General features: G+C 52.3%; 48 protein-coding genes and 1 riboswitch (1 of these 49 running past the window's edge). Of the genes, 45 read left to right on the forward strand and 3 right to left on the reverse strand.

The features are described 5' to 3' along the window. Window positions 1–554: 554 nt before the first annotated feature. From EKM83_RS09420 to EKM83_RS09535, 24 genes are all read left to right on the forward strand, one after another. A complete protein-coding gene (locus EKM83_RS09420; protein WP_125576793.1) occupies window positions 555–1076 on the forward strand; it encodes an RrF2 family transcriptional regulator in 522 nt (173 codons plus the stop codon). A 49-nt stretch (window positions 1077–1125) separates the two neighbouring features. After that, window positions 1126–4398 carry an MMPL family transporter gene (locus EKM83_RS09425; RefSeq protein WP_225418652.1) on the forward strand — a complete coding sequence of 1091 codons (3273 nt, stop codon included), beginning with the start codon at window positions 1126–1128 and terminating at the stop codon, window positions 4396–4398. A 599-nt stretch (window positions 4399–4997) separates the two neighbouring features. Further along, entirely contained in the window at window positions 4998–5705 is a 708-nt protein-coding gene (locus EKM83_RS09430; protein WP_125576797.1) for a tRNA (adenine(22)-N(1))-methyltransferase, read from the forward strand. After that, complete coding sequence (locus EKM83_RS09435) at window positions 5692–6498, forward strand: Nif3-like dinuclear metal center hexameric protein (RefSeq protein WP_125576799.1); 807 nt, start codon at window positions 5692–5694, stop codon at window positions 6496–6498. Before EKM83_RS09430 ends, EKM83_RS09435 begins: the two co-directional genes overlap by 14 nt. 56 nt (window positions 6499–6554) lie before the next feature. Further along, window positions 6555–7796 (forward strand): peptidase T, encoded by a 1242-nt coding sequence (gene pepT, locus EKM83_RS09440; protein ID WP_125576802.1) that lies wholly within the window; start codon window positions 6555–6557, stop codon window positions 7794–7796. 202 nt (window positions 7797–7998) lie between these two features. After that, window positions 7999–10611 (forward strand): ATP-dependent chaperone ClpB, encoded by a 2613-nt coding sequence (gene clpB / locus EKM83_RS09445; RefSeq protein ID WP_125576803.1) that lies wholly within the window; start codon window positions 7999–8001, stop codon window positions 10609–10611. A gap of 125 nt (window positions 10612–10736) precedes the next feature. Next, window positions 10737–14087 carry a DNA polymerase III subunit alpha gene (gene dnaE, locus EKM83_RS09450; protein WP_125576805.1) on the forward strand — a complete coding sequence of 1117 codons (3351 nt, stop codon included), beginning with the start codon at window positions 10737–10739 and terminating at the stop codon, window positions 14085–14087. A 93-nt stretch (window positions 14088–14180) separates the two neighbouring features. Then, window positions 14181–14897 carry a transaldolase gene (locus EKM83_RS09455; RefSeq protein WP_125576807.1) on the forward strand — a complete coding sequence of 239 codons (717 nt, stop codon included), beginning with the start codon at window positions 14181–14183 and terminating at the stop codon, window positions 14895–14897. 369 nt (window positions 14898–15266) lie between these two features. Further along, complete coding sequence (gene pyk / locus EKM83_RS09460; protein ID WP_125576809.1) at window positions 15267–17024, forward strand: pyruvate kinase; 1758 nt, start codon at window positions 15267–15269, stop codon at window positions 17022–17024. A gap of 272 nt (window positions 17025–17296) precedes the next feature. Continuing rightward, window positions 17297–18199 (forward strand): CvfB family protein, encoded by a 903-nt coding sequence (locus tag EKM83_RS09465; RefSeq protein ID WP_125576812.1) that lies wholly within the window; start codon window positions 17297–17299, stop codon window positions 18197–18199. A 56-nt stretch (window positions 18200–18255) separates the two neighbouring features. Continuing rightward, window positions 18256–19152 carry a site-specific tyrosine recombinase XerD gene (xerD, locus tag EKM83_RS09470; protein ID WP_125576813.1) on the forward strand — a complete coding sequence of 299 codons (897 nt, stop codon included), beginning with the start codon at window positions 18256–18258 and terminating at the stop codon, window positions 19150–19152. Between the two features lie 36 nt (window positions 19153–19188). Continuing rightward, window positions 19189–19584 (forward strand): N-acetyltransferase, encoded by a 396-nt coding sequence (locus EKM83_RS09475; protein ID WP_125576815.1) that lies wholly within the window; start codon window positions 19189–19191, stop codon window positions 19582–19584. Beyond that, window positions 19538–20326 (forward strand): segregation and condensation protein A, encoded by a 789-nt coding sequence (locus EKM83_RS09480; protein ID WP_125576817.1) that lies wholly within the window; start codon window positions 19538–19540, stop codon window positions 20324–20326. Before EKM83_RS09475 ends, EKM83_RS09480 begins: the two co-directional genes overlap by 47 nt. Next, window positions 20304–20906, forward strand: a complete 603-nt coding sequence (scpB, locus tag EKM83_RS09485) for an SMC-Scp complex subunit ScpB (protein WP_125576819.1) — start codon at window positions 20304–20306, stop codon at window positions 20904–20906. Before EKM83_RS09480 ends, scpB begins: the two co-directional genes overlap by 23 nt. Window positions 20907–20908: 2 nt before the next feature. Then, window positions 20909–21631: a pseudouridine synthase gene (locus tag EKM83_RS09490; RefSeq protein ID WP_125576821.1), complete on the forward strand. Its 723-nt coding sequence runs from the start codon at window positions 20909–20911 to the stop codon at window positions 21629–21631. A gap of 58 nt (window positions 21632–21689) precedes the next feature. Next, window positions 21690–21807: riboswitch (FMN riboswitch) on the forward strand. Window positions 21808–21917: 110 nt separating this feature from the next. Next, a complete protein-coding gene (locus EKM83_RS09495) occupies window positions 21918–22514 on the forward strand; it encodes an ECF transporter S component (protein ID WP_125576823.1) in 597 nt (198 codons plus the stop codon). A gap of 117 nt (window positions 22515–22631) precedes the next feature. After that, entirely contained in the window at window positions 22632–23669 is a 1038-nt protein-coding gene (locus EKM83_RS09500) for a helix-turn-helix domain-containing protein (protein WP_125576825.1), read from the forward strand. Further along, window positions 23669–25084, forward strand: coding sequence for a RecQ family ATP-dependent DNA helicase (locus EKM83_RS09505; protein ID WP_125576881.1), 1416 nt, complete (start codon window positions 23669–23671; stop codon window positions 25082–25084). Before EKM83_RS09500 ends, EKM83_RS09505 begins: the two co-directional genes overlap by 1 nt. Window positions 25085–25328: 244 nt before the next feature. Beyond that, on the forward strand, window positions 25329–25979 hold the full coding sequence (locus tag EKM83_RS09510; protein WP_125576827.1) for a LysM peptidoglycan-binding domain-containing protein: 651 nt from the start codon (window positions 25329–25331) through the stop codon (window positions 25977–25979). A gap of 34 nt (window positions 25980–26013) precedes the next feature. After that, on the forward strand, window positions 26014–26691 hold the full coding sequence (cmk, locus tag EKM83_RS09515) for a (d)CMP kinase (RefSeq protein ID WP_164505643.1): 678 nt from the start codon (window positions 26014–26016) through the stop codon (window positions 26689–26691). 81 nt (window positions 26692–26772) lie between these two features. After that, window positions 26773–28071 carry a 30S ribosomal protein S1 gene (gene rpsA, locus EKM83_RS09520; RefSeq protein ID WP_125576829.1) on the forward strand — a complete coding sequence of 433 codons (1299 nt, stop codon included), beginning with the start codon at window positions 26773–26775 and terminating at the stop codon, window positions 28069–28071. A 98-nt stretch (window positions 28072–28169) separates the two neighbouring features. Continuing rightward, window positions 28170–29477 (forward strand): ribosome biogenesis GTPase Der, encoded by a 1308-nt coding sequence (gene der, locus EKM83_RS09525; RefSeq protein WP_125576831.1) that lies wholly within the window; start codon window positions 28170–28172, stop codon window positions 29475–29477. 238 nt (window positions 29478–29715) lie between these two features. After that, window positions 29716–29991 (forward strand): HU family DNA-binding protein, encoded by a 276-nt coding sequence (locus EKM83_RS09530; protein ID WP_011667553.1) that lies wholly within the window; start codon window positions 29716–29718, stop codon window positions 29989–29991. 201 nt (window positions 29992–30192) lie between these two features. Then, complete coding sequence (locus EKM83_RS09535; protein WP_125576833.1) at window positions 30193–31452, forward strand: tetratricopeptide repeat protein; 1260 nt, start codon at window positions 30193–30195, stop codon at window positions 31450–31452. 120 nt (window positions 31453–31572) lie between these two features. On the opposite strand, the gene EKM83_RS09540 is transcribed toward EKM83_RS09535, so the two are convergent. After that, a complete protein-coding gene (locus EKM83_RS09540) occupies window positions 31573–32463 on the reverse strand; it encodes a YitT family protein (RefSeq protein ID WP_125576835.1) in 891 nt (296 codons plus the stop codon). Window positions 32464–33320: 857 nt separating this feature from the next. On the opposite strand from EKM83_RS09540, the gene EKM83_RS09545 reads away from it, so the two are divergent. From EKM83_RS09545 to EKM83_RS09560, 4 genes are read left to right on the forward strand one after another with little or no spacing between them, the layout of a single operon-like run. After that, window positions 33321–34520 (forward strand): CCA tRNA nucleotidyltransferase, encoded by a 1200-nt coding sequence (locus EKM83_RS09545; protein ID WP_125576837.1) that lies wholly within the window; start codon window positions 33321–33323, stop codon window positions 34518–34520. 23 nt (window positions 34521–34543) lie between these two features. After that, complete coding sequence (locus EKM83_RS09550) at window positions 34544–36439, forward strand: ABC-F family ATP-binding cassette domain-containing protein (protein ID WP_125576839.1); 1896 nt, start codon at window positions 34544–34546, stop codon at window positions 36437–36439. A 12-nt stretch (window positions 36440–36451) separates the two neighbouring features. Next, on the forward strand, window positions 36452–37402 hold the full coding sequence (locus EKM83_RS09555; protein WP_125576841.1) for a thymidylate synthase: 951 nt from the start codon (window positions 36452–36454) through the stop codon (window positions 37400–37402). 18 nt (window positions 37403–37420) lie between these two features. Then, window positions 37421–37912, forward strand: coding sequence for a dihydrofolate reductase (locus EKM83_RS09560; protein WP_125576842.1), 492 nt, complete (start codon window positions 37421–37423; stop codon window positions 37910–37912). A 350-nt stretch (window positions 37913–38262) separates the two neighbouring features. On the opposite strand, the gene trhA is transcribed toward EKM83_RS09560, so the two are convergent. After that, window positions 38263–38904 (reverse strand): PAQR family membrane homeostasis protein TrhA, encoded by a 642-nt coding sequence (gene trhA, locus EKM83_RS09565; RefSeq protein ID WP_125576844.1) that lies wholly within the window; start codon window positions 38902–38904, stop codon window positions 38263–38265. Window positions 38905–39144: 240 nt separating this feature from the next. Here trhA and EKM83_RS09570 point away from each other — a divergent pair, with 240 nt between their 5' ends. The 15 genes from EKM83_RS09570 to EKM83_RS09640 all read left to right on the forward strand — a co-directional run bounded on the left by EKM83_RS09570 (window position 39145) and on the right by EKM83_RS09640 (window position 53977). After that, window positions 39145–39996: a DegV family protein gene (locus tag EKM83_RS09570; protein ID WP_125576845.1), complete on the forward strand. Its 852-nt coding sequence runs from the start codon at window positions 39145–39147 to the stop codon at window positions 39994–39996. 68 nt (window positions 39997–40064) lie between these two features. Further along, on the forward strand, window positions 40065–40997 hold the full coding sequence (locus tag EKM83_RS09575) for a GDSL-type esterase/lipase family protein (RefSeq protein WP_125576847.1): 933 nt from the start codon (window positions 40065–40067) through the stop codon (window positions 40995–40997). A 13-nt stretch (window positions 40998–41010) separates the two neighbouring features. Further along, the gene (locus EKM83_RS09580; protein ID WP_125576849.1) at window positions 41011–41610 is read left to right on the forward strand and encodes a YpmS family protein; all 600 of its coding nucleotides are present in this window, start codon (window positions 41011–41013) and stop codon (window positions 41608–41610) included. Between the two features lie 10 nt (window positions 41611–41620). Next, a complete protein-coding gene (locus EKM83_RS09585; RefSeq protein WP_125576851.1) occupies window positions 41621–41842 on the forward strand; it encodes a YozE family protein in 222 nt (73 codons plus the stop codon). Window positions 41843–42047: 205 nt separating this feature from the next. After that, on the forward strand, window positions 42048–42524 hold the full coding sequence (locus EKM83_RS09590) for a hypothetical protein (RefSeq protein WP_125576853.1): 477 nt from the start codon (window positions 42048–42050) through the stop codon (window positions 42522–42524). A 247-nt stretch (window positions 42525–42771) separates the two neighbouring features. Then, on the forward strand, window positions 42772–43305 hold the full coding sequence (locus EKM83_RS09595) for a hypothetical protein (RefSeq protein ID WP_125576855.1): 534 nt from the start codon (window positions 42772–42774) through the stop codon (window positions 43303–43305). Between the two features lie 841 nt (window positions 43306–44146). After that, window positions 44147–44758, forward strand: a complete 612-nt coding sequence (locus tag EKM83_RS13465) for a type IV toxin-antitoxin system AbiEi family antitoxin domain-containing protein (RefSeq protein ID WP_225418651.1) — start codon at window positions 44147–44149, stop codon at window positions 44756–44758. 200 nt (window positions 44759–44958) lie between these two features. Then, on the forward strand, window positions 44959–45822 hold the full coding sequence (gene ylqF, locus EKM83_RS09605; protein WP_125576857.1) for a ribosome biogenesis GTPase YlqF: 864 nt from the start codon (window positions 44959–44961) through the stop codon (window positions 45820–45822). Beyond that, entirely contained in the window at window positions 45815–46588 is a 774-nt protein-coding gene (locus EKM83_RS09610; RefSeq protein WP_125576885.1) for a ribonuclease HII, read from the forward strand. The genes ylqF and EKM83_RS09610 overlap by 8 nt, the downstream gene beginning before the upstream one ends. Window positions 46589–46628: 40 nt before the next feature. Further along, a complete protein-coding gene (dprA, locus tag EKM83_RS09615) occupies window positions 46629–47522 on the forward strand; it encodes a DNA-processing protein DprA (protein ID WP_125576859.1) in 894 nt (297 codons plus the stop codon). A gap of 134 nt (window positions 47523–47656) precedes the next feature. Beyond that, window positions 47657–49768, forward strand: coding sequence for a type I DNA topoisomerase (gene topA, locus EKM83_RS09620; protein WP_125576861.1), 2112 nt, complete (start codon window positions 47657–47659; stop codon window positions 49766–49768). Between the two features lie 279 nt (window positions 49769–50047). Then, window positions 50048–50983: a tyrosine recombinase XerC gene (gene xerC / locus EKM83_RS09625; RefSeq protein WP_125576863.1), complete on the forward strand. Its 936-nt coding sequence runs from the start codon at window positions 50048–50050 to the stop codon at window positions 50981–50983. Window positions 50984–50999: 16 nt separating this feature from the next. After that, a complete protein-coding gene (gene hslV, locus EKM83_RS09630; RefSeq protein ID WP_125576865.1) occupies window positions 51000–51542 on the forward strand; it encodes an HslVU peptidase proteolytic subunit in 543 nt (180 codons plus the stop codon). A 17-nt stretch (window positions 51543–51559) separates the two neighbouring features. Next, window positions 51560–52972, forward strand: a complete 1413-nt coding sequence (hslU, locus tag EKM83_RS09635; RefSeq protein ID WP_125576867.1) for an ATP-dependent protease ATPase subunit HslU — start codon at window positions 51560–51562, stop codon at window positions 52970–52972. Between the two features lie 129 nt (window positions 52973–53101). After that, window positions 53102–53977, forward strand: a complete 876-nt coding sequence (locus tag EKM83_RS09640) for an aldose 1-epimerase family protein (RefSeq protein ID WP_125576869.1) — start codon at window positions 53102–53104, stop codon at window positions 53975–53977. A 340-nt stretch (window positions 53978–54317) separates the two neighbouring features. On the opposite strand, the gene plsY is transcribed toward EKM83_RS09640, so the two are convergent. Further along, on the reverse strand, window positions 54318–54944 hold the full coding sequence (plsY, locus tag EKM83_RS09645) for a glycerol-3-phosphate 1-O-acyltransferase PlsY (protein ID WP_125576871.1): 627 nt from the start codon (window positions 54942–54944) through the stop codon (window positions 54318–54320). Between the two features lie 279 nt (window positions 54945–55223). Between plsY and parE the strand changes: the two genes are divergently transcribed. Continuing rightward, on the forward strand, window positions 55224–57197 hold the full coding sequence (gene parE / locus EKM83_RS09650; protein ID WP_125576873.1) for a DNA topoisomerase IV subunit B: 1974 nt from the start codon (window positions 55224–55226) through the stop codon (window positions 57195–57197). A 71-nt stretch (window positions 57198–57268) separates the two neighbouring features. Beyond that, a protein-coding gene (gene parC / locus EKM83_RS09655) for a DNA topoisomerase IV subunit A (RefSeq protein ID WP_382337212.1) crosses the window boundary here: on the forward strand, window positions 57269–57671 show its start. 2000 nt of this gene lie beyond the right edge of the window; only the first 403 of its 2403 coding nucleotides appear in the window; its start codon is at window positions 57269–57271; the stop codon falls past the right edge of the window.

The raw sequence follows: 57671 nt of genomic DNA on the forward strand, positions 1-57671 counted from the left end.
AGATCCGTTTAAGAAGTAAAAAACTACCAAGGCAACGAGAGTCAGCGGTTGGTAGTCTTTTGTTGGGCCCCTTTAAGGGGCTTTTTGCGTGTGATGAGCCCTTCTAGGGCGGTTATAAAGCCACCAGCTGTGCTGGTGGATGTTTACTTCAACTGAAGGTTGAAAGATGAAAATCAGCTAGAAGCATTGTCACCACGCGACTCATGGCGTAAGAATAAGTCGTTTGCAGCTTCGTAGTTTGAGCTGGCCGCCTACCGTCCGCCAACTATGGGTTGAAACGCGGTGGGCGGACCGGTCGAGCCAAGGGACGGCCCAAAATCTCGATTGATTAGGTTAAGCTAATGCCAAAATGACTAGCCGCGAATCAAACCGAAAGTCAGTGTTACCAACGTTTAGCGACTGTAGCTAATGTGAAATCGTTTACATGAAAAATTAATCAGCCCAGACGTCATTTAATGAGTCAAAAGCCTTGAAAAAATGACTAAAGGGGATATAATGTATCTCGTTTAAGAATTTCTGAAGGCAGTCAGAATTTGTGGTAAAGGAGGTCCATTGTGAAAGCTAAACCCAGTCTGGAACAGGCCCTGTGTATTGTCGCATTACTGGGCATCCAGGACCGTGAAATCCCGCTACATAGCCATTTGGTTGCTGAGCGTTTAGGGATTTCAACCAGCTATTTGAAAAAGATTATGCAGAAGTTAGCCGGAGCCGACATTGTGAAGACGGTGTCCGGTCGCGATGGCGGGGTCGTGTTGACTCGGGATCCGCAGCAGATCACCTTGTTAGATGTGTTCGATGCCATCGAGGGGGCGACGTCATTTGTCAAGAACACCGGGCTGGTCAAGAAGGTCTTTGACTTCGATCAGAAGCAGGCCTTCATGCAGATGTATGGTCTGGCTGACCTCAAGGATCAACAGCCGGTGGCCAATGTCTTGGCCGTCTTCGCCGATGCTGAGCAGCGTTACCGCCAACAGCTGGCCACGTTAAACATCGGGGACATTTTACCGACCACGGCGGATCAGCCGTTACTGCTGGATTGGACCAAATGGTTGACCCAGCACCCGACCACAGAATAGAAGTTAGACACAAGAGAGAAATTATTTAGGAGGTTTTCCCGTGCGCTGGATGAATAAGCATTACATCTGGAACGTTATCGGCTGGCTAGTGATCGTTATTCTAGCCGTCGTGACGATTCCCAACATGAGCAAATTGGTGGCTGACAAGGGGCAAATCACGGTGCCCAGCAACTACCAAAGTACGCGTGCGACGAACATGCAAAAGCAGTGGGGCCGTTCCCAACGCGGTACCACGGCAGTCGTGGTCGTCTTTAACAATGGTGATTCTGCGCTGACCAATGCGCAAAACACCCAGATCGATCGAACGATTCAACGGATCAAGAATCATGAAGATCAGTACCAAATTCGGTCGCTGACCGCTGCCAGTGATAGTTCAACGGCAGCGTCACAACTGATTTCTAAGGACAAGAGCACCCAGCTGTTACAGCTGAACGTGCATAAGAGTTCGAGCCATTCGATCACGTCGATTCGCTCGCAGATCACCAAGTTGGCTAAGACTAGTGGCGTGAAGACTTACGTGACCGGGGCCGACGTCTTGAACCAAGACTTCTCCGATGCCACGCAAGCCGGTGTCCAAAAGACCGAGATCATTGCGGCCATCTTTATTTTCCTGGTGCTCTGGTTAGTCTTCCGGTCCCCCGTCACGCCGCTGTTCTCCCTGTTAACGGTGGGTGTGTCCGTCATCACTTCTATTTCAGTGGTGGCTAACTTAGTGGACCGTTTCAATTTCCCGTTTTCCAACTTCACGCAAGTCTTCATCGTCATCGTGCTGTTTGGGATTGGGACCGACTACAACATCTTACTGTATAACGAGTTCCGGGAGCGACTGGCCAATGGCAAGGACAAGTACACGGCGGCCAAGGAAGCCATTAAGATCGGTGGTCGCACGGTGCTGTACTCCGGGCTGTCCGTTTTAATCGGGATGAGTGTCTTGGGCTTTGCCAACTTCTCGCTGTACAAATCAGCGGTCGGCATTGCCGTGGGGGTCGTGGTCTTACTGGCCGTACTCCTGACGCTGAACCCATTTTTCATGGCCATCTGCGGTCGTCACATGTTCTGGCCCATCAAGAAGTTCCAAGGTGAAGGGGACAGTCGTTTGTGGCATGGCATGGCTAAGCACGCCATGATTCGGCCCATCATCACGTTGATCATTACCGGTATTGTCTTCATCCCGCTGGCGTTGACCTCGCACGGGACGCTGGACTACGATAACTTGGTCGAAATTGGGGATAACGTGCCTGCCAAGCAAGGGTTCAAAATCGTCCAGAACCATTTCTCCAAGGGGACGGCGGAACCAACCACCATCTACCTGCAAAGCAATCACAAGTTAGATAATGAAAAATCTTTGCTATTGATCGACCGGTTGACCAAGCAACTCCAAGCCTCGACCGGGGTCAAGACCGTGGCTTCCGTCACCCAACCTGGGGGCAAGGCCATCAAGAAGCTTTACGTCCGTAACCAAATGAGTTCCGTGACGACTGGCTTGGTCAAGGCTCAAAAAGGGGTCAACAAGGTCAACAAGGGCTTGAAATCCGCCAACAGTCAATTGGGTAAACAAGACGTTGCTGGTGCGGTCAAGGACGCGAACAAATTAGCCTCCGGGGCCAAGCAAGTCAGCGACGGGACGTCACAACTCCAGTCGGCCATTTCTCAAGTGTCGACCGGGGTGAACTCACTGAATAGCCAAGTCTCATCGGCATCCGGTGGCCAACAGGCGGCGCAACTCGCCCAGTTGGAAACGGCCCTGCCCCAGTTGAACGCGGCCATTCAACAGTTGAACAACCAAGTATCAGCCAGTTCGACTAGCACGAGTGGGGTAACGAGTTCACTGTCGACCATCGGGACCAAGACCCAAGACATCGCGACGCAGCTGCAAAGTATCAAGAGTGCCATGGGCAATTTGCCTAGCGTGAGTGCCAGTTCGGTCGCCGCAGCCTTCAGTGCCCAAGGGGTACCATTGTCGGCTGCCCAAAAGCAAGTCTTAGCGGGCGTCTTACAGAAGCAAACGGCTGCCCAGTCGCAATTGAAGTCGAGCCTGAGTGGCGCCTTGACCCAAATCGGTAGTGATGCCAGTGCCATTGGCTCCGCCGACCAGGGGGTTGCCAGTCAACTCCAGTCGTTACAAGGCTCAACGGCGACCTTACAAAGTGCCGTCGCCACGTTGGCTCAAAAAGCCAATATCGTCTTGCCTGGTGCTACGACGGCCCTGCAATCGGCTAGCTCCCAAAGTGCGCAGTTAGCTAGTGCGACGAGCCAGTTGTCTAGTGCCATGTTTACCATCAATGGTAAGATGCCGACGCTGGTCTCTGGCGCGAGTCAAGTCGCCGCGGGTAACCAGACCATGGCGGAAAAATTAGCCGCGATGAGTAAACAACTGACCGCCTTGCGAAAAGGTTTGGGCTCAGCCACCACTGGTTTGACCCAAGTCTCGACCGGGGTCGGCACCGCCAACAGTTATCTCAAGGGCCTGCAAAAATCAGCGGCTGCTGAGACGTTCTACATTCCGAAGAAGTCGATTCAAAGCGGGTCATTCAAGCAGTCGATGGACACCTACATGTCCCCGAACCGCAAGCTGACGAAGTTAACGGTCGTCTTAAATGATGACCCCAGTTCCGCCGCCGCCATGGCGCGCTTGCCGAAACTGGAAAAGGTCGTTAACGGGTCACTGGAAGGGACGAGCCTGAGTGGGGCTAAGGTCGCCTTTGGTGGTAACACCTCGCAGACCAACGATATCAACGAAATGGCGTCGAGTGACTTTACCCGGACCGTCATCATCATGTTAGCCGGCATCTTCATTGCCCTCATGGTCGTGACCCGGTCACTGGTTCAACCGATCGTCATCGAAGGGATCTTACTGGTCGCTTACTCTGGGGCCTTGACCATTGTGCACTGGTTAGTGGATCCGGTCTTAGGAACCGACATGTTGACGTGGAACACACCGTTCTTCACGTTTGTCATGCTGATCTCGCTTGGGGTCGACTACTCCATCTTCCTGATGCGTAAGTACCGGGAATTCCTGCACGAGCCGGGCGCTACCAGCGACAAGATGTTGCGGGCAGCCACGGTGATTGGCACGGTCGTCATCTCCGCGGGGGTCATCTTGAGCGGAACGTTTGCCGCCTTGATTCCTTCTGGCGTCATGACGCTGATTCAAATCGCATTGGCTGTGATCATCGGGATTGTCTTGCTGGTCATCTTACTGCCAATCGTGATGCCAGCCGTCATGAAGATCACCTACCCGTACCCGTATTCCAATATGCGTGAGGCGCCCGTCAATCACGAAGATGACGCCCAACCCACGCGGCGGAATCAACAGAAATAACTGAAAACACACGCAGTCACCGTGAGTGATATCGGCGGACGCGTGATGAAGTCAAGGTTAATGGATCAATTGAGGGATGTGGATGCTCACCTGAGTGGTGGGGATGCACATCCCTTTTGGTAGTGCCAGATTAGTGGCAGTGTCATGCCGTGCGGGCTTAATCTGACATCGGTGGTTTCGGCATGGTTAAAACTGCTGACTGGCCCGCAAAGCCTAAAGCCGGTTACCGACGACTAGCTGGGGATGATGAGCATCCGATTGATGCGGGGTATCCCAGTCAAAAGTGACAGGCTAACGATGTCTGTGACTAATTGGTAAGCGGTAGTAGGCGGTGGGTAACGACCGCTATTCGCGGAACGGTAAGGCGGCCAGCTAGGCCCCGTATTGCCAAATCAACCACCTCCGCCATGAATTCAAGCTATCCAATTGCCAGCTGGTAGCTTATACTAAAGAATGAAGATGGGTTTGGGGAAAAGCTTTTCCCAGACTCTAGTGTGCCAAGGTTAAATGGCCAAAATGTGTGCCCCCAGGTAGCTAGTTTTGCTTAAAACGACTAGCCGCCTGGGGTCCCACGCTGATAGCAGAAAGGAAGATTTAGCATGGATGCAGACCATCTCTCACAACGATTGGCCACCGTCGCCAGTTACGTGCCACAGGGGGCGCGGTTAGCCGACATTGGGACCGACCACGCCTATTTACCGGTGAACCTTGCCAAACGAGGAATCATCGTCGGGGGGGTCGCCGGTGAAGTGGTCCCCGGACCCTTTAAAAATGCACAACACGAAATCAATCAAGAGGGATTGGACGATAAAATTACCGCCCGCTTAGCCAATGGGCTTCAAGCCATTAAACCCACCGATCAGATCGACACGGTGGCTATCGCCGGAATGGGCGGCACGTTGATCACCCAGATCCTGACCCAAGACTTTGACCGCTTAGCGGGGGTCCAACGCTTGATCCTCCAGCCCAACGTGGGTGAAGCCAACGTCCGCCAATTTTTAATGACCCACGGTTTTCAGCTAATGACGGAACAGATTGTCAGTGAAGACGGCCACGATTATGAGATCTTGGTGGCCGACCGCAATACCCAGCCCCAACAGTACACCGCTGAAGAATTGCGCTTCGGTCCGTATTTATTAGCGGAACACAACGCCATCTTTGTGGCCAAATGGCAACGGGAACTCGACCGCGCGCAAGTCGTCTTGCACCAGGTCCAGTCCGCCCATGAGGTACCGGCGGCCAAGGTAGCTGAATTAACGGAAAAAATCGCAGAGATCAAGGAGGTCTTGCAACGTGTTGGTGCGTGATTTAGTTGAACGATTTGAACAATTTGCCCCGCGGGGGTGGGCCGAACCCGGGGATCCGGTCGGCTTACAGTTGGGTAGTCTTGATGCGCCAGTCCACAAGGTGTTGGTGACCCTAGACGTGCGGCCGGAGGTGGTTGCTGAAGCCATTGAGGTAGGGGCTGATTTTATTTTTGCCCATCACCCGATGATGTTTCACCCGGCGAAGAACTTGGATCTAGCGGTGCCGCAAAACCAAATGTACGCGACGCTGTTACAGCACCACATCACGGTGTACGGGGCCCATACCAATCTCGACAGTGCGCCTGACGGGATGAACGATTGGTTGGCCGCTGAGCTGGGGCTACAACACACCACCGGCTTAGTCCCCAGCAATGGTGCCACGGCTACTCCGGCGATCATGATGGGCCGAGTGGGTGACTTGAAGCAGCCGACCACGGTCCAGGCCTTTGCGTTACGGTGCAAGACCATCTTTCACGTCGGTGGGTTGCGGCTGATCAGTCATACGCCGGACGCGCCCGTTAGCCGGGTGGCCGTGTTAGGTGGGTCTGGGGGTCCGTTTTACCAGGCCGCCATTGCCCAGCATGCCGACGTGTACGTGACCGGTGACATTTCCTATCATCCCGGCCATGACATGATTGCGGCGGGACTTAGCGTCATCGACCCGGGTCACCACATTGAATGCATCTGTCAGCCGCATTTGACGCAGCTGTTTCAGCAGTGGGCCCAGGAAAATGACTGGCCGATCACGGTCCAAGCCACGACGCTCAATACTGACCCGTTTACTTTTCTTTAGCCGCGAAAACGCGTACACTGAGTTTGTAAGTTATCTTAATTGAGGAGTGATTTATTTTGGCAAAGTATGAAAATTTGATTCCCCGGTTTCTGAAATACGTGAAGATCAACACCCGTTCGACCCCTAATTCAACGACCATTCCCTCCAACGAACGGTTGACGAAGTTCGCTGAGGGCTTAGTTGAAGACTTGAAGGCCATTGGCTTAACGAACGTTCACATCAATGCGCAGTCTAGTTACGTTTACGCGACCTTACCCGCCAACACGGACAAGGCGGTCAAGAAGCTCGGGTTCATTTCCCACTTTGACACGGCTGATTTCAATAGTGAAAACATCAACCCCCAGTTCGTCGAAAACTACGATGGCCAATCCGTCATCAAGTTGGACGACGCGGGTAAGTACACCTTGGACCCAGCCGTCTTCCCTAATTTGAAGAATTACCAGGGCGACACGCTGATCACCACGGATGGCAGTACCCTGTTAGGGGCCGACGACAAGTCCGGGGTCGCTGAAATCATGGCCGCCGCCGAATACCTATTGGCTCACCCAGAAATCAAGCACGGCGAAATTGAAATTGGCTTAGGTCCGGATGAAGAAATCGGGACCGGGGCCGACCACTTCGACGTCAAGGACTTCGGTGCCGACATTGCCTACACCGTCGATGGTGGACCACTGGGCCAATTGGAATACGAAACGTTCAACGCCGCCGATGCCCAAGTGGAGATCACGGGGACCAACGTGCACCCGGCTGAAGCCAAGGGGGTCATGGTCAACGCTTCGCAAGTCGCCATGGACTTCCACGCGGCCTTGCCTGAACATGACCGGCCAGAAAACACGGAAGGACGCGAAGGCTTCTTCCACCTTTACAGCATGAACGGCACGGTGGATTCCGCGCACTTGAGCTACATCATCCGTGATCACGACCGGCAGATCTTTGAAGACCGCAAGAAGTTGTTCCAAGGGGTCGCTGACCAATTGAACAAGCAATACGGGTCTCAGCGTGTCGACGTGACCATCAAGGACCAATACTACAACATGCGCGAAGTCATTGAAAAAGACATGACGGTCGTTGACCTGGCTAAGCAAGCCTTAGAAGACTTGGACATCAAGCCACTGATCTTCCCAGTGCGTGGGGGGACTGATGGGTCCAAGATTTCCTTCATGGGCTTGCCAACACCGAACCTCTTTGCCGGTGGCGAAAACATGCACGGGCGCTTCGAATACGTCTCCGAACAGACCATGGAAAAGGCCACGGACGTCATTATCAAGATTGCCGAATTGGCGGAACAACAGGCATAAATTAATTGGTCAAAATAGGTCAAATTATTTTGCTTTTGCGCTAAAATCAGTTAGAATATGAGTGAAAAATGGAGGTTAACCTAAGGGTTGCCTCTTTTTTCGACCGCTGGCTCGGGTAAGTGACGCCTAATGCCAGCACGGTGACGACACTGGCGGCGGTCCAAACGAAAACTAACAATAAAATCAACGAGGAGGAGTTTTGATGAATCCAGAAAAAATGACGCAAGCCTTAACGGATGCCTTGACGGAGGCCCAACACATCGCCATGACCCGTAAGCACCAAGCGGTGACCGTGGCGCACCTGTTTAAATTCTTGATCCAACCGGGTGAACTGGGACGCGAGATCCTGGCGGCGGCTGGGGTAGATATCACGGCCCTCGACAGCGAGCTTGACCGTGAGCTCGACGCTATTAGTACGGTCAGCGGCAGTGGTATTCAATACGGCCAAGAATTTTCCCGCAACCTGACGGACTTGTTGCAACGGGCCGACGTCATCAAAGACGGCTATCACGACGACTTCATGGCCGTCGACACGGTGGTCATCGCACTGATGCAACTGCACGGTGAGACGCTGACGGACTACTTGAAACAACAGGGCATCACGGAACAGATGGTCAAAAATGCCGTCGACAAGATGCGCAGTGGTGAACGCGTCATCTCGAAGAACCAAGAGGACCAATATAAAGCCTTAGACAAGTACGGCATTGATTTGGTCAAGGCCATGCGCAGTGGCAAGATCGACCCGATCATTGGGCGAGATGATGAGATCTTATCGGTGATTCGGATCCTGTCGCGGAAGACCAAGAACAACCCCGTCTTGATTGGGGAAGCCGGAGTTGGGAAGACGGCGATCGTCGAAGGCCTGGCCCAACGCATCGTGCGCGGGGATGTCCCGGATAATTTGAAAGATAAGACGATTTTCTCCCTAGACATGGGGGCCCTGATCGCGGGGGCCAAGTATCGTGGAGAATTTGAGGAACGGTTGAAGGCCGTCTTAAAAGAAGTGACCAAGAGTGAGGGTCAAATCATCATGTTCATCGATGAGATCCATAACATCGTGGGGGCCGGCAAAGCCGAAGGTAGTATGGATGCCGGTAACCTGTTGAAGCCAATGTTGGCGCGCGGGGAGCTCCATTTGATTGGGGCCACGACGTTAGACGAATACCGGCAATACCTGGAACAAGACAAGGCCTTGGCGCGGCGGTTCCAACGGGTGCTGGTCAATGAGCCCAGTGTGGATGACACGGTGACAATCTTACGGGGAATACGTGAACGCTTTGAGATTCACCACGGCGTGAAGATTCACGACAACGCCCTGATTGCGGCGGCCAAATTGTCCGATCGATATTTAACGGACCGCTTCTTACCCGACAAGGCCATTGACCTGGTCGACGAAGCGTCAGCCTCCATTCGCGTCGAAATGAACTCGGCCCCAACGGAACTGGACCAAGCGCGGCGCCAATTGATGCGCATGCAGGTCGAACAGACGGCTTTGAAACAAGAAACCGACGAGGCCTCGCAGAAACGGTTAGCCGAATTGACTAAGGAGTTAGCCGATACCAAGGAAAAGGTCGATAAATTAAGTGCGCGCTGGAACCAAGAAAAGACGGCCATCAAGCACGTCGGTGATAAGAAGACGGAGCTGGACCAAGCCAAACGGGACCTGGCCAACGCCGAATCTGCCTATGACTTGAACAAGGCCGCCGAACTTCAGCACGGGACCATTCCGCGTTTGGAAAAAGAATTGGCGACGTTGGAACAACAGGACCAAAATCAAAACTGGTTGGTCTCCGAGTCCGTCACGGAAAATGAGATCGCCGCGGTCGTCAGCCGCATGACCGGGATCCCAGTCACCAAGCTGGTCCAAGGCGAACGCGAGAAGCTCTTAAAGTTGGCCGACCGGTTACATGACCGGGTCGTGGGCCAAGATCAAGCCGTGTCAGCCGTGGCCGATGCTGTCTTGCGGTCCCGTGCCGGGCTCCAAGACCCGACCAAGCCGCTGGGCTCCTTCCTGTTCTTAGGGCCGACCGGGGTCGGGAAGACCGAATTGGCCAAGGCCTTAGCCGAGAACCTCTTCGACAGTGAAGACCACATGGTACGGATCGACATGTCCGAATACATGGAAAAGGAATCCGTGTCGCGGTTAGTCGGGGCGGCCCCCGGGTACGTCGGCTACGAGAAAGGTGGCCAACTGACCGAAGCTGTGCGGCGTAATCCGTACACCATCGTGTTATTTGACGAAGTGGAAAAGGCGCACCCAGACGTTTTCAACCTGCTCTTACAGGTCTTAGATGACGGGCGCTTGACGGATAGTCAGGGGCGGACCGTGGACTTCAAGAACACGATTCTGATCATGACGTCGAACCTGGGGTCGGATATCCTCTTGCAAGGGACCGACGAACACGGGCACATCAATTCGGATGCTCAAAAACAAGTGGCGCAGTTACTACAGAGTCATTTCCGGCCCGAATTTTTGAACCGGATCGACGAGACCATCATGTTCACGCCGCTATCGTTAGCCGACGTTCAACAGATCGTCGTCAAACTGATCGCTCATTTGGCAACGCGCTTGCACGAGCAACAACTGGACCTGACCATCACGCCGGCAGCGCAAGCCTGGATCGCCCAAAAGGGGTATTTGCCAGCTTACGGGGCGCGGCCATTGCAACGGTTCATCACGACTCACGTGGAAACGCCACTGGCGCGGCAATTGATTGGCGGCCAGATTCCCGTCAACAGTCTGATCACCATCGATGTCCAAGCCGATGCGTTAACGTTTACCCACGCCTTGCAGACTGAAACCATTGGCAAGTAAGCCTGATTAATTAAGCCACGAAATGTCTATTTTACACCGACAGAACATTTGTTCGCTGGTCGTGAAATGGGCATTTTTTCTGGTATAATAGCGGTAACGAATCTGAAGAGAGAGGAGACTCCGGGATGTTTGTACCCTTACAAGTCTTAAGTACCTATAGCCTATTACAGAGCACCAATCGCATCGACCAACTGGTTCAAACGGCCAAAGACCGGGGTTATACCGCACTGGCATTGACGGATAAGAATGTCATGTACGGCACGGTGGCCTTCTATAACGCTTGCGTGCAAGCCGATATTCAGCCGCTACTGGGGTTAACGTTGACCGCACAAGGCATCAGTGACGCGCCACAGGCCCATGACTGGGTACTGATTGCCCAGGACTTTTTGGGTTATCAGCAGTTGATGCAGCTGTCAACGGCCTATCAGGTGGCCCAAGCCCCGGTGGACCTGACCCAACAGGCGGCTAATTTCAGTCATCTACAGGTGATTGCGCCGTTAGATAGTGAGCTCCACCAGTTGGTGGCTAGTGGGGAGGTGACCGCTGCCAAACGGGTGGTCCACCAACTGCTAGCGCTACAGCCGGCGGGATTGTCGCTCGGAATCAGCCCGGAATTACCGGTCGCCAGCAGAGACGCCTTGCAGCAGTTCGCGCAAGTGACCCAGGTCCCGTTAGTCGCCTTAGCGCCGGTCGAATATTTGGACCGCGATGACCATTTTGCCGTAACGGTCTTACGGGCCATCGCGGCGGGCGCCACCCTAACCGACCTCACGGCAGAACAACAGACGCTGGGGACCCACTGGTTGCGACCGGCCGCCGAAGAGGCCCAACGGTTTGCGGCGGCTGAGCTCACGAGTGCGGTCCAAGCGACCGAACGATTGGCGGCACAGGTGCACGTGACCCTGAAATTCCAGCAACCACAGCTGCCCCAATTTCCCACACCCAACCAGCAGCCCTCACAAGATTACCTGCGTGAGCTCTGCCAACGTGGCCTACAACGCCGCTTGACCCAAAATGGTATCGCTGACCCGCAGCCCTATCAACAACGCTTAGAACGCGAATTAGGCGTCATTCACCGGATGGGGTTTGACGACTACTTCTTGATCGTTTGGGACGTCATGAACTACGCCCATCAGGCTCACATCCAAACGGGACCAGGCCGGGGGTCGGCAGCCGGATCGCTGGTCGCTTACGTATTAGCTATCACCGAGGTCGACCCGTTGGCGTACAATCTCTTGTTCGAACGGTTCTTGAACGAGGAACGCGCCCAGATGCCCGATATCGATTTGGATATCCCGGATAACCGCCGTGAACAGGTCTTACAGTACGTCCACGACAAGTACGGCCATACCCGGGTGGCCCAGATCATCACCTTTGGCACGTTAGCGACTAAGGCGGCCTTGCGTGACGTCGGTCGGGTCCTGGGGATGCCGCCGTACGTGCTCAGTGAATGGAGCGCCGCCATCCCACCGCAGTTACACATCACGTTAAAGCAGGCCTATGAGCAGTCACAACGGTTACGCAACCTGGTGGCGGATAGTGAGAAGAATCGCTTGTTATTTGAAACGGCGCAAAAACTCGAAGGCTTGCCGCGGCACTATTCGACCCATGCGGCCGGCATCGTGTTGAGTCAAGGTCCCCTGACCGACCTGGTGCCCTTGCAACCCGGCAGTGAAGACCTCTTGATGACGCAGTATCCCAAAGACACCGTTGAAGCCGTGGGACTGTTAAAGATGGACTTCTTGGGCCTGCGGAATCTGAGTATCTTAGCCAACGCCTTGACGCTGGTGAAAAAGCAGACCGGCCACCCCTTGGACCTCAATCAAGTCGACTTGAATGACCCGGCAACGTTACGGTTATTTGCTCAGGGGGAGACCAACGGCGTCTTTCAGTTCGAATCAGCTGGGATCAAACGGGTCTTGCGCCAACTGCAGCCCGATAGTTTTGAGCTGGTCGCTGCGGTCAACGCGTTGTATCGACCGGGACCCATGGAGAACATCGATACCTTCATTCGGCGCAAGGCTGGCCAGGAACCAGTCACTTACGCGGCCGAAGCATTGCGGCCCATCTTGGGACCAACCTATGGTGTCTTGGTCTACCAAGAACAGGTCATGCAAGTGGCCTCGGTCATGGGGGGCTTTACGCTGGGGGAAGCCGACTTATTACGCCGAGCTATGAGTAAGAAGAAAAAGCAGACCATGGACGCCATGCAAAAGAAGTTTGTGGCGGGGGCCCAACAGCTGGGGTATCCCGTCGCGGTTGCCGAGCAAGTCTTTGCCTACATGGATCGGTTTGCCAATTACGGGTTCAACCGGTCGCATGCGGTGGCCTACAGTAAGTTAGCGTTTCAACTGGCTTATTTGAAGGCCCATTACCCGGCACCTTTTTATGCGGCGTTGATGAATTCGGTCATCAATGTGCCAGTGAAGACCAAGGCCTACTTGACCGAGGCCAAACGCCACGGGGTACAGGTATTGCCGCCCGATATCAATCAGTCAACGGCGTACTTCAACTTGCAAGGGGAGGCGGTCATCTTTGGCTTGAGCAGTATCAAGGGCGTGCGGCGTGACTTCTTACGCGAAGTCTTAGCCGACCGGCACGAACACGGGCCCTTCAAAGACTTACATCAATTTCTCCAACGCATCGACCCCAAGTATCGCAAGGCCAATCTGTTAAATGCCTTAGTCTATGCCGGGGCGTTTGACCATTTCGGCCATAACCGTGCGGAACTGATCGCCGCCTTACCAGAATTCATCAGTAGCGTGGAACTCTCCGGTGACAACGTCGAGTTATTTGCGGCACTCGCGCCGAAGATCACGGCCCAACCAGACCTCGACTTGATGACCAAGTTGACGAAAGAAGAGGCCGTCTTGGGTGCGTACTTATCCGGCCACCCGGTCGCCCAATATCACGACTTAGCCCGGCAGTTACACGCCACGACGGTCAGTGAGCTGGTGGTCGATGCCCGGGTCAGCGTCTTGTTGTACGTCACCAAGATTCGGACCATCCGGACCAAACGGGGCGAACCGATGGCTTTTGTCACCGGGAGCGACGAGACCGCCGATGTGAGTGTCACCATCTTTCCCAACCAATTCCGGCAAGCCAGCACCTGGTTAAAGACAGACCAGGTCATCGTGGTTCGCGGTAAGGTCGAACAGCAGCGCGGCTTACAGATTGTCGCCGACCAGGTCACGTTAGCGGCTAATATCCCGGTCAAAGACTCGGCACCAAGTTTGCCTAAGGGCGCGCGCTGGTTCATTCGCGTGGATGCTCAGCACGATGAACGGGCGATTGCGACTCAACTGGCACAGTTCTTGACCCAACACCGCGGGTCGGTGCCCGTCATCGTGTATCAACCCAGCAACGATACCAAACGCGTCTTACCGCAGAGTCAATGGCTCCAGGGGGATGCACAGTTGCAAGCGGCGTTAGAACAGCTGATGGGCGCGGGCAATGTCGTCTTGCAAAATGGATAGACCAATTTTGATAAAAATGCCTCTGGACTATTTGTGTAGGCTTTAGTATGATTATACCAATGCTTAACAAATCAGAATCTGGAGGTTTTTTTAATGACGTTGAACGTGAAGATTTATGCGGATGGTGCGGAACTGAATGCGATGAAGGTCGTTGCTGAACAAGGCCTGGTCAGTGGCTTTACGACCAACCCCAGTTTGATGAAGGCGGCCGGAATCACGGATTACTTGGCGTTTGCCAAAGAGGCCGTGGCGACGTTCCCTGAGCAATCCATCAGTTTTGAGGTCTTTGGCAATACGCCAGAGCGGATGCTCGCTGAAGCTAAGGTGTTGGCAGGCTTGGGTAAGCACGTGGCGGTCAAGGTGCCGGTGATTCGGGCTAGCGGGGATGATAACGCCGCTGTCATTCGTGAGTTATCTGATGCCGGGGTCCAAGTCAACGTGACGGCCATCACCACGCTGACGCAGGTCAAATTGGCCGTGGACGCCTTGAACCCCGCCGTGGGTGGTATCGTGTCCGTTTTTGCCGGGCGAGTTGCCGATACGGGCGTGGATCCCTTACCACTGATGCGCCAAGCGGCAGGCCTTTGCCACACCAAGGAGAACGTGGAACTGTTGTGGGCCAGCACTCGGGAGGTCTTCAACGTGGTCCAGGCCGAACAAACCGGCTGTGACATCATTACCGTGCCCCCAAAGATCTTGGCCAAGCTTAACAAATTTGGGACGTCGGCCTTGCAAGTTTCCGTGGATACGGTCAAGACGTTTGATGCCGATATTGCCAGCTTAGGGTTCACGATTCCCGTCGAGGTTTAAGCCCGTTATCGTTACCAACGAAATTCACCACGAATTTGTGACCGGCTCAGCGGTGAACTTAAGAAATCCTTATGATTTAGCTGATATGGTCGTAAATGCTTGAATATAAACGTTAACTTATCTAACTTAAAACCTGCTAATTATAAAATTAGCGGGTTTTAATCTACGCTGATGCCCGGCGGGGTGGGAAAGCGCTTACTTTGATAAAATCCAAACAATCTACGAAAAATCGGTAAACAAAGGCGACATTAATTTTCAAAAGTGATAGAATAATTTTGGAATCAAATTTGTGCCGGAACTTTTGTGTGGTCTATTTTGACTGAGTAAACCCATTTGTTTCGTGCCAATTCTAAAGGAGAGATTTTTCTAATGAAGAAAACCAAGATCGTAAGTACCCTTGGTCCTGCAAGTACTGACGTTGATACGATTGTTAAGTTGATCGAATCCGGCGCCAACATCTTCCGGTTCAACTTCTCACATGGTGACCACGAGGAACACCTCGGCCGCTTGGAGAACGTTCACAAGGCTGAAAAGATTACTGGTAAGACGGTTGGTATCATGTTGGATACGAAGGGTGCCGAAATCCGGACCACTGTTGAACAAGGCGGTAAGCTGAACTTCAAGACTGGCGACCAATTCCGGATTTCCATGGACGATTCACTCGAAGGAACCAAGGAAAAGATCGCTGTGACTTACCCTGGCTTATACGATGACGTTCACGAAGGCGGCCACGTCTTATTCGATGATGGTTTATTAGATACTGTCGTTGATAAGAAAGACGAAGCAACCAAGGAATTAGTTGTAACGGCACAAAACGATGGTGTTCTGGGCTCACGTAAGGGTGTTAACGCCCCTGGTGTTTCCATCAACTTACCTGGGATCACTGAAAAGGATTCCGATGACATTCGTTTTGGTTTGGACCACGAAATCAACTTCATCGCTGCTTCATTCGTTCGGAAGCCACAAGATGTTATGGACATCCGTGAACTTCTCGAAGAAAAGCACATGGAACACGTTCAAATCTTCCCTAAGATCGAATCTCAAGAAGGTATCAACAACTTTGATGACATCATCAAGGTTTCCGATGGTTTAATGGTTGCTCGTGGTGACATGGGTGTTGAAATTCCAACGGAAAACGTACCTTTGGTTCAAAAGGCTTTGATCAAGAAGTGCAACCTCTTAGGTAAGCCAGTTATCACCGCTACCCAAATGTTGGACTCCATGCAAGAAAACCCACGTCCTACGCGTGCCGAAGCATCTGACGTTGCTAACGCCGTATTCGACGGGACTGACGCTACCATGCTTTCTGGTGAAAGTGCTAACGGTGAATACCCAGTACAAGCCGTTGCCACTATGAACCGGATTGACATCAAGGCTGAAAATGCTTTGAAGGACTTCGGTCGTGACAACTTAGACTTCGATAACGGTGACGTTACGGAATCTATCGGTGCTTCCGTTGCCCGGGTTGCTAACCAATTGGGTGTTAAGACGATTGTTGCTGCTACTGAAAGTGGCTACACCGCTAAGATGATTTCTAAGTACCGGCCAAACGCTGATATCTTAGCTGTTACCTTTGACGACCGGACCCGTCGTGGTTTGATGGTCAACTGGGGTGTTTACCCAATCGTTACCGAAAAGCCTTCAAACACTGATGAAATGTTTGACCTGGCTGCAGCCAAGGCCGTTGAAACGGGCTTAGCTAAGGAAGGCGACTTGATCTTGATCACCGCTGGTGTACCAGTCGGCGAACGCGGGACGACCAACTTGATGAAGATTCAATTGATCGGCTCCAAGTTAGTTCAAGGCCAAGGTGTCGGCGATGACACGGTTATCGGTAAGGCAATCATTGCCAACACCGCTGCCGAAGCCAACGCTAAAGTCGTTGAAGGTGGTATCTTAATTGCTAAGAACACCGACAAAGACTACTTGCCAGCTATCGAAAAGTCTAGCGCCGTTATCGTTGAAAACGGTGGGTTGACTTCTCACGCTGCTGTTGTTGGGATTTCCATGGGGATTCCTGTTATCGTTGGTGCTGCTGGTGCCAGCGACAAGATCTCCGATGGCGAATTGATCACTGTTGACTCACGTCGCGGGATCGTTTACCACGGTGCTTCCAACGCGCTTTAATAAGAGATAAACCTGTTATGAAAACGGACCCTCTGTCGGGGGTCCGTTTTTTGTGCAACAAAATGGGGCACGTGGTCGAGGCTGGTCGCCCACCGCGTTCCAGCTCGTTTTCGCGCAACGGCAGGCGGACACCAGCAATCAACGTTAAGGCCAGAGGGGAGTTTCACAATATTTTCAGGAAAGGGTCGCTAGTTTTACCGTTTCCGTGTAAAATAGGAGATAGACACTTTTGAACGGACAGACTGGGTCACCCCAGTAGAATTGAGGAGATTATGGAAGAACTATTAGGCCGCATCATCACGGGAAAAGTTACTGATGAAAACGAACAGGATTACTTCGTCCAGGTCGACGGAACCACCTTCCGACTTGACAAAGCGGAAATCAAGAAGCCGCTAAAGATGGGGGCTAACTTCAAGGGCTTTGCTTACGAAAATGAAGGGCATGACCTGCAGATCACGCGGGACGCACCGGCAGTTCAAGTCGACCATTATGGTATGGGGACGGTCGTCCGGAGTCAGCGGACCTTAGGCGTCTTTGTCAATATCGGTTTGCCAAACAAGGATATCGTAGTGTCTTTGGACGATCTACCAGACATCATGGAACTGTGGCCCCAACAAGGTGACCGGTTGATGATTGCCTTACGTGAGGACGCCAAGCACCGGTTGTGGGGCGTTTTGGCCGATGGTGAAATTTATCAAGCCATTGCTCAACCCGCGAAGAAGCACATGCAAAACGCCAACGTGGTCGCCACGGCTTATCAATTAAAGCTGGTCGGCACCCGGGTCATCACGGATCACTTTGAATTAGGGTTCATTCATCCGTCTGAACGGGAACGGGAACCGCGTTTGGGTGAAGAATTGAAAGCCCGGGTCATCGGTGTCCACGAAGATGGCACGTTAAACCTGTCACTACGGCCACGGACCTACGAAGCCATTGATGATGACGCAGCAATGTTGCTGGCAGCCCTGCAACACTCCGCAGATGGCAAACTGGACTTCAGTGATAAGTCGGATCCGGCCGCTATCAAGGCTTACTTTGGCATCAGCAAAGGGCAATTCAAGCGCGCCATCGGTCATCTGTTAAAGGACCGGCAAATTACCCAACACGACGGTGCACTGTGGTTAAATAACAGTGACGCCACGACAGAAGCGACGACGGATCAACCAACGGAATAAGGCACAACGCCTGTATCAACCAGCGCGGTTCACCGTATCAATGAGGAGGTAGGGCAATGACTGAATTGGACAACCAAACAGCGGACTTTGCCCATTACCTGACCGTGGAGCAGGGACTGGCCGCCAACTCAGTCGCCAGTTACCGGCAGGAACTGCACAACTTTGCGCTGTACTTGGCGCCGCAACACGTCACGGATTTTAAACGGGTCGACCGACTGCAGATCATGGCGTATCTGAGCCAGCAAACGGCGGCGGGTAAGTCGCGTAATTCCGTGATTCATGCCGTTTCGGCGCTCCGAAAGTTCTACCGGTATTTGATTCAGACCCATCAGCTGACCGAAAACCCGATGGCCAACGTGGCAGCGCCCAAGCACGCGCAACATTTGCCGGCGGTCTTGACGGTCGCAGAGGTCGACCGCTTGTTAGCGACGCCCGATACCAGTAACAAGTACGGGATTCGTGACCGGGCGATTTTAGAAGTGATGTACGCAACGGGCTTGCGGGTCAGCGAACTGGTTCATCTGAAATTAGCCGACCTGCACCTGGAGATGGGCTTGATCCAAACCCTAGGTAAGGGCGACAAAGAACGCATCATTCCCATCGGCGACGTGGCGGCGGACTGGATCAACCGCTATTTGCAGCAGAGTCGACCGGTCCTGTTGAAGCAACGGACCAGCCCGTACCTGTTTTTAAATGCCCACGGTGGCGGTCTGTCGCGGCAGGCGATTTGGCAAAAAATCAAGCATTACGTGGCACTCGCCGATATCCAAAAAGACGTGACGCCCCACACGTTGCGGCATTCGTTTGCCACCCACATTTTAGAAAATGGGGCGGACCTACGGGTAGTGCAGGAATTGTTGGGGCATGCGGATATCACGACCACGCAGATCTATACGCACATTTCCAAGAAACGGTTGCGCAATGTCTATGACCAGTACCATCCGCGCGCGTAATGTGGTAGTATAGCAGAATTGAACGGAGGCGGACCAATGCTACTCAAATATCGTAGTGATTATCAAAAAATTGCGATGGGCCTGCTCAGTTTGCTACCGACTTTCAAGGACTGGGACCGGTTGCAACGTGAGCTGGCCTGGTATCAGGACGGACCGGATCGGACTCTGTACCTGTGGAAGGATGAACATGACGACTTTGCCGGTGTGCTGGGGACGGAAACGCAGGGCGATTATTTGATCGTCCGCTTGATCACCTTGATGCCGGATAAACAACTGACCCGCAACACGTGGCAGATGTTGGACCAATTGGCGACGGCGGTGCCGACCAAGCGGTTGATGGGGACCTTAACGACCGCCAAGATTATTGCAAAATGGGAGTATCACCATGGACAAAGCCACGCAGAACGGGCAGCCGCTGATTCAGGTCAGTGACTTTGAAGGCCCGCTAGATTTACTGTTACATTTAATTAAAACCAATGAAATGGATATTTATGATATTCGAATCGCCACGATTACCAGTCAGTATCTGACCTACTTGCACCAAATGCAGACGTTACGGTTGGACATTGCCGGGGAGTATTTTGTGATGGCGGCGAACTTAATGGCCATCAAGGCCAAGATGTTGTTGCCGAAGCCGCAGACAATCGATCCCATTGATGAGGACGATGCCGGCGACCCCCGTGAGGAACTGGTGAATCAGCTGTTGGAATATCAACGTTATAAGCAAGCAGCCCAGGAGTTGAAACAACGGGCAGCGGACCGCCAGCAGCATTTCACGCGTCCGGCGATGGCGGTGCCAGATACGGTGGCCTTGACCGTGGCGCCCGGCATTCAGCCAGTCGACCTGCAGAGCGCGTTACAGCGGTTGGTTCACCGCGCAATGGTGGCCAAGCCGGTTACCCAAAGCATCCATCAGGAGCACTTTACCATCAAGCACCAAATGCAAACGGTGCTCCACCGCTTGCAGCGAGCAGCGGGCCCCATCGACTTTGACGGCTTGCTAGCGAAACAACCCGTCATGGAAGAAATCGTGACGACTTTCTTGGCCGTGTTGGAACTGGCTCGGCAACGACAGGTGCGCCTGCAACAGGCTGGCCGGTTAGCACCGTTACAAGTGAATTTTCTAAAAATGGAAGGAAGTTATGCGCCCGATGTCACCTCTAGCACAGATTGAAAGTCTCCTGTTCGTCAGCGGTGATGAGGGTATCACCGTTGCTGATATGGCGGCGGCCACTGGCCTCATGCGCCCAGCCATCTTGGCCAGTCTGGAGAAGTTGGCGCAAAAATACGCTGCCGATACGGATTCCGCCTTGGAGCTCATGGTCAACGACACGACTTACCGGTTAGTCACCAAGGCGGACGTGGCGCCCGTGATCAAGCACTACTTTGAGAACCCGTTGAGCACGAGCCTGTCACCAGCCTCACTAGAGGTACTGGCCATCATCGCGTATCGGCAACCCATCACGCGCATCGAGGTTGATGAGATTCGGGGCGTACAGAGTGCGTCAACCGTGCAAAAGCTGGTCTTACGGCGGTTGATTGAAGATGCCGGACGTCTGGACGAACCGGGCCGGCCAAAATTGTATCGAACCAGCGATTATTTTCTCGATTACTTTGGGTTGCAGCAGCTGGCTGATTTACCGCCATTACCCGCCGCAGCGACGCCGAGTGACCCAACGACAGACGAAGACGGCGGCGACTTATTCTTACAGGCCTTTAACCAACAGCTCAACCAATCAGGAGATGAAAGCTAACTATGGAACGTTTACAAAAAGTTTTAGCCCACGACGGGGTCGCTTCACGGCGGCAGTCGGAAAAATTGATCATGAGTGGCCGGGTGCGCGTCAATGGCACCGTGGTCACGGAACTGGGCACCAAGGTCGGCGTGCACGATAAGATCGTGGTCGACGGGGTCCCAGTCACGAGTGAGGCACCGGTCTACATCATGTTGTACAAGCCGCGGAGTGTGGTCTCGACAGCTAATGACGACAAGGGCCGCAAGACAGTGGTCGACCTGGTGGAAAATGTCAGTCAACGCATCTATCCCGTGGGCCGGTTGGATTACGATACGTCGGGCCTGTTGCTATTGACCAACGACGGGGAGCTAGCCAACCGGTTGACCCATCCCAAGTACGAAGTGGAAAAGACTTACATTGCCAAGGTCACCGGAACGCCAACCAACGATGCCATGAAGACGTTACGTCAAGGCATCACGGTCGATGGCGAGACCTATGCCCCGGCCAAGGGTAAAATCATCAGTTCGGACCCCAAGAAGAAAACGGCCATCGTGTCGTTGACGATTCATGAAGGGAAGAACCACCAAGTCAAAAAGATGTTGGCAGCAATGAATCTACCCGTGGAAAAATTAAAGCGGGAACAGTATGGTTTCTTGACGCTCAAGGGCTTGAATGCCGGAGATTACCGGCCATTGAAGCCAGAAGAAGTCAAGGAATTGCGCAGATTGACCGGATTGGCCTAAAGTAAGCGGTTGACAGCTTTCGTAATTCTTAGTATATTATGGTTGTAATAAAAAATTGGTTCATCTTCAGGGCAGGGTGGAATTCCCGACCGGCGGTAAAGTCCGCGACCCGCGCAAGCGGTGGATTCGGTGAAACTCCGAGACCGACAGTATAGTCTGGTATGCAGAAGATGAGACGTTGCTTTTTGCGCAAACATTTTTACGTAAATCCCAAGGTCTTGCCCTTCTGTGGTAAGGCCTTTTTCTGTGCTTTACCACGAGATGACCGCAAGGAGGAACAAGAATCATGGAAAATAGTCACAGTGGATTAAAGGTTCGGTCGATGGTCGAAATGGCCCTGTTTGCCGGGTGCGCTTACGTCTTAATGTTCGTGTCGGTACCGATTATTCCTATCGTTCCGTACATGAAGTTGGATCTCAGCGATCTGGTCGTCTTACTGGGCATGAGTCTGTTTGGCCCTGCCGGAGCCGTGATGATTGCGGCCGTGAAAGAATTACTGTACTTTGTATCGACGGGTATGGATATCGTGAATTTCATCGGCGTCTTGACGGCGTTCATCGCTGACATCGCCTACATCTTGCCGATCAGTTACGTGCTGAAACGTAAGCAGGCGGGGTCTGGCCAACCAAGTTTGTCACGGCAGATCTGGGCCGTCGTGGCCGGGACCTTGACGTTAACGGTGGTCTTGTCGCTGGCCAACTGGTGGGTCATCACGCCGCTGTATTTAAAGGTTTGGGGAATGTCACTGGGCTTACCGGTGAACAAGCTGATCTTATTGGGCGTTATTCCATTTAACCTGTTGAAGGGAGTCATCTTGGGAATTCTCTTCATCATATTGAGTCGGCGGATGGCCCCTTGGTTAGCCAAGCATACGCTGTCATAAAGCGATTAATCATAAATTTAGCTAAATCAAGGACTGGCGTCGTGCCGGTCCTTTTTATATGGTAAACTGGGAACAGACGTTTTAGCACAAGACTAGCAAAATGAAGGAGGCGACACCGTGGAAGCCGTGGATTTAGGCCAATTATTAAGTGCACAGCAGGATCGCCGCATTCGCGTGATCGAGAACCTCTTGCGGGGCAAGAAAACGGTGTCGACCCTGTATTGGGGCCAGCGTTACCGGTTGTTGCCGCTGTTAAATCTGGATAAACACTTGCAGCGTGGCGGCCTCGATACAGCGATTCAAGACCTACAGCACCAAGGCTGGGTCACGGTCGACCCCGAGCAGGCGACGTTACGATTAACCAGCACTGGTGAGCAGCAACTGGCTGATCAAGCGTACTATCGGCCAGTGACCACGGCCCAGTGGGTCAATTTAGACTTGGTGGCCGCGCGGCAGCGACTCCTGCTGGCGGTGCAGGTGACCTCGCAATTTGCCCACAGTACCGCCCGCTACTACCCGCTGGCCACGGACCAGGAGACGCGGCGGGCCGTCCGGGTATGGTTTCATCGGCGGAAAAGTCCCGCATTGGCGTCACAACTCGGGGCTGCCTTGACGGCCAGTCTCCAACAGCTACCCCAGCAAACAGCCGGAGTGGTGACCGACCAATTCACGGGGTTTGGCCAACCGGGCTTGACCAGCGAGCAACTGGCAGTGACCCACCAGTGGACGACCTGGGAAGTGCGGTTGATGCAAGTCGACGGGGTGGTTCAAATCGCCCAAGATGCCCGGCAAGCCGACCACCCGCTCCACGAATTACTAGGCCCGCTGTGGCAGGTACCAATTTCTCGTAGTGCCCAGGCAACGCTGGCTGCGGTCGAAGCGGGCGGTGACTTGGCCCGAGTGGCGACGGTGCGGAAAATCAAGTTGAGCACCGTTCGGGAGCACCTGTTAGAGGCGGCCATCATGTCACCGCTACGGGACTTCCCGTATGATCAGGTGTTGCCTGAGACCGTTCGCCAAGACTTGGCCAGCGCCTTACACGGGTCGATCGACGACTGGCAGTACACGGCGTTACCCACAGCGCTGCAGGCCCAGTATGATTTCTTTTATTTTCGACTGTATGCCATCTGGCGGATCAAGGAGGCGACCACGTGATGGAGCCATTGACGACGAGTTTAAAACGGGTCTTTGGGTTCGACCACTTTCGCTCGGGCCAGGTCCAGGCTTTGGCGAGCTTGGAGGCCGGTGCCGACACCTTGGCCATTTTGCCAACCGGCGCCGGCAAGACCTTGATCTATCAGCTGTACGGCTACCGGCATCCGGGGTGCGTCTTGATTGTTTCGCCCCTGTTGTCCCTGATGAATGACCAGGTCAACCGGATGCGCATGAGCGGCTTCAAGCGGGCCGCGGCCATTACGTCGCAGACGCCGTTCGGGGAACGCCTGAGCATTTTAAATCACTTAAACCAATTACAATTCCTATTTCTGTCACCGGAAATGTTGGCTCAGCCCCAGATGTTGGCTCGCTTACAGCAGATTCAGCTCAGTTTGCTGGTGGTCGACGAGGCCCACTGTATCGTGCAGTGGGGACCGGATTTTCGCCCGGAATACCTATTGCTAGGGGCTATTCGCGAGAAATTACGGCAGCCGCTGACCTTGATGCTGACGGCGACGGCGGGCCAGCAGACCCGGGCGGAGATTGCCAAACAACTACGTAGCCAGCCCCAAGTCGTCACGGAGTCGGTCAACCGACCCAATATCTATTTAGATGTGGAAAACGTGGCGGACGAGGCGACCAAACAGTCACGCTTGCAGGACCTGGTGGCCCATTTGCGGCGACCGGGGGTGGTATATTTTTCCAGCAAACAGCAGGCCACGGATACGGCTCTGTGGCTACGGGACACCACCGGGGTGACCGCGGCGGCTTACCATGCCGGTTTGGATGCTGAAGATCGGTTTAAGATCCAACAGCAGTTCATGGCGGGACAATTGGATGTTATCTGTGCGACCAGTGCCTTTGGCATGGGCATCGACAAGGATGACGTGCGGTTCGTGATCCACTATCATTTGCCGGCCGACCTGGAAAGCTACGCCCAAGAAATCGGTCGGGCCGGGCGTGACGGTCAACCTAGCGTGGCGATTTTGCTGTACGCACCAGGCGATGAGCAATTGCCGTTGGCGTTGGGGCAGGCCAACCGCCCCGAAGTGGAGACGATTGAACGGTACTACGCCCACCCGCAGAACTTTGCGGCCGATGATCCGCAGATTCAGTTGCTGGCTTTTTACCGGGAGCACGGCATCAGTGAGGAAGCTGTGAAACGCCTATTTGCCAGCCGGGAAAAGGAACGCAACCACGCATTAGCCCAAATGCTGGCGTACGTGCGGACCGAGACGTGTTTGCGCGCAACCTGGCTCCAGGCCTTCGACGAGACCAGTCCGGCCCACACGGCCCAGTGTTGTGCACCGGGCAACGTGGCACTGGATTTGACGGCACTGGGCTTGACGCGTCAGGCACCAGCGCCGGAACCTGAGGAGATGCCGTGGCAGGAACGGTTGGCGCGGTTGTTTTAGGAGGAAAAATGTGGGATTACCATTATTAGAACGGCGATGTGGGCATTCCCTCAGCGCGTGTAGAGTTTTTAGCGGCGCTTGCTGATACGGGTAAGGATATCTGACGAAGACGAAACGTCTTGCTAAAAATGATTAAGATATTCTAAGAAATCCCGGCATGGCACCATTTTAGGTAATTATAACTATCGAAAACATCCTGCCCGTGGTACAATTACGGGTGAAAGTTTTTCAGGGAGGTTAGATGATGAGTCAGAAGCGTGACGATCAAACGTCGAAGGAACAAGAGTCCCACCCGTGGGATCAATCGTTTGCCGATGATCGCGACGATCAGGGTAACCTGTCACGAACGAAAATGCGGCGGCAAAACCACAGTAATACCATGGTTACGGTTATTTTAGTTGCCATTATCATTGTCATTGCTGCAGCATCATTGGTTTACGGCTTGGCGCGTCAAAGCGCAGTCAATCGGCCACAGAATACGGAAAAGGTGGCGGCTAGTTCCTCCAGCTCATCCAGTAAGGCCAAAAGCTCGAGCCATAAGAAGGAAAAGACGTCTAGCAAGTCGTCTTCTTCGACTGTGGCCAGTTCTAGTACACCTAAGAAATCCACGACTTCAACCACAACTGCTAGTTCAGCACGAACAACTAGCAGTTCTTCGGCTACCACCAGTTCGGCAGCGCAGAGCAGTACGCCAACGACCAGCACCAGCAGTAGCCAAACTAGCAGCACGACCAGTAGCTCAACGACCGGGTCTAAGTACGCGACGGTCGAGTCTGGTCAAGGCGTTTACCGTGTCGCCACCAATGCGGGGATTTCCGTGGATAAATTGATGGCCTTAAACGGTCTGTCTTCCGGTGCTTCGCTTCATCCAGGACAGAAGTTACGGGTTCGCTAAGCGTTAAATTTATTTTGATAGGAGTTTGGTTTTGATGGAGAAACAAGGATTGCAAGTTGCCATTGACGGCCCCGCATCGGCCGGTAAAAGTACGGTTGCTAAAATCGTGGCCCAACGGTTTCATTACATTTACTGTGACACGGGAGCAATGTACCGGGCAATTACCTGGAAAGTGTTACAAGCAGGCGTTGGCTTGACCGACGAGACTGCCGTCAAGAATTTATTGGATCAAATCACGATTCGGTTTGAACCAGGGACTCCGGAACAAAAGGTCTTCGTTGACGACACCGAAGTTACTTTGGCGATTCGCCAACCAGACGTGACCAATTCCGTGTCCGCCGTTTCTGCGTTACCCGCAGTGCGGGCCGAATTAACGGAACGGCAACGGCAAATCGCTGACGCCGGGGGTATCGTGATGGATGGTCGCGACATTGGCTCAACCGTCTTACCCCAAGCGGAAGTTAAGATCTTTTTGGTAGCCAGCGTGGACGAACGGGCCCAACGGCGGCTGAAGGATAATGCGGCCAAGGGTATCGATACGCCACTGGCAACTTTGAAACACGAGATCGAAGAACGTGACCGCAAAGACTCGACGCGTAAGGTCTCACCATTGACGCAGGCAGCGGACGCAATCCGCTTGGATACCACGTCTATGAGCATCGAACAGGTCGCTGATAAGATCGCAGAAATCATCCAGAAAAAAGAATCCTAGAGAAATAGGCATTTTACTAGCTTTTACTAGCATAATCAGCTAAAATAGTATATAGAGTTGTCGCAAGGAGGAAAAATTCGCATGAGTGAAAATGGCACGAGTCAAAACAATGAAAATAACGATCTGTTAGATGCTTTAAACAGCATCGACACCGTTAAAGTTGGTGACGTTGTTAAGGGTGAAGTCTTAGCAATTGATGATGACCAACAAGCAATCGTTGGGATTGCTGATACTGGCGTTGAAGGGGTAGTTCCCAAGAAGGAACTCTCAACTAAGCCAGTTGACGATATTAAAGAAGTAATTAAAGTCGGGGACGTTTTAGACCTCGTCGTAATTTCTAAGATTGGTTCCGATAAGGAAGGCGGCAGTTACTTACTGTCACAACGTCGTTTGGAAGCCCGTAAGGTTTGGGACGACATCCAAAAGGAATTTGAAGCAGGTCACACGTTGACTGCCCCTGTTACCCAAGTGGTTAAGGGTGGTTTAGTGGTTGACGCTGGTGTGCGTGGATTCGTTCCTGCATCTATGGCTTCAGATCACTTCGTTGAAGACTTATCTCAATTCAAGGGCCAAACCCTGGAATTCAAGATCGTCGAAATCGAACCTAGTGAAAACCGTTTGATCTTATCCCACCGGGCAATTGTTGAAAAGCAACGCGCTGCCCAAAAGGAAGAGATCATGTCCAAGTTAACGGCTGGGGACATCGTTGAAGGTAAAGTTGCGCGTTTGACCAACTTTGGTGCCTTCGTTGACCTTGGTGGCGTTGATGGTTTAGTTCACGTTTCAGAAATCGCCTTTGAACGGGTTGAAAAGCCTAGCGATGTCTTGAAGGTGGGCCAAGAAGTTAAGGTTAAGGTCTTATCTGTAGACCCAGACCGCGACCGGATCTCACTTTCCATCAAGCAAACCTTACCAGAACCTTGGGACGGTATCGAAGAAAAGGCCCCTCAAGGCAGTGTCTTGGACGGGACTGTTAAGCGCCTGACTAGCTTTGGTGCCTTCGTTGAAGTGTTCCCAGGTGTTGAAGGTTTGGTTCACATTTCCCAAATTTCTCACCAACACATCGCAACGCCTGCTGACGTTTTGAAGGTTGGTCAAGAAATCAAGGTTAAGGTCTTAGATGTTCGTCCAGACGATCACCGTTTGGCATTGTCCATCAAGGCTTTGGAAGAAAAGCCACAATCAGCTGACGATTCTTCTGAAAACCACAGTAACAACAACCGCGGTCGGAACAATGGCGGGAACAACCGTCGTCGTAACAACCGGAACAGTGCAGAAACTTCAACGGCTAACGCCCCAGAAGAAAGCACCGGTTTCTCTTTAGGTGACCTCATTGGGGACAGCTTGAAGAAAGATATGGAAGATAACGAAAACAACTAATACGTTTGGTTGAAGAGGGTTTGGAACGGAACTTTGTTGGTTTCGTTCTGAACCCTTTTCATGTCACTTAACGTTATTTTGAAAAGGAGGGATTTATCGTGGCATTTCCAATTGTTGCCATTGTTGGCCGGCCAAACGTGGGCAAATCAACGTTGTTCAACCGTATCGCCGGCGAACGGATCTCCATTGTTGAGGACACGCCCGGGGTTACCCGTGACCGGATCTATACCCATGCCGAATGGTTGGGTACCGAGTTTCGGATGATTGATACCGGGGGAATTGACCTCGGCGATGAACCATTTTTAACGCAAATCACCCAACAAGCTGAAATCGCGATTGACGAAGCTGACGTTATCGTCTTCATCGTTAGTGCACCTGAAGGGGTGACCGATGCTGATGAGAAGGTTGCTAAGATCTTGTATCGGGCCGATAAGCCGGTTATCTTGGCCGTTAACAAGGCGGATAACCCCGAAACCCGGGAAACGGTTTATGACTTCTATTCACTGGGCTTTGGCGATCCGTACCCCGTTTCTGGAGTTCACGGTCTCGGCCTCGGGGATCTATTAGACGCCGTGGTCAAGGAATTCCCCGATGATGACGGGGCGCCGAAGGATGATTCCATCCGCTTCAGTCTGATTGGTCGGCCAAACGTGGGGAAATCCTCACTGGTCAATGCCATGTTGGGCGAAGACCGGGTCATTGTTTCCAACATTGCTGGGACCACCCGTGACGCGGTCGATACCAAGTTCACGGCCGACGATACCAAGTTTACGATGGTCGATACGGCCGGAATTCGAAAACGCGGGAAGGTCTACGAAAATACCGAGCGCTACAGTGTCATGCGGGCGATGCGCGCCATCGATGACTCTGACGTGGTCCTGGTCGTCTTGAACGCCGAGGAAGGCATTCGGGAGCAGGATAAACGAGTTGCCGGGTACGCCCATGAGGCGGGCCGCGGAATCATTATCCTGGTCAACAAGTGGGATACCTTGAAGAAGGACAACCATACGTTAACGGACTTCCAAAACCTGATCCGTCAAGAGTTCCAATACCTCAGTTACGCGCCAATCGTCTTCGTCTCAGCTAAGACGGGGCAACGGCTGGACCAACTACCAGCCATGATCAAACGTGTCTCAGAAAACCACAACAAGCGGGTGCAATCGGCCACGTTAAACGACGTGATCATGGACGCGATTGCCTTGAACCCAACGCCGTCTGACAACGGTAAACGGCTACGAGTTTACTACGGAACACAGGTGGCCGTGGCGCCACCAACCTTCGTGGTCTTCGTTAATGACCCGAAGATGATGCACTTCTCGTATGAGCGGTTCTTGGAAAATCAGATTCGGGAGCACTTCGATTTCGAAGGGACCCCAATCCATCTGATCGAACGGGCACGGAAGTAGGACAACGGGCTTTAGGCCAGCATTTTCGCCAGATTTTAATGATTTCTTAGTAAAATCACTGATTCTACAAGTTTTCTTGCAAAAAAATGGCGTTATCCCTTGTCATATAAGGCTTCCTGTGCTATCTTTGATAAAGAAATGATGCGGTTGACCGTATTTGTTTCATCATTTTTGGACCACTCAAAAATGATCACTAGATGGCATTCATCTAATCTTCTATTCAGGAGGTGAATTCAAAATGGCAAACAAAGCACAATTGGTTAGCGATGTTGCAACTGCAACTGGCTTAACTAAAAAGGACGCAACGGCTGCAGTTGATGCAGTTTTCGATTCTGTCCAAGCAACTTTAGCTAAAGGCGAAAAGGTTCAATTGATCGGCTTTGGTAACTTTGAAGTTCGTGAACGTGCAGCTCGTAAGGGCCGTAACCCACAAACTGGACAAGAAATCCAAATTCCTGCAAGCAAAGTACCTGCATTTAAGCCAGGTAAAGCTTTAAAGGATGCTGTTAAGTAATTATTCTTAATTATTTAACGCCTAAAAAGAGTCAGTGCGGTGTTTGCCGGGCTGGCTTTTTTGTGGTGCTTAACCATTTTGACGGGTCAACCGCAAGACCAGCGAACCGTTAAGTCCCACTTTTTACGCAATGGTGGTAAGATGGTGGGTGCTGGTTATATCGACTAAAAATAAGTCACACAGAAAAAATGGAGGCGGGTTATGAGTTACGCAGAAACGGCACTGGACCAATTGGAAAAGGGACAACTAGAGGCGTTCAAGAAGCAATACGCATTGTCCTTGCGCCACGACGATGACGATACCCTGTTTAGCCTGGGCGAGGAATTGTATTCCCTGGGCTTTCTCAATCAGTCTCGCCGCATTTACGAGAAATTACTGAAGAAATATCCCGACGAAGACGAGTTGCGCACGAATCTGGCGGACATCGCCATCGATGAAGACAAGAACGACGAGGCGCTGGATTACTTGAATCAGGTCAAGCCGGATTCACCGGCTTACGTGGAGGCCTTAATGGTCGCCGCCGATTTGTATCAGACCCAAGAACTCTTCGAAGTCAGTGAACAAAAGCTCCTGACGGCGAAAAAATTGGCCCCTGACGAGCCGGTCATCACGTTTGCCTTGGCCGAGCTGTACTTCACCATGCGCGAGTTTAGAAAGGCCATTCCGCTGTATTTGGAACTGATTACGGCCGGGACGACCGAGATGTCCAAGGTCAACTTGGTCGAACGGCTCGGGGTCGCCTATGCCAACGCTGGGCGCTTTGAACAGGCTATCGGCTACCTCAAGCAGATTCACCCGGGTGACATGACCCCGGATGTGAAATTTGAAACGGCGTTCACGTACCTGCAACTCAAGGAGCGGCCAACGGCAATCCGGCTTTTCGAAGAACTGAAGGATAGCGATTCGCACTACACATCACTGTACCCATATCTGGGGCAGGCGTTGGAAGCTGAGAATCGCTTGCCAGAAGCGCTTAAGGCACTTCAAGAGGGCTTAGGTATCGACCAATACAACGAGAAGCTCTGGCTACAGGCAGCCCACGTGGCGACGCGCTTAGACGATGAGGCGTTGGCTGAGAAATATTTGACCCACGGCCATCAGCTGGACAGCGACGACCTCAGTGCGGTCATTCAGCTTAGCAACCTGTACGTCAAGCAGGAGCGTTGGCAAGAAAATGTGGATCTGGTTCAACCGTACGTCAAGAGTGACGATGCTGATCCGCAGCTGTACTGGAACTTGGCCATTTCGGCGGAGCACCAAGAGAACTTTGAGGCGGCCCGGAAGTATTATGACGCCGCTCAGCCATTCTTCATGGACCAAGCAGACTTCTTGAAGCCAGCCATTTACTTCTACCGCGAAGAAGGGGCGAGCGACCAAGTCATTAAGCTGCTCCACGCTTATTTGCAAGTGGTTCCAGACGACGATGAAATGGCTTTGATGCTCGAAGGCTATGAAGACTAATTTTGAAAAGCAGGCCAGTAACTGGGTCTGCTTTTTTAATAGAGTGACAACACAATAATTACTTTAACTTATAGTAAACAAAAAAAGCAACCGCCAAACCCGCGGTTGCCAACCCAGTCACTAACGTTTCAGCTTACCCAGCCAGCCTTTCTTCGGCACCTGGAAGGAGAAGCCTTCACCCAGCGCCTCGTTCACGTTGATCACGGACACGAAGGCTTTAGGATCATGGTGCTCGATGATTTGTTGTAGGCGGTGCAGTTCGCTGGGGGACACGACCACGTACAGCATTTTCCGGGACTGATGAGAATACCCGCCTTCGCCGTCAATTAAGCTCACGCCGCGCTCCAGTCGGGCCATAATGTCATCCGCAATCTCTTGGTGCTTGGCCGAAATGACGATGACCCCGCGGGCTGCGTACGCGCCTTCCTGAGTAAAGTTGACGATGCGCGCGAAGATGTAGGAGTAGATCAACGTGTAAGCCATGTGCTGCACGTCAATGTACACCAACGAAATCAGCAGGACCACGACATCCAGGTAAAGCAGTGTTTTGCCCATGGGCACGCCGCGGAACCGCTCGAAGATTCTGGCAATGATATCTGTGCCACCGGTCGTACCGCCGTAACGATACAGGAGCCCGGAACCAAAACCGCCGATGATGCCGGCACCTAACGCCGATAGTAAGAGGTCACCGTGTAGCTGAATCACGAACGGCACGCGTTGCCAGATCCACAGGAATAAGGACAACATGATTGTCCCGTAAATCGTGTAAATCAGCGATTGCCGGCCCAGAAACCGCCAGCCAATCAAGATGAGCGGCACGTTGATCAAAATCGTCGAATACGCCGGGTCAATGCCAAACAGTGCACGCAAAATCAAGGTAATCCCGGAAATCCCGCCATCGGCCAGGTGATTCGCAATGTTAAAGAAGACCAATCCAAAAGCAAACATTGCACAACCTAAACCGATCATGCATAAATCTAGTAGACGAACTGACTCGTCTTGTGGTGCCATAAGACTCACTCCCAACGGTTAAAGTACTGTCATCATCATAGCACAGTGACCTGGTTTTCGGCGATACTGTCCTGTTTGAAGTTACCAGCTAAAGTATTGTTAGTCGTTTACAGCACCCAAGTGAGGACTGGCCGCCTGCCGTCCGCCAACTATGGGTTGGAACGCGGTGGGCGGACCGGACCGAGCCTGAAGCGATGGCGCACGTCTCTGGCCTCATAGCCGAAACGTGCGCCAACAGGCAACTGGTTCCGCTTAACACCGCTAGACAAATAATCCAGAACCAGGATTATCCGCCTAGCGCCGTTAATGCTCGCCAGTTAACCGCCTGTTGTCACACTCTTTTCAGCGGCTGAACCCATATTTGGCGGACTCTCGGCTACACAGTACGAGCTAGTAGCAATCAGCTTGGCCCGGGTGGCAGCTGATTGAGCGACGGGGCTCTAACACAATATTGCTGATAATCATCAACCCGCCGGAGACAGCCAGAGGTGGAGCCAGCTGTGGCGACGGTGTTGGCTGAGGTCTTTTCTCAGCCTACAGCGTGGGGCGACTTTGGAGATTGGCGGGGCTTGCCAGGCTTCAAAGCGAACTGGAAGCCCGTTCTTTGGCTGGAAGTGTCCCCCATAGCAGGCGGAATTTCTGGCTGACGCAGGCTCCTGGTTTCACTTATTTTAGTGGACAGAATACTGTTGCTCCAGGGACTATCGCGTTAATACTAATTTCAACCTTTAGATCCTAGCGAGAACTGGCCGGCTAGCGTCCATCAAATAGATGGTTTGAATTCAATTTCACCGCAGAATCTGTTAGACTGGCATAGTGAGTAAAAATCGAAAATAACTGGCAGAAGGGTGAGCAAATTGAAGTTAAATCAATTACCACATGAATTTGAATTGGCCCGGCCGGTTCTCCAGACCATTGAGCAGGCCGGCTATGAGGCCTATTTCGTCGGTGGTAGCGTTCGCGACACCATCTTGGGTAAAGACATCCATGACGTGGACATCGCCACTAACGCGTATCCTAACGAGATTAAGGGGCTGTTCAAACGTACCGTCGATACTGGAATCGAGCACGGGACCGTCATGATTTTGGACCACGGGACCGGCTATGAGACCACCACGTTTCGCTCAGAATCGACCTATACCGATTTTCGGCGACCAGACCAGGTGACCTTCGTGCGGTCGCTGAGCGAAGACCTGAAACGCCGGGACTTCACCATTAACGCCTTAGCCATGAAAGAAGACGGCGAGGTCATTGACCTATTCGACGGCCTGGCGGATCTTAAAAATCGCCAAATTCGCGCCGTGGGTGACGCCCAGGAGCGGTTCCACGAAGACGCGTTGCGAATGATGCGCGCCGTGCGATTTGCCAGTCAGTTGGACTTCCAAATCGTGCCAGAGACGCGGGACGCCATCACGGCCCACGCCCAATTACTAGCTAAAATCGCGGTCGAGCGGACCCAGGTAGAATTACTGAAGCTCTTGATGGGGCGCGCACCGCAACGCGGCTTGCAAGACTTCATGGCGACCGGCCTGTGGCAACATTGCCCAGGCTTTGCGGACCATGAGGCGGCACTGACCGACTTGACGCAACAGTTGACGCACGGCGTTTCCAGTGAGACGGCAGCGTGGACGCTGTTGGCAACGAAATTTGGCCTGACCAGTACTGCCATTACGCCATTCTTGAAGCAATGGAAGACGGCCAATCAGACCATCACCGCTGTCCAAACCGCCAGTCGCGCGGCAGACCTATTGCTAGCGGGTGATTTGAATGCCTGGCAACTTTACCAATGTGGGGCGGAACTGGCGCCCGTAGCCAATGAGGTCGCCGTCATTTTAGGTGCCCCAGACCGTAGCCAGCAGTTACAGGCTGCTTTGGCGGCGTTACCGATCCAGCATAAGAAAGAATTGGCCGCCACGGGTCGCGATTTGATGCAGGCCGGTGTACAACCGGGACCACAGCTGGGCGCCATCTTGGGTGACCTGGAATATCGCGTGGTGACGGGGGACCTGCCCAACGAAACGGCCGCATTGGTGGCCCACGTTAACGCTAAACAGTAATCTTAGAATAAGAGAGTGAAGCTATGCAAACCTTACGCGCGGAAAATTTGCACCGGACTTACGGTGAAAAAACGCTATTTGATAATTTGAATTTCATTATTAACGAACACGACCGCATTGGCCTGATTGGGGTCAACGGGAGTGGGAAAACCTCGTTACTGAACACGCTGGCCGGCGTCAGCAATGAACAATCTGGGGAAATCAACACCCCTAAAGACTATACGATTGGCTACCTGACGCAGGCGCCGGACTTAGACGAGAACCTGACCGTCATGGACGCCGTGTTCTCCGGTGACCAGCCGGTATTCGTGACGATTCGTCGCTACGAAGCAGCACTGGCAGCTTACGGGGCGCATCCAGATGATGCCAAGGCCCAACAGCGCTACTTGGACGCTGAAGCGCAGATGAACGAAGAAGAGGCCTGGACCGCCGAAAGTGATGTCAAGACCATTTTGACGCAGTTGAAAATCACCGACTTGTCCCAGTCCATCAAGACCATGTCTGGGGGGCAAATCAAGCGGGTCGGTTTGGCCCAAGTCCTGATTCAGTCACCAGATTTATTGTTGCTAGACGAACCGACCAACCACTTGGACTTTGACTCCATCGCTTGGTTGCAGCAGTACTTGGCCAGCTACAAGGGCGCCTTACTGGTCGTGACTCATGACCGGTACTTCCTGGACCAGATTGCCAACCAGATTTGGGAACTGGACTTCGGGAAGCTTTATCAATACCCCGGTAACTACCAGGCTTACGTGCAAGAAAAAGCGGAACGCGTGAGCCAAGAGGCCGAAGCTGACCAGAAGCAACAACAGTTGTACAAGAAGGAATTGGCTTGGATGAAAGCCGGGGCTAAAGCCCGTTCCACCAAGCAACAGGCCCGCATCAACCGGTTCAACGACCTCGCCAGCAACGTGGGTACTCGGCAAGTGCAAAGCAACGTTTCCATCTCGCTGGGACAACAACGGTTAGGTAAGAAGGTCATTGAGCTCAAGGACGCCAACTTAAAATTAGGCGACCACGTCATCTTAAAGGACTTCAACGACCTGATTCAAGGTGGCGAACGCATCGGGATCAGTGGGGAAAACGGGGCTGGTAAATCCAGTCTGCTGAACGTGATTGCGCAACGCTTGCCGCTGGATTCCGGTATCGTGACCGTGGGTGAGACTGTTAAAATGGCCTATTACACCCAACAGATCGAACCGATTCCGGAAGACAAGCGGATGATCAATTACTTGTCTGAAGTCGGGCAAAACGTGACTGACAAGGCCGGCAATTCCGTGAGTGTGACCGAGCTACTGGAACAATTCCTGTTCCCACGGTTCATGCACGGGACGTTGATTCGGAAGCTGTCTGGTGGGGAAAAACGCCGACTCTATCTGTTGAAGCTGTTGATGGAACAGCCCAACGTCTTATTACTTGATGAACCAACTAACGATTTAGACATTAGCACGCTGACTGTTTTGGAAGACTACATTTCCCAATTTGCCGGAACCGTCATCACGGTCTCTCATGACCGTTACTTCCTGGATAAGGTGGCCGACCGCCTCTTGATCTTTACTGGTAACGGGCAGATTGAACGGTACTCCGGACGCTTCAGTAGCTACCTGGCAGAGGCCCAGGCTCGGACGAAGCACGCGGCCAAGGCAGAAAAGCCCAAGGCAGCGGAGAAGCCGGCAGAAAAAGCCGCGGCACCGAAGAAAAAGGTCAAGCTCACTTACGCGGAGCAAAAAGAATGGGAAGGCATTGAAGGCGTGATTGATGGCTTAGAGGACCAGAAGTCCAAGGTCCAAGCCGAAATGAACGCTAACGGCGCCAACTACGATAAGCTGGCGGATCTCCAGGCACAACTCGATGACCTGGACCACCAACTCGACGAAAAGATGACCCGCTGGGAATACCTCAGCGAGTACGCAGAATAGGGAGGCCATGGCGTGTTAGAAGAGGCTTATTTGAATTTAGCAAAAACCGTGTTGAATGAGGGTCACGAGAAAACGGACCGGACTGGCACGGGAACCATCAGTCTATTTGGCTACCAAATGCGGTTCAACCTGCAGGAAGGCTTTCCACTGTTGACCACCAAGAAGGTCCCATTTGGACTAATTAAGTCAGAACTGTTGTGGTTCTTACGTGGAGATACGAATATTCGTTTTCTCTTGCAGCACCACAATCACATTTGGGACGAGTGGGCCTTTCAACGGTACGTCGAGAGTCCAGATTACCACGGCCCCGACATGACTGACTTTGGCCGGCGCTCCTTAGTCGACGCCGACTTTAACCAGCAGTATCAAGCCGAAAAGACTACTTTCTGCGATAAAATTATTAATGACCAGGCCTTTGCCGAACATTACGGTGACCTGGGCCTGGTCTATGGTAGCCAGTGGCGCGCTTGGCAGGGTCACAACGGCGAAACGATTGACCAGTTAGCCAACGTCATCGACACGCTGCGGACTCACCCAGATTCCCGGCGAATGATCGTTTCGGCCTGGAATCCCGCCGACGTGCCGTCCATGGCGTTACCACCATGCCATACACTGTTCCAGTTCTACGTCAACGACGGTAAGCTCAGTTGCCAGCTATATCAGCGGAGCGGCGACATTTTCTTAGGGGTGCCGTTCAACATTGCCAGCTACGCCTTACTGACCTCGCTGATTGCCAAGGAAGTCGGCCTAGAAGTGGGCGACTTCGTGCATACGCTGGGCGACGCGCACATTTACAAGAATCATGTGACGCAGGTGAAGACCCAACTGGCACGGACCCCGCACGCGGCGCCCCAGCTGTGGTTGAATCCAGAAAAGTCCAGCATTTTTGATTACGACATGCATGATATCAAGGTTACGGGATACGATCCGGAGCCTGCCATCAAGGCCCCCGTGGCCGTCTAACTGAAGGAGGACCCGCCGATGTTAATTTTTCTTTGGGCTGAAAGCCGTGGCCGTGTCATTGGGTTTCATGGCCAGTTGCCGTGGCATTTGCCAGCCGACATGCACTACTTCAAGACCGTCACGACGGGCAATACGATTGTGGCTGGCGCCAAGACATTCGCGTCCTTCCCGGGGCTCTTGCCCAACCGGACCAATGTCATTGTGAGTCATCGACCGGCCAGCGATTTCCCGGCTGAAGCAATCGTCTTGAATTCACTAGATGCCGTGCGGAAATACGCTGCTGAACGACCGACAGAAAAAATCTTCGTCGTGGGCGGCGCACAAATCTTTGCGGGCCTAGTCGATGATGTTGACTACCTATACCGTACGGACATTGATGCCGGCTTTGACGGCGATACCTGGATGCCAGCCATCGACTACAGCCAGTTTCAGTTGATCGACCGGCAACCGGGCAGCCGCAACGATAAGAATCCGTATGACTTTGCGTTTGAACAGTATCAGCGTTTGTAGATCAATTAGATTGACCGGTTGCCTGACTGTTTAATGATTAAAGAAATGTCACGATTGTTAATTCTGGTTGGTTAATAAAACAGCGTCACAATCCCGGTTGCTGTAGGATTGTGACGCTGTTTAGGTTGAAAGTCGGATTAACGCGACAATTCTCGGAACGACAGTGTTCTGTCCACTAAACTAAACCAGTAGCCTGCGTTCGCCAGAGGTGTCCGCCTGCTATGGGGGACACCTCCAGCCTGAGGGGCGGTCTTCCGGTTCGCTTGAAAGTCTGGCAAAGTTCGCCAGTCCCGCTACCAAGCTGGGAACGACTAATTTTTACATCATGAGTCACATGGTGACAATCAATGCTAAGCATAAAGTAAAATCGAGAAGTACATCAACCCGGTCCCCAGCATCACGAATAGGTGCCAGATAACGTGGCCGAACGGCACTCCCTTGAAGCTATAGATGACGGCACCAACCGTAAACGCTACACCGCCAAAGAACAGGAGGGCAAACCCAACTGGGCCCAGGCCCGCGTACAACGGTTTAATGCCCATCAAGCACATCCAGCCCATGACCACGTAGATGATGGTCGACAGCTTTTGCATTTTCCCCAGCCAGATGGCCTTGTAGATGATGCCGCAGACGGCCATGGCCCAAATGATGCCAAACATGGTCCAACCCAACGCGCCACCCACGACCAATAGACTAAAGGGCGTATAGGTGCCGGCAATCAATAAGTAGATGGCACAATGGTCAAATATTTGAAATACATGGCGACCGCGGGTAAAGTACAAACTATGGAACAGGGTCGACGCCAGGTAGAAGAGCACTAAAATGGCGCCATAGATGGCAAAGGTGGTCATTCGCAGCGCGCCACCCTTGGCATGGGCTTGCAGTAGCAAGATCACCAGTCCGGCAATGCTCAAGGCAGCACCGATACCATGGGTGACGGCGTTGAGGACTTCGTTGACGACTTGGTAGGTGTGGCTTCTTTCTTTAATCACACAGCATTTCTCCTTCGGCTTTTTAGTTAGCGTACCACGTTGGCGCGACCCGCCGCAAGTCACGATTGCCGGCATCGCATCCGATTTTGCGGCGGCAAGTTTAGTTTTCTTTAAAAGCCCCGGCGAGTTCAGCAACATTTACTGAAAATTCTCGGTAATTCTGCTATACTATTACCGTATGTTTCATTACGCACATTGCAGCATAAACCAAAATTTCTGGTCAGAAAGAGTGGGATAACCATGGCGAAAATTAAGATTGTCACGGATTCATCTGCCGGTCTAACCGAGCAGCAGATTCAGGACTATGACATCACCATTATCCCGTTGACGGTCATGATTGATGACACGATTTACGTTGAACGGGAATCCATCACGAATAAAGAATTTATTGATAAAATGAAGACGGCAAAGACGTTGCCCAAGACGAGTCAGCCACCACTGGGTAAGTTTGTGGAGACCTTTGACAAGTTGGGTGCAGATGGCAGTAGTGTCATCTGCTTCAACATGTTGGCGGCCATCAGTGGGACGGTCCATACGGCGGAACAAGCCGCGCAACTGTCTAAGACGGACGTGACTGTGGTCGATAGCCAATACACCGACCAAGCCTTGGCCTTTCAAGTCATTGAAGCGGCCAAGCTAGCGGCAGAGGGTGCCGACAAAGACGCCATCTTGAAACGGGCCGAAGCGGTGCGGGACCACACCAAGTTGTTCATGGGTATCGTGACCCTGGAGAATATCCTCAAGGGTGGTCGTTTGAGTCGCGCAGCCGGTATGTTGACCTCGCTCTTAAACATTAAAATCGTGCTACAAGTCACTGGTGGCGAATTAAAGATTCGGGCCAAGGGTCGGGGCATGAAGACCATTGACCGTTACTTTGACAAGGTTTACGACCAGATCAAACAAACACCGAATATCAAGGCGATTGGCATTTCTCACGTTGAGGCCTTTGAATCCGTCGATAAGATTCAAAGCCACCTCAAGGAACTGTTGCCAGGCCAAGATGTCTTGGTTCGTGAAACGGTGCCCATCATTGCGACACATGGGGGCCCAGGGGCATTTGCCTTGATGTACTACACGGATCCAACCGAATAAATTGCTAATCGAGGAAGAGGTGGCCGCACGCCACCGCTTTTTCTTTATCCCGAGGGGGAACTTTAAAAATGAAATTCAAAAATATCAGTAAGATTATTGGGGTAACCTTACTTCTCGTGCTGATTGTCTTAGCAGCGCTGACGTACTGGCACCCGGGCGCACGCACCACGCTGTCGACCAAGGAAATGCCCAGTAATCGGCGGTCGACCGTCCGCATCGTGGCCCTGGGGGATTCACTAACGGAAGGCGTTGGCGATCCCCAAAAGGCCAAACTTGGCGGCTATACAGGCCGGCTCCAGAGCATGATTCACCGCCGCGACCACGTTAAAGTCATCATGCACAATTTTGGTAAATCCGGCGACCGGAGCGACCAAATTGAACAGCGACTGGTTGACAGCAAGACCCAACAGGCCCAGCTCAAACGGGCGCAAGCCGTCACGTTGACGGTCGGGGGAAACGATTTACTGCAGACGTTGACCAAAAACGTAACCATCAATCAACAAACCAAGTTAAATCAGCAGTTGACAACGGCACAATCAGCGTACCAGCAAAAACTCAAGCACTTGATTCAAACGATTCGCCAGTACAACCCGCAGGCACCGATTTTTCTCTACAGCATTTACAATCCGGTGTACGTGTACTTTGCCAACCTAGACCAGATCACGACCGCTGTCGACAACTGGAACCAAGCGACCACGCACACGGCTACGGGCTTTAAACAAATTTATATGGTGGATATCAACCAAGCGCTGTCAGACGGGCAATACAAGTCCGTTACGCAACAAGCACAGTTGAAACGTCAGGCGCAAGAATCCAATGATGGGAAGATTTCTAGTGCCAGTTTGCAAGAATTGATCTTGGCCAGCAACGCCAGTGAGGAGCTCAACAACTACCTGTCACCGGCCGACCATTTCCACCCGAACGCCAAGGGTTACCGGTTGATGACCCGCTACGCCTTTAAGCAAATGCAAGCGCACCAGCAACAATGGCTACTGAAATAAGGAGGAACAAACTATGCAACGTCATTCAGCCCCAAAGGCCACCCGTAATTGGTGGAAATGGGGGTTCATCGCGCTCGTGGCCGTCTTACTGGTCACGACCGTTACCGTCGGGGTCAAGGCCCTGATGCCCACGCAAGTGCCATCAACGGCGAAGGTGACGAAGAACACCACCAACATCGACGTGAGCTTGAATAAAAAGCAGGTCAACGCCTTGGCAGACTACTACGTCAATAAGTCGCTCCAGAACTCCGCGGTCAAGTACCGTTTCCAAGTCACGGACCACGCGTTGATCTCCGGTTCGACCAAAGTCTTGGGCGCTAACGTGAACTTCGTTTTACTCTTGAAGCCAACCGTGTTATCCTCAGGAGACGTGCAACTGAAAGCGGAGAAGTTATCCGTGGGGGCTTTACCCGTGCCAATCAGCTTTGTCATGGGCTACATCGCCAAGAACTATCCACTACCAAATTGGGTTGCGATGGACACCAAGCAAGAAACCATCACGCTCCATTTGACCGCCATCGGCAATGGTAAGAAGCTATCCTTTGCGGCCAAGAAAATCGATTTATCCGGTGCCGGGAAATTCGTCTTCCAGGCCCGCATTCCCAAGAATTAGGAGGCAACTAATGCCCAAAACGTTTTATCAATTTTTAATGACCCAACGCAATCCAGAAAGTTACGACCCGGTGGCAACTTTTGCCAACAACGCCTTTTTGGACAGCGCCTTCCCCAAGCAGGAAACGGACTTTGATCCGCTGTCCAAGTACCTGGAGGAAAATGCACCATACTTGCCATCAATGACGATTTTCGATGACGCGTGGCAATTGTATTTGGCCTCATTGGCTTAATGAGAACAGGAACTGTGGTGATTGTGCTGCGGTGCCTGTTTTTTTAATAAAATTGACTAAAGACATTATTATTACTAAAATTAAATTGAAGTATTAGTTTCGTTAACTTAAAATATAAGAGTATTAGTAGTTTTAATTAGTATAAGCTGTTAAGTCATACAGAAAGGTGTGATCCAGTGAATACCAATGAAGCCCCTGAATCTAAATGGACCATAAAAGGGGATATATTACCGGTGGCGAGTTGATTGGTCAACAAGTCATGCAAACTGGGGCAGCCAAGGGAACCGTCACAGGACCCGAGCGCCGGGTGACCTTAACTGAGCATCAAGTTCGGGAGCATCATTTAACCCATGAAGATGAAGTCCGCTATGATATGACGGAACCCAATAATCCAATTATTCTCTCACACAATCGGCCTGAAAATCCGCAGCCAAGCAAGTATCGGGATATTGAAGTACCCGTCAAATTACGCAATTACAAATTGTATGCGGATACGACCGTAACGGGTGAGCCGTTAATCAAAGTCTCCCCCTTTAAGAAATATGAAATTCCCGCGGCATACGCCCATGCCGTTGATGTCAATGTCGGTGATATCGTAACATTACGCTATAACACCATGGCGAGCGTCCCAAGTTTTCGCGTCGTATGGTTAGACTTTGGTCATCGGCGCTTAAAACGTTAGGAGTGAGCCATCACGTTACTTTGGGACAGTTCATAGCCGCAGGGGAGGCGGCCGTTAACCCGGCCGCCCATTTGGGGGTACCCCCCCCATACCCCATCTCCACCAAATGGCCAAACGCCTTGCGTTATGGCCCGCTTGGGGACCCAGCCCGTCCCCAAGTCCCAATTAATTCATGTAAAAGAAAAAAATTAAGCCCACGGGTAGGGAATATCAGGTAACCCGGGTCAAACGATAGGGAGTCTTTAAAATGATGAAAATGAATCGAATGTTTGTGGCCGCGATGATGGCCTTAACGATGATTGGTGGTACGGTTGCGCCAGTTGTGGAAGCTTCTGCGGCTAAAAAGACTGGCTATAGCCGAATTCAAAAATGGAATGTCAATCATGATAAATATCGGGTTAAGAATAAGAAAGGTAAAACTTATAAAATGACCGGTAAGGCTAAAAATATTAAGCTGAAGACTAATCACTATCTGAAGAATTATAAGAAGAACAAATGGGTCCGTAGTAAAATTACGCAAATCAAGCATAAGGGTAAGTGGATGGTCTATTACTACATGACACCAATTACCAAGAAGAAGCATGCCGGTGGTTGGGTTAAATTGACGGATATGAAGCCCGTTAACGCGCGTAAAGCTACTAAATATATTATGGCTGATTTTGATACATGGTATCGAACATTGACACAAAAGCAACGTAATTTATATCATGATTATGCTTTTGGTTCCGGTGCGCTTGATGGTGAGGGAGGTCCCTCATATACTTCAGCGGACTTTCTATAGACAGCTAATTTGATTAAATCGATATAAATATTTACGTTTAGCTTTTCATCTTGTCATTTTTCCATCGATTCATCCCTCACTAAAGCGTTATTGTCCTCTTTAGCGAGGACTCACGATTGGCCTACGCCAATCGCTACATATTGGGGGCAAAGTTTGTCCCCACACCCCTATTTACCCATGTTTCAGCCAGCCAAGTTAACTAGTGGTGCTGCGTTAGACAAAGTAGCTCCATGTACGGCTTAGACATGAATATGAAGTGGATAGGAGTTATACTTATCTAAACAATGAGACTGACTTCCTGATTAAATGCGATTATCGCTAATTAACCGGTTGAGACATGTCCATTAATCAAGATTATGATATTCATAGTTAGGCGAACTTAAAAGAACTATCATCAACCGATGCCTTTAGCATCTGGAATAGCTTATTTTCGCCGTCAAACGAAACGTTATTTAAAGAGACCTGTTTATGGGTCTTTTTTTATCATGTCATCAAGCTGAAAATCAAATGTCATAACAAGTCTAGGAGGCTATTTTAATGACCAAATTTTTAGTTGCTGACCCAATTTTCATCATGAGTAACGCTGATTGGAGCTATACCAATGAACTAAGTGACCAGCGTTGTGATGAGTCTTCTTTAGATTTCTACAAATAGCACAGAAATTATCTGGCGGTGAAGTTAACTTCCAGATTTTTTCGCATGCAAACCTTGCGTGATAATTAGGGTTACCTGTCCTTGAGCAGAATGGACACACAAGTGAAGGGGGGGAACAATGCTAATCCGCAACAATTTTTGCATTCTCTTGCTATACTTATAAAAAAATATTGTATGAGGTGTAAACATGAAGGTTGAATCTCTCATTTCAAAGCTCTTCAAGCTAAACGCAATCTTTACGACCAGTGAGGCTAAGAATGTTGGCATTTCTAAATACTATCTGAACAGGTTAGTGGAAGCTGGCGAGGTCGCTAGGTTTGGTACCGGACGTGCCGGAGTTCAATTATGGAGTAACGAGAACGTCTCTAATGATGACTTCCTGGCCATCCAGCTACGCTACCCTAAGGCGATTATTTCAGGGCAAACTGCTTTAACTTGGTGGCACCTTATCGATCGGCAATACACTTACTTAGACCTAACTGTCCCGCGCGGTTACAAGATTCCCAATGAGTTTAAGAATTACATTGTGACGATTCATCACGTCGATAGTCGGTATTATTCCATTGGTCTGACAAGTGTTCGGAACGAAGAGGATAGTGGATCACTCAATATCTATGATCCGGAACGTGCGCTAATAGACGCCTTCCGTTTCAAAACGATTACTGAGTTTGACCGTAACCAAGCCGTTAGAAATTATTTTCAAAGTGACTTTTGCAAGCCCTTGAAATTAAGTAGATACATCAATCAATTTCCTGGGCTTGCAGATTTGCAAAAAATAACAGAGGTGCTCAGCCATTAAAACGTGGAAAAGAATAAACGAACCCAAACTAAATCCAAGAAGAACATGGTAGAATAGGATTTGTCAGTTAATCGGCCACTCGTCATTCAAGGCGACTCGTGAACGCTATAGCCAGCGGTTTTGCCACAGGTTGTACTAGCCGAAAATAAGTTTACAAACTAAAATTATAATTTATAAATAGTAAAGAGGAGAAAAACACTATGAGCGTTATTCAATGGTTCCCAGGGCATATGGCCAAGGCCATTCGGCAGATGGAGGAAAATATCCATCTAGTCGACATTGTTTTTGAATTAGTCGATGCACGGATTCCCGCCGCATCCCGCAATCCCGAGGTCAAACGCATTGCTAAGGATAAGCCACATTTGATCATCATGACCAAAAAGGACTTGGCTGATCCGCAACAGACAGCCGCTTGGTTGACCTACTACCGGTCCCAACGCCAACCAGCCATCGCCATCGATTCGCGGGCGAACGTCACCCCCAAGCAAATTACCAAGATTGCCATGGGGATTTTAGCCGACAAGCTTGCGGCCGAAAAGGCTAAGGGCCTGAAAGAACGGCCAATGCGGGCCATGACGGTGGGAGTCCCCAACGTGGGGAAGTCTACCTTACTCAACCACTTGGTCCAACGTAAGGCGGCCCAGGTCGGCGATACGCCCGGGGTGACCAAGGGCCAACAATGGCTGCGTTCCAGCAAGCATTTGGAATTGCTCGACACCCCCGGTATCTTGTGGCCCAAGTTCAAGGACCAAGAGACGGCCCAAAAACTAGCGCTGACCGGTGCCATCAAGGAAAAACTCTACGCTAGTGATGACGTGGCGCTATTTGCCCTGAGCTTCTTTCGGCAATACCACCGCGATGCCTTGATTGACCGCTACCACCTGGCTGATGCCGACCTGGATTTAAGCGACGTGGACCTCTTGCTCAAAATCACCCAAAAAATCGGCATGCGTGACGACTACGAACGCGCCAGTGAACGGATCATTCTCGATGTGCGGCGCAAGAAGATGGGCGGTTTTACACTGGACCGGGCCCCAAAAGCTGAGGCGAGTGACCATGACTAAGGCGCCTAGTTTGGCCCAATTAAAGGTCGACCTAGCAGATGTGACCAGCCTCCAGGACCCCCGTTTAGCGTCTTTAGCCGCTGATTCGCGGAAAGGGGCCCAATTACTCCTGACCCAGATCAAACGTCGGCTAGCGAAGGCTAAGGCCGCAGAACAGGCCTTTCAACACCGGCTACACTACGAGCGGTCATTTTGGCAGCAGGGTAAACTGGTTGCCGGCATTGACGAAGTGGGCCGGGGACCTTTGGCTGGCCCGGTCGTCACCAGTGCGGTCATCTTACCCGAAAGCTTTGACATCCCCCTGGTCAATGACTCCAAGCAACTGACGCCCAAGGAACGTGAGCGCTTATACCCCTTGATTTTGGCCCAGGCGACCGCCGTTAGCATTGGCATCGGCAGTCCGCAACTGATCGACCAAATCAACATCTATCAAGCTACCCGCGTTGCCATGCAGCGGGCGGTCATGGGGCTCGGCGTTGCGCCAAATCAATTGATCGTCGACGCCATGCAGATTCCCGTCGACCTCCCGCAAACGCGGCTGATCAAGGGCGATGCCAAATCCGCCAGTGTGGCCGCCGCCAGTATCGTGGCCAAGGTCTACCGGGACCACTTGATGGCCACCTACGACCAGTTGTATCCCGGCTACGGCTTTGCCCAAAACGCGGGGTACGGGACGGCTGAACACCTGGCCGGCTTGGCTGACAGGGGCGTTACCCCGATTCACCGCAAAACTTTTTCACCCGTTCAAAAAATAATCAACGCTTAATCACGGAGTTGACCCTAAAAGGGCAAAGGAGGTTGCAGACTTGCAACTGACACTTCGTGATTTTTTCATGCGTTTACCACTACTCACCGGCATCGGTCTTCAGACCACCACGGCCTGCTGGCATTGGCTGGCACAGCACGCCGAGCTAACGGCCGTCACGCCACCTGTTTTGGACCAGCTCTGTACTGACATGGGTATTTCGGCTAACCGGGCAACCGCGTTACAGACCCAGCTGTTTTCAGACGCCGTGACCCAACGACTGGCCGTTAACTTAGCCCACAGTGGGTGTCTGACCATTGTCGACGCTGCTTATCCGCTAGCGTTGAAGGAAACCTATGCGCCGCCCGTGGCGTTATTTTTCCTCGGCGACCTGCGCTGGTTACAGCGACCCTTACTGGCAGTCGTGGGCTCACGGCACCCCAGCGCCTACGCTTTGCATGCTATGCGCTTGCTGCTGCCACGGGTGGTCCAGCACCAGATTGGCATCGTCTCGGGCTTAGCGCAAGGCGTCGATACCTTGGCCCATCAGGTAGCCTTGGCGCACCGGGGACCGACCATCGCTGTTATTGGGACGGGGCTGGATCACTGTTACCCGGCCGCTAATCGTGAGCTCATGGCTGAGCTGGCCCAGCATCATTTGGTCTTATCCGAATACCCCTGGGGGACCAGCGGGGCGCGGCATCATTTTCCCGAACGCAATCGCATCATCGCCGGGCTGACCACCAGTACCTTAGTGGTTGAGGCCGCTCATCATTCAGGGAGTCTGATTACCGCCAACATCGCCCTGCAAGAAAATCGTAATGTTTTAGCAATTCCGGGTCGCGTGGACAGTCCAAACTCGGTTGGTACCAACGAATTGATCCTCGCCGGCGCCAAACCGATCTTGCAGCCGGAACATATAATAGAAGAAGTTTTAGTTGACAAGCTGCCCTAAGTTGAAATAAGATGTGGGAGATTATAGTGAAAAGATTAGCGAACTGCTAGTTCGTTGTAAAAACCAAATCGACGGCGGCTAGAACCCCGGCACCTGGGGGCCTGGTCAGTCGTTATGTGAGGGAGTAATGTGAGTTGCCGACTAAAGCAAAAACCAAAGCGCCAGCTAAAAAGCGGCGTAAACCACAAAAAAAATTAGTGATCGTGGAATCACCAGCGAAGGCCAAAACGATTGAAAAATATTTGGGCCGGACCTACAAGGTGATGCCCAGTCTGGGGCACGTCCGCGATCTGCCGAAAAGTTCGATGGGGGTCGACACGGAAAATAATTACGATCCCCACTACATTTCCATCCGGGGTAAGGGTGACGTCATCAAGGGTCTGCGTTCAGAAGCCAAGAAGGCCAAAGCCGTCTATCTGGCATCTGACCCCGACCGTGAAGGGGAATCCATTGCCTGGCATTTGGCCCACGTTTTGAATTTAGACGTGACCGACAAGAACCGGGTCACGTTCAATGAAATTACCAAGGACGCTGTCAAAGAAGCCTTCAAGACCCCGCGGACCATTGACATGGATCTGGTCAACGCCCAACAAGCGCGGCGGATTTTGGACCGGTTGGTGGGGTATTCCATCTCACCTTTGCTCTGGAAAAAGGTCAAAAAAGGCCTCAGCGCGGGGCGGGTCCAATCCATCGCCTTGTCGTTGATCATTCAACGGGAAAAGGAGATCAAAGCCTTCATCCCCGAAGAATACTGGACCATCGATGCCGACTTCAAGAAGGCACGGCACACATTTAAGGCCAGCTTCTACGGTCTCAACGGCAAGAAGGCCGGCTTAAAGGACAACGCAGCCGTTCAAGACGTCTTGGCCAAACTGGACCGCAAAGGTGACTTTAACATCACCAACGTGGTTCGTAAAGAACGGAAGCGCTCGCCGCAACCGCCATTTACCACCAGTTCCATGCAACAAGACGCCAACCGGAAGCTTAATTTTCGGACGCGCAAGACCATGATGGCCGCCCAACAGCTCTATGAAGGGATCAACCTGGGCAAGGAAGGGACACAGGGGCTGATTACCTATATGCGGACCGACTCCACCCGGATCTCTAGTATTGCCAAGCATGAGGCCTCCACATTCTTGCACGAAAAGTACGGCGCGGAATACGCCGCGACTAAGCCCATCAAGGGCAAGCTGCCAGAAGGGGCGCAAGACGCCCACGAAGCCATCCGGCCAACCTCAGTGTTCCGGACGCCTGCCAGTCTAAAGGACCGGTTGAACCGCGATCAGTTCCGGTTATACCAATTGATCTGGAACCGGTTTGTGGCGAGTCAAATGACCAACGCAATCATGGACACCATGGCCGTTACCTTGGAACAAAACGGCGTGACGTTTAGAGCCAATGGGTCCAAGATGAAGTTCGATGGGTTCTTGAAGATTTACAACGACAGTAAAGAAAAGGATAATCTGTTGCCCGACTTAGAGATCGGTGACCAAGTTAACTTGACCAAGACCGATCCGGCCCAACACTTTACCCAGCCACCCGCACGGTATTCCGAAGCCAACCTGATCAAGGCGCTGGAAGAAAACGGTGTGGGGCGGCCATCGACTTACGCGCCAACGTTGGACACGATTCAACGCCGCTACTACGTCAAATTGGTCGGTCGGCGCTTTGAGCCAACGGAACTGGGCGAAATCGTCGATGGCATCATCAATGAATACTTCCCTGACGTGGTCAACGTCGACTTCACGGCCGATTTAGAGCACGAACTCGATGGTATCGAAGAAGGTAAGCAAGACTGGGTCAAGGTCATTGACACCTTCTACAAGCCATTTTCGACCGAGGTCGCCCACGCGGAAGACGCCATCGAAAAGATTCAGATTCGTGACGAACCCGCGGGCTTTGACTGTGACATCTGTGGTGCCCCAATGGTCATCAAGATGGGCCGTTATGGCAAGTTCTACGCCTGCTCACGGTTCCCAGATTGCCGCAACACCAAGCCAATCGTCAAGGAAATCGGCGTGACCTGCCCCGTTTGTCACAAGGGCGAGGTCATCGAACGTAAGTCCAAGAAGAACCGGATCTTCTACGGTTGTTCCCGCTACCCTGACTGTGATTTTGTCTCATGGGACAAGCCAGTCGGCCGGGATTGCCCGAAGGATGGTCACTACTTGGTTGCCAAGAAGATTCGCGGTGGCGTACAAATCGTCTGCCCGAATGGCGATTACGAAGAAGCCCCTCAAAAATAAAGGTGTTAACTCCCACAGGCTTGTTTGGTCATCACACGATGGCTGGACAAGCCTGTTTGTGTGCTGGCGGGGAGCTGGCGGCTACTGACAAATCCCGCGCAAAGCAACCGCTGCTTTCGGCTCGAAGCGAGTCTGCCAGCGTTCTGGCCGGGATTGTGCGTGGCAGGCGGCCAGCCAGGACAACGTTACCCGGCACAAGTCGCAGGATGTTTGATGAGTTAGTTGTGTTTTTTCGACCCGTTTGCTAGCATTAACACCAGGGACAAAGGAGGGATTCACGTGGACGCAGCGATTACAGCGTTTATGACGTATCTGAGCGGTGAACGGCAGTATTCTCCGGAGACGGTCAAGGCGTATCGTGAAGACCTCGAGGAGTTTACCCAGTTTCTGGCCGACAACGGGGGAACCAAAGCCTGGACGGCCATCGACCAGCTAGACGTGGAAGTCTATTTGAGCGAACTATATGACCGCCACTACGCGCGGACCACGATTGCTCGCAAGCTTTCCACGTTGCGCTCGTTGTACAGCTTTTTAATGACTAACGGCCAGGCCAAGGACGATCCCTTTGCCTACGTCCAGCTCAAGCACCACCAGAACCATTTGCCACGCTTCTTTTACGAGCGCGAAATGACCGCGCTGTTTGCGGCTGCGGCGGCCAATCCCAACGACCAACTGGCCACGCGGGACTCGGCCTTACTGGAGGTGTTGTACGGGACCGGCATTCGGGTCAGTGAGTGCGTGAACCTGACGCTGCCGGATATTGACTTTGACAACCGCATCATGCTGATTCACGGGAAGGGTAACAAGGAACGTTACGTGCCGTTTGGACATTACGCCAGCGATGCCTTGCAGCAGTATTTCACCGCTGCCAGGACACCGTTGCTGGCGAAATACCAGCTGACCCACGACTACGTTTTCGTCAATCATCGTGGTCAACAGCTCACGCCAGCGGGGGTGACTTACCTGTTGAATCAAATCATCAAGCGCAGCACGTTGACCACGGATATTCATCCCCACATGCTGCGGCATACCTTTGCCACGCACCTCTTGAATCACGGCGCCGACTTGCGGTCCGTTCAGGAACTCCTGGGCCACAGCAGTCTGTCGACCACCCAAATTTATACCCACGTGACCCGCGAACATCTGCAACGGGACTACCGTCAGTTTTTCCCGCGGGCAACCGAAGATGAAACCAACCAACATCCAACATCGTAAGGAGAATGATAGAATTATGCCAGTAAAATTTGAAGCCACGACCATCTGTGCGGTACGGCACAATGGCCACAATGCTATGGCCGGTGATGGCCAAGTGACCATGGGTGAAAAGGTCATCATGAAAGGGACCGCCCACAAGATTCGGCGGATCTACAATAACCAAGTCGTTGTCGGCTTTGCCGGTAGTGTGGCAGACGCCTTCAATTTGGAAGAAAAATTCGAAGCCCAACTCAATGAATACAGCGGTAACCTCCAACGAGCAGCCGTTGAACTGGCCAAGCAGTGGCGTTCCGACCAGGCTTTGCAAAAGTTGGAAGCCTTGTTGATCGTCATGGACAAGGACGAAATGCTGCTGGTCTCCGGGTCTGGTGAAGTGATTGCCCCCGACGATGACATCTTAGCCATCGGGTCAGGTGGGAACTTCGCCTTGGCCGCCGCAACGGCTCTGCACCACCATGCCAAGGACATGAGTGCTAAGGAAATCGCCGAAAGTGCCATCCACATTGCTGGGGGCATCGACATCTTTACCAACGAAAACGTCATTTCAGAAGAACTTTAATCGAACGGAGGAATCCTATGGACGCCATTAACAAAACGCCTAAAGAAATCGTCGGCTTGCTCGACCAATACGTGATTGGCCAAGACGACGCCAAGAAAGCCATCGCGATTGCCTTGCGCAACCGTTACCGCCGCATGCAACTAGATGCCGCGATGCAAGAAGAAATCTCACCGAAAAACATGTTGATGATTGGACCAACTGGGGTCGGGAAAACGGAAATTGCCCGTCGGCTCGCCAAAATCGTGCACGCGCCTTTCACCAAGGTCGAAGCCAGCAAGTTCACCGAAGTCGGGTATGTCGGCCGCGACGTTGAATCCATGGTCCGTGACCTGGTCGAAGTGTCCGTCAACATGGAAAAACAAGACCAATTTAAAAATGTTCGTAACGACGCCATCCAAGCAGCCAACAAGCGGTTAGTCAAGCTCCTGGCACCGGCGAAGAAAAAGGAAAACAAGAACACTAATGACTTCGCCAACATGATGAACATGTTTACCCAGATGCAAAACGGCCAAACGCCGACTGCGCCTGGCGATACCGAAGAAGTCACCGATGAGATTCGTAACGAACGGCTCTCCATCGCTGACCAACTGGACAAGGGCTTGTTAGAAAATCACATGGTCGAAATTGAAATGGATGACCCCCAACAAGCCAACGCCACGGACAACAACATGATGGGCCAAATGGGCATCGACTTGAACGATACCCTGGGGGCCATTATGCCGAAGAAGCGGATCAAGCGGACGGTCACGGTCACGGAAGCCCGTGAAATCCTGGTCGCCGAAGAATCCGAAAAGCTGGTCAACAACGCCGACATCAATCACGATGCCATCAAGCGTGCGGAAAACACGGGGATCATCTTCCTGGACGAAATTGATAAGATTGCCAAGGGCAGTAGCCAAAACAGCGGCGACGTTTCCCGTGAAGGGGTCCAACGCGACATCTTGCCAATCGTTGAAGGGACACAGGTTAAGACCAAGCACGGCTCGATCGACACGGACCACATCCTGTTCATCGCCGCTGGGGCCTTCGCCGAATCCAAGCCTAGCGACCTGATTGCTGAATTACAAGGCCGTTTCCCAATTCGGGTCGAATTAAATGACCTGAGTAAGGAAGACTTCGTGCGGATCTTAACGGAACCGAACAACGCCTTGATCAAGCAATACATCGCCTTGATTGGTACCGACAACGTCAAGGTGACCTTCACCATGGAAGCCATCGAACGCATCGCTGAACTGGCATTTGAACTGAACCACGAGAACCAAAACATTGGGGCCCGTCGCCTGCAAACGGTGCTGGAAAAGCTCCTGGAAGACCTGTTATACGAAGGACCAGACATGGGGTCCGGTGATGTGACGATCACTGAAAACTACGTCAATGATAAGATTGGTGATATCGTTCAAAACAAGGACTTATCACGCTACATCTTGTAAACGATTCGCGGGGCCGAGACGATTTGTCTTGGCCCTTTTTATGGATTTAGGGTATGATAGAAGAAATGGCCTAGACAGCTTGGCGGCTGTTTGACCCAGAATTTTCTGTAAAAGTTGGAGGCACGGCAAATGTTAACGTTAAAGAATGACTATCTCACGGTCCAAATCAATCCGTTGGGTGCGGAACTCAGCAGTGTAAAGGACAATGACAGCGGCATGGAGTACATGTGGCAGGCGGATAAGACCTATTGGGGCCGCCACGCGCCACTGTTATTTCCCATCGTTGGGCGCTTGCAGGATAACCAGTACCGGTTAAACGGCACGACGTATCACATGACCCAACACGGCTTTGCCCGGGACCGTGAATTCACGGTGGTGGACCAGGATGAGACTAGTGTGACCCTGCGACTGCAAGCTGATGACCAGACCAAGACGCTATTCCCAGCTGACTTCACTTTGACCGTGCACTACACGTTAAACGACCACCAGTTGCGCTTTGCGGCGACCGTTGACAATCCGGCTGCCACGCCGCTGACGTTCTCATTTGGTGCCCATCCGGGCTTCAACGTGCCTCTGGGCGACCCGACCGCTGATTTTAGCGATTACCAAGTCACCGTGTCGCCGAAGAAGGTCTACCAACGGGTCCCACTGGTCGGACCGTACAGTGACACCCAACACAGTGTGCCGATGGATCTCACGCAGCCCCTGCAGCTGGATCACGACCTATTCGACCACGATGCCAAGGTCTTGACCTTAGACAACCAGGAAACCACGCTGATGCTCAGTAGTGGCGTCAACGACCACGGGGTGGCCTTGACGCTCAGTGCGCCGTACGTCGGTATTTGGTCACCCTATCCCAAACGGGCACCGTTCGTGTGCTTCGAACCGTGGTGGGGACTCGCCGATGACGTGCAAGCAACGGGTGACTTGGAGACCAAGGTGGCCATTCACCAGTTAGCCGCCCACGACAGTTTCCAGGCTAGTTACCAGATCACTTACTTCTAAACCGTTCGCGTTTCCCGGAATGACAATCTTCTGTCTACTAAAATTAGTGAATCCAGGGCCTGTGTCAGCCAGGGAGTTCGACTGTTCTGGGGGACGCCTCCAGTCTGAGAAGCGGTCTGCCGGTTCGCCACGTTCCAACCCATATTCGGCTGACGGTAGGCGGCCAGTCCTTACTAGGATGCTATAAACGACTAATTTTTACGCTATCAGTCGCGTGGTGACAGTGCTTCTAGCTGATATTTATCTTTCAACCTTCAGTCTTTAATCTTTCGTAAAAAAGGGCTCCCAACGACAATATGTCATTGAGAGCCCTCGGTGTCTCTATCTTTAAAAATAAGTGCTATTTCTGAGCCTGCCGCCGCTTGTAGCCGTGGCCGAACGGGACCATTGATTCCGTTCCTTGACGAATCCGTTGGATATTACTGCGGTGCCGGTAAAATACGAAGATGGTCAAGACCAGCGCGATACCGGTCAGGTACCAATCCTGAAACGCTAGCGAGATCAGCGTGATCAGGCTAAACGCAATCATGCTGGCCAAGCTGACCATGCTGGTCCAATAGATCAAACTGACCCACAAACCAGCAGCGATGACGAACATCAAGGGGTTGTAAGCCAGTAGCATCCCCGCTGAGGTGGCCACGGCCTTACCGCCTTTGAAGTGGTCGAAGATCGACACCGTGTGCCCCAGAATCGCAAACAACCCGAATAACAGGGGCGTGGCGGTCCCGAGGATCGTGGTGACGTGAAACAGGGTGGGTAGGAGTGTGGCGACCGAGCCCTTGGCAATGTCTAAAACCATGACGGCCGTTCCCGCATAAGGCCCCAACACCCGGTAGGTATTGGTCGTACCAATGTTGCCGGACCCCGATTGGCGAATATCCGTCTGGAAGAAGGCCTTACCGACCCAGACACCGTTGGGAATGGCCCCTAAAAGGTACGCCACGATGAGTAAACCAAATAATTTCACAAGTTATTCCTCCGCTCTTTCTCGCAGCGGGAGCCACCAAACCGGCGCTCACCGCAGATAAGCTGGTCTATATTTTAGCATGTTTTCACGAGAACGCCAATTATCTAGAGAATTCTAGCCAGGTTTTGGCTTCCTGTGGTATGATTATGAAGTTACTGGATACCTAGTCTAAGCGGATTTGACAGTTTATTTGAACATATGTTCGCTTTGCGGTAAAATAAAGGTATTCTGCACGTACACATTTTTGTTAAAAATCGTAAAAGTAAAGGGGATTTACGCATGGCGAAAGCAAAACCAAAATATGACGATTCCTCCATCCAAGTGTTGGAGGGGTTGGAAGCTGTTCGTAAACGTCCTGGTATGTATATCGGGTCAACCGATGGCCGTGGCTTGCACCACTTGGTCTACGAAATCGTGGACAACGCCGTCGATGAAGCATTGGCCGGCTATGGTAAGGAAATCAACGTTACCATCCACCAGGACAACAGCATTACCGTTGTCGATCACGGTCGGGGTATGCCGGTGGGTATGCACGCGTCCGGGATTCCCACGCCAGAAGTTATCTTAACGGTGCTCCATGCCGGGGGTAAATTTGGTCAGGGCGGCTACAAGACGTCTGGTGGGCTGCACGGGGTCGGGGCATCCGTGGTCAATGCCTTGTCGAGTGCGTTGACGGTCACCATCGTTCGTGATGGCGTCCGCTACCAAGAAAAATTCGTCAAAGGGGGCCATCCGCAAGGCACGCTCAAGAAATTGGGCAATACCCGGGCCCACAACGGCACGACTATCAGTTTCAAGCCTGACAGTACCATCTTCACGACCACGGTCTATAACTTCGGCACCTTAGCCGAACGCCTCCGTGAATCCGCCTTCCTGTTAAAGGGCGTGAAAATCACGCTGACGGACGAACGTGAAGGCCAAGAACGCGCCGAAGAGTACCATTTTGAAGACGGTATCAAGGAATTTGTGGGCTACTTGAACGAAGACAAGGATACCTTAGGCGACGTCATGTATTTTGACGGCAAGAAGGACGGTATCGAAGTCGAGGTCGCCGCACAATACAACGACGGCTACACGGAAAACCTCCTGTCGTTCGTCAACAACGTCCGTACCAAAGACGGTGGGACGCACGAAGTTGGTATGCGCAGTGGCTGGACCAAGGCGTTTAACGAATATGCGCGCAAGGTCGGCCTCTTGAAGGAACGCGACAAGAACCTGGAAGGCACCGACGTCCGTGAAGGGCTGTCTGCCGTCATTTCACTACGGGTTCCCGAAAACTTGCTGCAATTCGAAGGCCAGACCAAGGAAAAATTGGGCACACCAGAAGCCCGGACTATCGTGGACAATATCATCAGCGAACAGCTGGGCTACTACCTGATGGAAAACGGGGACTTCGGGAAGATGTTGATTAAGAAGTCGACCCAAGCCCGTTCCGCCAGAGAAGCCGCTCGTAAGGCCCGTGATGAGAGCCGTAACGGCAAACGGCACAAGAAGCATGAACGCCTGTTATCTGGGAAATTGACCCCGGCGCAATCCAAAAATTCGGCCAAAAACGAGTTGTTCTTAGTCGAAGGGGATTCCGCCGGTGGGTCCGCTAAACAAGGCCGCAACCGGAAATTCCAGGCCATCCTGCCACTCCGGGGGAAGGTTTTGAACACCGAGAAGGCGAAGTTGCCGGACATTATGAAGAACGAAGAAATCAGCACCATGATCTACACGATTGGGGCGGGCGTTGGCGCCGAATTTAATATCGAAGATGCCAACTATGACAAGATCATTATCATGACCGATGCCGATGATGATGGGGCCCACATCCAAATTCTCCTGCTGACCTTCTTCTACAAGTACATGCGCCCGATGATCGATGCCGGCAGAGTCTACATTGCCCTGCCACCACTGTATCAGATCAAGACGACCGGTAAAAAGGCCACGACCGATTACGCCTGGACCAACGACGAACTCAGTCGCAAGACCAAGCAGATTCCGAACCGCGGCTATCATTTACAACGGTTCAAGGGGTTGGGGGAAATGGACGCGGAACAACTCTGGGCCACGACCATGGATCCCGATAACCGGACGCTGATCAGAGTTCAAATCGACGATGCCGCCCTGGCCGAACGGCGGGTAACGACGTTGATGGGCGATAAGGTCGAACCACGCCGGAAATGGATCGAAAACAACGTGCAATTTACGCTCGAAGACGACGATACCAGCCTATTAGAAAACGAAAAAGCTTCCGAGTCCCACGACTAGGAGACTGGCGAAAGGAGTAAACATTTGTGAGTGAAGGACAAAAGATTCAAGAGCTGACTTTGGAAGAAGTCATGGGCGACCGGTTTGGCCGCTACTCCAAGTCAATCATCCAAGAACGGGCCTTGCCCGACATCCGCGACGGCTTAAAACCCGTACAACGCCGCATCCTGTTCTCAATGAACAAGGACGGCAACACCTACGACAAAGGCTTCCGGAAATCCGCCAAGTCAGTCGGTAACGTCATGGGGAACTTTCACCCCCACGGCGATAGCTCCATTTATGAAGCCTTGACCCGGATGAGTCAGGACTGGAAGGTCCGCGAACCCCTGGTAGAAATGCACGGGAACAACGGGTCAATGGATGGCGACCCGGCCGCAGCCATGCGGTACACGGAAGCCCGATTAAGCAAATTAGCGGGGGAAATGCTCCGGGACATCGACAAAGACACGGTCGACATGGTGCTCAACTTTGATG

This window comes from Levilactobacillus angrenensis, assembly GCF_003946085.1.
GTDB lineage: Bacteria > Bacillota > Bacilli > Lactobacillales > Lactobacillaceae > Levilactobacillus > Levilactobacillus angrenensis.

Bases quoted from the DNA above. Each gene is read 5' to 3' on its own strand.
- EKM83_RS09425 (WP_225418652.1), top strand. From the start codon at position 1,126: ATGAATAAGCATTACATCTGGAACGTTATCGGCTGGCTAGTGATCGTT.
- EKM83_RS09430 (WP_125576797.1), top strand. From the start codon at position 4,998: ATGGATGCAGACCATCTCTCACAACGATTGGCCACCGTCGCCAGTTAC.
- clpB (WP_125576803.1), top strand. From the start codon at position 7,999: ATGAATCCAGAAAAAATGACGCAAGCCTTAACGGATGCCTTGACGGAG.
- dnaE (WP_125576805.1), top strand. From the start codon at position 10,737: ATGTTTGTACCCTTACAAGTCTTAAGTACCTATAGCCTATTACAGAGC.
- EKM83_RS09455 (WP_125576807.1), top strand. From the start codon at position 14,181: ATGACGTTGAACGTGAAGATTTATGCGGATGGTGCGGAACTGAATGCG.
- pyk (WP_125576809.1), top strand. From the start codon at position 15,267: ATGAAGAAAACCAAGATCGTAAGTACCCTTGGTCCTGCAAGTACTGAC.
- EKM83_RS09465 (WP_125576812.1), top strand. From the start codon at position 17,297: ATGGAAGAACTATTAGGCCGCATCATCACGGGAAAAGTTACTGATGAA.
- xerD (WP_125576813.1), top strand. From the start codon at position 18,256: ATGACTGAATTGGACAACCAAACAGCGGACTTTGCCCATTACCTGACC.
- EKM83_RS09475 (WP_125576815.1), top strand. From the start codon at position 19,189: ATGCTACTCAAATATCGTAGTGATTATCAAAAAATTGCGATGGGCCTG.
- EKM83_RS09480 (WP_125576817.1), top strand. From the start codon at position 19,538: ATGGACAAAGCCACGCAGAACGGGCAGCCGCTGATTCAGGTCAGTGAC.
- scpB (WP_125576819.1), top strand. From the start codon at position 20,304: ATGTCACCTCTAGCACAGATTGAAAGTCTCCTGTTCGTCAGCGGTGAT.
- EKM83_RS09490 (WP_125576821.1), top strand. From the start codon at position 20,909: ATGGAACGTTTACAAAAAGTTTTAGCCCACGACGGGGTCGCTTCACGG.
- EKM83_RS09495 (WP_125576823.1), top strand. From the start codon at position 21,918: ATGGAAAATAGTCACAGTGGATTAAAGGTTCGGTCGATGGTCGAAATG.
- EKM83_RS09505 (WP_125576881.1), top strand. From the start codon at position 23,669: ATGGAGCCATTGACGACGAGTTTAAAACGGGTCTTTGGGTTCGACCAC.
- EKM83_RS09510 (WP_125576827.1), top strand. From the start codon at position 25,329: ATGAGTCAGAAGCGTGACGATCAAACGTCGAAGGAACAAGAGTCCCAC.
- cmk (WP_164505643.1), top strand. From the start codon at position 26,014: ATGGAGAAACAAGGATTGCAAGTTGCCATTGACGGCCCCGCATCGGCC.
- rpsA (WP_125576829.1), top strand. From the start codon at position 26,773: ATGAGTGAAAATGGCACGAGTCAAAACAATGAAAATAACGATCTGTTA.
- EKM83_RS09530 (WP_011667553.1), top strand. From the start codon at position 29,716: ATGGCAAACAAAGCACAATTGGTTAGCGATGTTGCAACTGCAACTGGC.
- EKM83_RS09535 (WP_125576833.1), top strand. From the start codon at position 30,193: ATGAGTTACGCAGAAACGGCACTGGACCAATTGGAAAAGGGACAACTA.
- EKM83_RS09540 (WP_125576835.1), bottom strand. From the start codon at position 32,463: ATGGCACCACAAGACGAGTCAGTTCGTCTACTAGATTTATGCATGATC.
- EKM83_RS09550 (WP_125576839.1), top strand. From the start codon at position 34,544: ATGCAAACCTTACGCGCGGAAAATTTGCACCGGACTTACGGTGAAAAA.
- EKM83_RS09560 (WP_125576842.1), top strand. From the start codon at position 37,421: ATGTTAATTTTTCTTTGGGCTGAAAGCCGTGGCCGTGTCATTGGGTTT.
- EKM83_RS09570 (WP_125576845.1), top strand. From the start codon at position 39,145: ATGGCGAAAATTAAGATTGTCACGGATTCATCTGCCGGTCTAACCGAG.
- EKM83_RS09575 (WP_125576847.1), top strand. From the start codon at position 40,065: ATGAAATTCAAAAATATCAGTAAGATTATTGGGGTAACCTTACTTCTC.
- EKM83_RS09580 (WP_125576849.1), top strand. From the start codon at position 41,011: ATGCAACGTCATTCAGCCCCAAAGGCCACCCGTAATTGGTGGAAATGG.
- EKM83_RS09585 (WP_125576851.1), top strand. From the start codon at position 41,621: ATGCCCAAAACGTTTTATCAATTTTTAATGACCCAACGCAATCCAGAA.
- EKM83_RS09590 (WP_125576853.1), top strand. From the start codon at position 42,048: ATGGACCATAAAAGGGGATATATTACCGGTGGCGAGTTGATTGGTCAA.
- EKM83_RS09595 (WP_125576855.1), top strand. From the start codon at position 42,772: ATGATGAAAATGAATCGAATGTTTGTGGCCGCGATGATGGCCTTAACG.
- EKM83_RS13465 (WP_225418651.1), top strand. From the start codon at position 44,147: ATGAAGGTTGAATCTCTCATTTCAAAGCTCTTCAAGCTAAACGCAATC.
- ylqF (WP_125576857.1), top strand. From the start codon at position 44,959: ATGAGCGTTATTCAATGGTTCCCAGGGCATATGGCCAAGGCCATTCGG.
- EKM83_RS09610 (WP_125576885.1), top strand. From the start codon at position 45,815: ATGACTAAGGCGCCTAGTTTGGCCCAATTAAAGGTCGACCTAGCAGAT.
- hslV (WP_125576865.1), top strand. From the start codon at position 51,000: ATGCCAGTAAAATTTGAAGCCACGACCATCTGTGCGGTACGGCACAAT.
- hslU (WP_125576867.1), top strand. From the start codon at position 51,560: ATGGACGCCATTAACAAAACGCCTAAAGAAATCGTCGGCTTGCTCGAC.
- EKM83_RS09640 (WP_125576869.1), top strand. From the start codon at position 53,102: ATGTTAACGTTAAAGAATGACTATCTCACGGTCCAAATCAATCCGTTG.
- parE (WP_125576873.1), top strand. From the start codon at position 55,224: ATGGCGAAAGCAAAACCAAAATATGACGATTCCTCCATCCAAGTGTTG.